The sequence below is a fragment of the Pseudoalteromonas sp. A3 genome (assembly GCF_025942345.1).
In the GTDB taxonomy this organism is placed as follows: Bacteria; Pseudomonadota; Gammaproteobacteria; order Enterobacterales; family Alteromonadaceae; genus Pseudoalteromonas; species Pseudoalteromonas atlantica.
Map to the genome: position 1 here is coordinate 1 of NZ_JAPCKL010000010.1, position 57671 is coordinate 57671.

Consider the following 57671-nt stretch of genomic DNA (forward strand, 5'->3'; position numbering starts at 1 on the left):
TCATCTAATAACGCTTGCGAACTAAAACGTCCCTCCCAAAACCTGCCAGTGCAGTTATCTTCTTTATTTGCCCTGCGTGCAATGTATTCATTTAACATCCGCATAAACCAGCTAATACTTGACAGGCGCTCTCGATATTCCTTTACCGTTTGATTAAAAAAGATAAGTTCAGCTTTACTTAGCTTTTCACCTTGTATGTACTTTTGAGTAAGGACAGTACCTTTACACAGCTTGCGCCAGCGAATAACAATCGCTTTATCATTCAGTCTATTCGCCTTTTTATCATCAACATACAGGACTAAGTGCGTATGATTGCTCATAACAGCATAAGCACAGACGTCAATACAAAATATCTTGGCTAACTCTAGCAGCTTATCTTCAACCCACCCTCTGCGGTGCTCGTAAGATTGACCAGTAAAATGGTCTTCACCACACAAAAAAGCACGCCGAACACAACGTGATATACAGTGGTAGTACTTTGTATCAACCAAACTTACTTGACGCTTTCTTGCGATTGCCATAAGACACCCTGCTTGTTTTTTACACTTACAAAAGCCTAGTACTTAGTTAGCCAAACTGCAAAAATTAGGATGGGTGTCTAGTTTATTCTCATCTAGTTTATTCTCACCGTATATACGTTTAAGCTCACTTTCAAACGTTTTAATATGCTGATCAACTTGGGCATTTGCAACAACTTCAGTAATTATTAACTTAGTAAAAGGTTTAAAACGCCCAAAACCTTCATCTTTACCAAAAGGTCTTGATTTAATTAGTTTAAATTCATCTTCAATTTGCTTCGTTGTTGCAAAAACACCCGTATCCCGAACGGTGAAAGGAACTTTTTTTGCAGCTTCAACATCTTTTAATAAATGACCTACGCCAACGGTTACATAGCCTTTTGTATCTAAATACATATGAGGAACATTACCTTCATATTTCATCATATTTTGTTTTTGTTTCGTTTTTAAATTGCCAGATATTGGTACAACAGCTACCACTGCAGCACTAGCTAACTTTTCATTGATTTTACGAAAAGTAGCATCATTCGGATTTATTTTTCCATCGGGTCGAACCATATTTATGGCTTTGCTTTGGAATAACTTAATAGCAGCAATAGTTTTTGAGTTTTCTGGACGAGGGTTTAAGCGACCATCGACAACTAAAGCTTGTGTAGGTGGAATAAGTTTTAGTAATTTATTTAACGTGGTTTGTACGGTTTTAACATCATTTAAATTATTAGTACCGCCAAGCCCGACGGTTTGGGTTATTCTGATTGCCGTCATTGAAGAGTCCTTTTCTTTAGTGTCATGTTGTTTAAGAACAACGTGTTAGTAGCAAATTAACACCCACTCGTTAAAGTGGGTGTCTTTGTTATTTTGTTCAGCCTCCGAACCTTGTTCAACCATTAATTATATCGAATGAACCAATTTCTAAATATTCGAAGTTTTGAAACAACACCCCAAGTCCATGGCTCGGATCCCATGAACAATCAAGAGCAACACCAAATTCTATTTCTTCTGGCTCAAAGCAATATGGAATAATAATATTCTTCAAAACCACTAATTCCGACATAGCTAGCTTGGAAGATACATAGGGGGCGTCTTTTAATCGTTTATTTTTAGCTAAACTGGACTCAATACTACTATGGTTGGACGTATAATATTGAAAAACTTTAGATTCAACTATTAATAGGACTTGATTTAAATTGTTTTTCAAATAATTCAAAACTTTCTTTTGTTCATCTTCAAAGTCATTTATATCACCCTCACCATCGACGCAAATATTAAGAGATTGTTTTTTTCCATAAAAAACGACATCGACACTTAAGTTCCAACTGTCCTTATATTCAAACTTTTCTTTAATAAACTGTATCATATAATTAAACCCTACTTACCATTCATTGCATTGACTTCGCCAAATCCGCCAACATGCTTAAATTTACCATTTATTATAGTCGGGACTAACTCAATAGTCTTCATATCTTCTTTTTCATGCCATGTTAAAGAGTTTACTTTCCTGTATTTTTTTATATCTTTTAATGGAAGATCCATATCTTCAGCTAACTTGCGATCTAATGCATTATGTAAAGGTGTTCTATCTGTACCTATCGATTCCCATCCAATATCATTAATCGTATAGGTTACTTCTGCAACAGGTGAAAAATCAGGGTAAGCATTTTCATAATTTATTCCCTCAACTCCATAATCAGCGATTACTTCGTTTACACTAGGATTCGTAGAAATGAACATTGATTCACCTCGTTCACCACTCCAGGATCCGTTATTGATCGGGGTTTGAGCTAAACGTTCTTCATAAGTTGTATAAGGAAGAAATTCATTCAAAGAATCTAAACTAGCCTCAGTCAGTGGTACATTTCCATCACTAGTTTCAGGCATCCCCTGTGATAGCCAATCTTCAAGTGTCCCTTCTCCACCATTGGCCTTCCACATCCTAAATTGCATATCTTGCTGAGGATCGGGAGTACTCCACTCATCACCATCTACTCCAACTGCTTTATAATAAACCTCGTCTCTATGTTTGGAGTAAATAGTTCCATCAGGCGCAGCCAGTTCCTCTAAAACTCCACCCGTTGATGGGCTATATGCTAGCAAAGATACTGTACCTACAGCCTTTGCTAACCAAGGTGCAACTGTCGCTAGCAGTGACCTTTCGGCAACATATAACGCATCATTAGCAGCTGTTTGAGTTGCTATTCGTACTACGTTAGTCGTCGTTTGATTAACTATCGGCTGAACAGGAGCAACCTTAGCTACTGCTAAAGCAGCTAATCCATGTTTAATTTCTTTAGGTGTTAAATTACCATCCTGAGCAGCTAAGTATAGTTTATCTGAAAGTTCAGGGCTAATTACTCCTGATTGAGTACAGTTGTTTAACGCCTGTTTCAGTGAGGCTTCACCCTCCTTACACATTAACCCAAACGGGTCTACCCAATTCACCGGATTCGGCGCATATTGATAGTGGTTTATGCCACCCACTAAGCCAATTGGATCTTGGTTTATAAAACGCTGTTGTTTGGGGCTGTAGTAACGGTAGCGGTTGTAATGTAAGCCACTCTCTTCATCTAAATACTGCCCTTGAAAGCGGATTGGCTGAGTGAAGCTGCTTTCTTTATTAGTGTCAGGCTCAGCTTTTGGCTCCTCATAACCATACACATCAGCTTGGTTTTCCCATACGACTTGCGCTTTGTTGTTGGTAACAAACCGCGGCGTATTAAGCTGGTCTAGGTGATAGTAGTACACCTCACCTTGTTTAATTAGTGCTACTGGATGAAATTGATTTTGCAGGTTGATATACCAGGTATATTCACCGTGTTGGCATTCGCCGATTAACTGGTCGTTATCCCAAATGTAGTCAATTTTGCCGTGCTCGGTGTGTTTTGCGATACGACGCCCGAGAGGGTCGTAGCCGTATTGCGTGAGCGTGCCGTTATTATTAAAACAACTTAATTGGTTAAATGCATTGTATTCACGACGGGTTTTTATGCCTTTACCGGTTTCGCGTATTTGGTTACCAAACTCGTCGTAGTAAAAGTCGCTGTCGCCAAATTGTGTCAGACGGTCAGCGTCGGTGGCACTGTTTATTGTGGTGTTGTTAGTACTTTCATTGTTTGCTACTGAGTCAGCGTTGCTACTATTTTTACTACTATTTGGCGCTAACTCATTGTATTCGCTATGCGTGGCGTGTGTTAAATCAATAGAAGAGCTGACTGTATGCTCATTACTGGCTGCATCATGTTCTATACCCTGCTCGCCTGTATCTCTAAGGTCTGCATCGCTTGTGTTTGATTGAACAGTCTGACTTTGCGGGTTACCAAAGCTATCCCACTGGTAGTGCGTGGTTGTATCAGCACGTGAGCTTGCCAGTGTTTGTTGTATTAACTGGCCGAGACTGTTGTATTCAAAATTGATATTTTGGCTGCTTACGCCTTCATTTTTGCGGGCAATAAGCTGGTTTACACTGTCGTAGTTGTACGTACAGGTATCAAATAATGCTTGCGCTGGGTGTGTAAGCTGCTGCTGCGTTAAACGGTTAAATACATCAAACTGTTGATTGAGGGTAATGCTGTTACCAAACTGCTGGGTTTTAATATTACCTTGGCCGCATAGCAATAAAAGTCTTAAGCAAAATTGCTTAAGTCTTCAAACATCCATGTTTTTAAAGAGTGTTTTCATCCCTATTTTTAGGATGGGTGTCTTGTTTGTTTTTCTTGTTTTTGTGTCTTGTTTGTTTTCTATTTGTGTTGTTTTTGGTTCACATTACTTTTAATGTCTGAAGTCAAGATTTGACCACTTTGGTTTTACTAAACTCATTCATTATTCAATCGTTCAATTTCATCAGCCAATTCTTGATCCCAAGAAAAATCGATATTGAATTCACCAGTTGGCTTCAAATTGAATACAGCACGATTCCACTTGTTCGAATCATTTTCAGTAGTTATTTCATGTAGCTCTTCTATATCATCGAAAATACTATCATCAACCTCGAAGTAACTAACTGAGGTTCCAACTTTATAATTTCCAGAAAAATCCCCAGCATCTCCAAACCACTCTATCTCGATAGATGCTGTTTCCCAATCATTCTTTATGCTATTGACAATTCCATCAGCTATAGACAAATAAATTTCCTGCATTTCTCTATTTCCCATTCTAACCTCCTGATTTATTTTTAAAAATACGCTTAGATGGCTTTCCATCTACTTTATAGCGAACTACAAATTTACTTGGGCGCTTAGATTCTCCCTCATATACAGCTTTAATATCAACCTCAACACTCTTGGGCGGCTCTTCTTTTAGAGCTTTTGCCCACTTATTTTCCATGCTCTTCCAAGCACCTTTATTGAGGTTGCCATCCATAGCTGCATAATTTATTTGTTCACCTGGCCCGTCAAAAATAGAGGCTATTAAATGACCGCCCTCATCTTTATCAAGTCCATCTTTTATACCATCTAGCTTACCTGCTTTAGCTTGTTGGTACGTATTTCTATCTGCTTTCGATAAATCCAGTTTACCACTTACTGAGTTTACTCGTCCAAGTTCATCAGTCCCGTATGTATAATTGCCAACTTCATACTTAGTATTTGGCTCTAACTTACCATTGAGAACTTTATTCCAACCACCTTTTTTACCTGGATCTAGCTTTATGACATTATCCAGCTTTTTAACTACTGGCTCTAGAGCTTTGTCTGCAAGCTTCCCAGGTATCGCGGCTATTGCTACTGTCGCGACACCTGCGGCAGTCATACCTTCGTCAAACATACCAATTAAGGCATCGGCAACATCTGCGACACCTTCAACTGCCCATTCTATCGGAAAAATACTTACTGGTTTTAAACCTTCCTCTTGTGGTATTGAATTCAGATTATCCTTAATCTCCTTAGGCGTTAATTGCCCATCTTGAGCTGCTTTAAATAATTTTTCAGATAGTTTTGGACTTATGCACCCAGAAGCTACTCTTGTATCTAACGCTTCTTTTAAGCTCTTCTCACCCTCTTCACACATCAATCCAAACGGATCTACCCAATTCACCGGATTTGGCGCATATTGGTAATGGTTTATCCCGCCCACTAAACCTATCGGGTCTTGGTTTATAAAGCGTTGTTGTTTGGGGCTGTAGTAGCGGTAGCGGTTGTAATGTAGGCCGCTCTCTTCGTCTAAATATTGCCCTTGAAAGCGGATTGGCTGAGTGAAGCTATGCTCTTTATTAGCGTCAGGCTCGGCTTCTGGCTCTTCATAACCATACACATCGGCTTGATTTTCCCATACAACTTCTGCTTTGTTGTTTGTCACAAAGCGTGGGGTGTTAAGTTGGTCTAGGTGGTAGTAGTACACCTCGCCTTGTTTAATCAGCGCAACTGGGTGAAATTGATTTGGCAAGTTGATATACCAGGTATATTCACCGTATTGGCATTCGCCGATTAACTGGTCGTTATCCCAAATGTAGTCAATTTTACCGTGCTCGGTGTGCTTGGCAATACGACGACCGAGTGGGTCGTAGTCGTATTGGGTGAGCGTGCCGTTGTTGTTAAAACAGCTTAACTGATTAAACGCGTTGTATTCACGGCGGGTTTTAATGCCTTTGCCGGTTTCGCGTATTTGGTTACCGAACTCGTCGTAGTAAAAGTCGCTGTCGCCAAATTGTGTTAGGCGGTCGGCCTCGGTGGCACTGTTTATTATGGTGTTGTTAGTACTTTCATTGTTTGCTGCTGAGTCAGCGTTACTACTATTTTTACTACTACTTTCACTACTATTTGGTGCTAACTCATTGTATTCGCTATGGGTGGCGTGTGTTAAATCAATAGAAGAACTGGCTGTATGCTCGTTATTGGCTGCATCATGTTCTATACCCTGCTCGCCTGTATCTCTAAGGTCTGCATCGCTTGTGTTTGATTTAACTGTTTGGCTTTGCGGGTTACCAAAGCTATCCCACTGGTAGTGTGTGATTGTATCAGCACCTGAGCTTGCCAATGTTTGTTTTATTAACTGACCCAAGCTGTTGTATTCAAAATTGATGTTTTGGCTGCTTACGCCTTCGTTTTTACGGGCAATCAGCTGGTTTATACTGTCGTAGTTGTACGTACAGGTATCAAATAATGCTTGCGCTGGGTGAGTAAGCTGCTGCTGCGTTAAACGGTTAAATACATCAAACTGTTGATTGAGGGTAATGCTGTTACCAAACTGCTGGGTTTTAATATTACCTTGGCTGTCGTAGCTTAATGTTACAAGCGGCTCTGCGAGCTCAACCTCTTTACTGTTGGTTTGCTGTAAGTTAATACCGCTTAGCTGGCCAAACTGGTTGTAGCTGTATTTAAGCGTGGTTGAATCTGGCAGGGTAAGGGTTTGCCTTCTGCCGTATTCGTCGTAGCTGTATTTTAAGGTATGCGCTTGTTGCTGGTTATTAACTTGCTCGGCGCACAATAGCCTGCCGCCTTTATCAAAGCGTTGCTTAAGTGTTGATTGCGCATTATGTGCACGAGTAATTTTACCTTGCAGGTTATAGCTGTAGTAATTGGCGTTATTAATTATATGTGAGTCGCTTGCAAGGCTTGCATGCTGCGCAGTTACGCGGCCAAGGCTGTCGCGCTCTATTTTTACATGGCGTTTGTTGCTTTGTGTTACTGAGGCTAAGCGGTTACAGGCATCGTATTTATACTGCTGTAGCGTGCCATCAAACCCTGTTATTTGTGTTGGGTTTTCGTTCGCGTCGTAACTTATGCGGTATACGTGGCCGTCGCTTCGCTCTATGGCTGTTAAGTTTCGCTCTTTGTCGTACGTTAAATGCAGTGCGCTGCCATCGGGCTGAATAACACAGTGCGGTTGGCTTAGCCCTTCAAAGTGTTGCTCGGTGGTGTCGCCTTTGCTGTTTTGCGAGCTAATTAACCGCCCTGCTTCGTCGTAGCTAAAGTATTGATGCTGTTTATTTTCAGGCTCGTTTTCATCAAAGGCAATTGTTTGTGTAAGCTGGCCGTGCTCATTGTATTTATATTGGGTGAGTAAGCCTGCGTTATTCAGTGTGGCATTTACGCGGCCTAAGCTGTCGTAGCTGTAACGTACTAACTCATCGTTATGATGCTTTGCTAATAGCTCGCCTTGCTCGTTCCAAATAAATTTGGTGATTTGACCATTTTTATTAATATGCTGGGTTAACTGGCCGAGCTTATCGTAGCTGTATAACGTGGTGCGGCCATCACCAAAGGTTTCGCTTTGTAATAAGCCAGCCACACTGTATTTACGCGTAATGGTTTGGCCATCAGGTAAGGTAGTTAATACACGTTGCCCAAGTTGGTTGTAAGCAAAATGGGTTTGGCTACCATCTGGCTGCGTTATTGTTTCTAATTGGCCGAAAGGTGTGTAGCTATAGCGCATTGTGCTGCTATCGGGCTTTATTTCACTGAGTTTTTGGCCTTGTGCATTGTATGTATATTGCCAAACATTGCCGTTAGGGTCGGTATGTTTTACCAATTTACCTTGTGCGTTATGTACAAAGTGTTCTTTGTGGCCGCGAGAGTCTATACAGGTTGTTTCACCGCGCTCAAGGTTGTATTCAAACTGGTAGGTATAGGTATTGTTATCGCCCCACTGCTTTATACATTTAGCGCTGGGTGAGTAGCTATCCCACTCAAAATGATGGCTAAAGCCACTGGCTCGGGTACGCTTTGTTAATAAATTAGCGGCGTTATACGCGTAGCGCTCAGTTTCGTTTTGCTGATTAGTAGACTGAACAAGGTTTTTGTTTTCGTCGTACTCATAGCTTGCAAGTAATGGCGATAACAATTGTTGTTTGTTGTTTTTATCGGTGCAGTACGCTGCTATTTTGCTTAATAAACCTTGCGCGTTGTAGCTAATTATACAGCCACGTACTTTATTTACTTCTATACGATGTAGGCGCTCTTTAGCATCGTAATAAAACGCGATGCTTTGGCCTTTTTCGTTAATTATTTTTTCAAGCAACCATGCACTTTCGCCTGGTTTAAAGGTAAGGTGTTGGTCATCTGGTGTTACAAGTACTTGCTTACCATTTGTTTGGTAATGTAGCGCAAGGTTACTACTTAACTGATAGCTTGATTGGCCAGGTTTCACCTTTTCAAATTTATGTTTAGCGCCGTGCTCGTCTTGGTACTCTAACCAGTAAGTGCCTTTTTGCTTAGGGCCCACTTTTGGCGGCGGCAAATAATGCTCTGTAAGGCTTGCCATAAAGTCATGGCGCCAACCATTACCCATTGTTGTGCATACATCAGCATGAGATGAGCGATACAAACGTCGCCACACTAATTGGCGACTGCCTGCTAGGGTAAAATCGATAAGCGGGAGAATTTCTTCGCCAGAGAGCATTGAAACCGGATCTGAGCGGCACTCTTGATTTGTAATGGGCTCTTCACTTGCGGTGTTATTACTTGCACCACCCGTATTTTTAGCGGGTGCTTGCGATGCGCTTTTACCTGATGCGGTTGAGCTTGATTTATTGCTCGACTTTTTTCCCGCTGAGCCACTATTAGTATTATCGCTTACTTGAATGGCCGACTTTGCTTTTTGGTGGAAACACGTTACTGCGCCACTTACTAAGGCTTGGGTAAGTACGCTTGCGGTTTCGCGAGCTGATGCGCTGCGTGGGCAGTTAACGCCAGCACTATTTAATAAATTAATTACATCAAGACGTTTGGCAGCGTCACCTGTTAACGCACCACCAATTTGAGCTATTTGTTGTTTAGCCGTTTCTGGGGTGTTTGCCACAGTTGGCGCATAACCTGACGGCGTTTGGCCTTTGCCAGCAACTAGGCAAATGGGGTAACTCGTTCCTTGTAAAACAACCGTATTACTTTGCATTAGTTGTGTACTTCCTCACTTATCCATAAGTATGATGCTGCGGCCTGATATTTTGATTGTTCTTGAGAAATCACTAAAGCGTGTTTAAAGTGATTTACAATAGCCGGGCTTGAGGTCAATTGATATAAATTGACGAGTCCTTCAAGCGCACCAATTTTACCTAATTTGTAATTAGGTAATTCATAATGTGTATGCTCATTAATTAAATTACTGAGCAATTGTAAATTAGTCAGCCAAACATCACTTTGCTGATGTATGCCGTTGCCAGGTGCAAATATAAGATCTATATGGTCTTTATTATCCTGTGCGATTTTGGAAAATATACCGCCTAGTTGGTCGTGCTTTATAAAATCTATTGAAGGAGCAAATTCATGACTAGTTTGCATCCAGCCAATTTGAGCCGTTTCAATAGCCGCAAGTGCACCACCTACTCCTAAGTATACCCACTCATTGTTTTTATCGGCTTTATAGGTAGCATCAATGGCAATCACGTTTGCCTTATGCCATTTTTTTTGCACCGCCAACTGCACTAACGTATTAGCACCAACAGCGCCATAAAATAATAAGTGCTCTACATGCTCAGGGAACAACTGTTTAAAACTTTTTGCTAAAAGCTGCTTTAGCTCATCTTGGTACGCAAGTGCTGGCAATAACCATACAAGTGGTAAGTTTGAGTCTTCTACTTTTGCAAAAAGTTCTTTCGCTTTTACTATGCAATCATAAATACAGGCATTCCATGATTGCCAAGTAATACCGTTAGGTGGGTTTGGAGTATCTGCATATAGCAGTGTATCTATGTCTTGCGACAAAGGCGTAGAAAAACAGCTTACGTTTACATTAAACGCCTTCATGCTTGCGCCTCTGCTTTTACATTTTTAGCCATCGATTTGTAGTAGGTATACAAATTAAATATTGCTTGGCTATAACAGTCCATTGCCGACATTTCTATTGCGTTTAACCTTTTATTAAGAGATTTGCCACCTACAAACCTCTGCAAGCAAAGCTCCTCCTCGTATTTAGGCCAGTTTTGCTGTAACTGCTGTTTAAAAGCCACTAGTGCTTGTTGTTCAGCATTAAATGCATTTACTTGAATGTCATAGCTTACGAGTAAATCGAGCTTATCACCGAGCATTCGCCTTATTAAGGCAATAATAGCTGTTGGGTTTTCTACTTGGTTTAACGACATACACGCTAAGGGCACTAGCTTTACATAGCCACTTTGTAATAACACATGTAACGTGTCATCTAGTGTTAAAACATTGCTTGCGTAATTACTTAATGCGTTTACTTGTTCCCAACTTAGTGATAATAAAAAAAGCGACATTAACGGTGAATTAACAAGCTTACTTTTACATAGCTCATCAAACACATGTTTTAGCACTTGTATGTTTGCATTAGAGTTGAATGCACTGATAAGCGCCACTGTTTCGGCTGATGTTGCCTCTTGTTCGGTGCTATCAGCCAATGCAAAATAAATAGTATTTAAGTCAATTAATGCAATTAAATTAAAGCTGTGTTGCTGTAATAAAACTTTATAAATAACAGCCTTTGCTAAGTCATGCAGGGATGAGCTGTTGAGCAACGAGTTTATAAAAGCCAGGTTAATTGTTTGCGGTAAATTAGCCATAACCTCTATACATGCCTGCGCAGTCACATCAAGGCTTTGCTCACTCGTTACTAACGTATTAATTAAAGTTAAATCGGGTTGTGTAAAGTGTTGAGGAGTATTATTTTTTTTAGCGGTTAGCCACGTTGTTTCTAACAGCTTTTTTTTAAGTGTTTTTACATAACCTACAGAAGTAAACGGGCAGCACTGCGCCTTACTAATACAGAGCAATTGTGCTTGATGATTACTTATGTAAGTAGACAGCAAGGTTAGCCACCTATTAATACAGTAGGGTTACCAACAACAATTTTTCCGCCGTGGGAGCTATCATCACCCATTCGAGCTGCGGGTTTACCGTTAATTTTTACGCTACCAGAGCCTGACTTTATGCTGTCGGGTGGGCCAATACACACTAACATATCGCCTTTACGTGCTGCGGGCATGCTACCTATTAATACATTAGTTGAGCCTACCACAACAGGGCCGCCAACATGCGGGACTGTACCTGTGGTTTTAGGGCATACATGCATATGACCAATTGTAGCTGCGGGCTTACCCATAAAGACTCCTTGTCTTATTTACTTTTTGACAATAAAACTAATCAAATAAAGGAATAATTAATAATTTACTTTGAGAAACTAAACCCGATAAGGTATCAACTAATTCTGCCTTACTATAATCCGAAATTGATACCGGGCTTTGTAATGCGTACTGATATAAAGCGGCTATGGTATCTTCACTATTTAAAGCATTATGTAAATTACTTAAAAACTGATTAGCATAATAACCATCCATAGCTTTTAAATGCGTTAAAGCAGGATTTAGCAATGGATCATCCGGCCTATTTATTGGCAAACAAATTAAATACGGCAAACCGTAACGGCAATATACAACGTAACCATTATTATTAATGCCGTTTCTATGCCCTGTATAAAAGCTATTTATTATTTCCATAACTGCACTAATTTAATTTAATCATGCCGGCAGATAAAGTAATGGCGCTACCATCAACTTTAACGTTACTGCCTTTAATGTCTATATTAGTGCCTTCTATAGTTATATTACCGCTGCTGCTCATTTTAATTTGTGCAGAGCCTGTTTTAATTACTATTTCATCACCGGCTTCAATATTAAGTGTTTTACCCACTTTTAACGTGTCGTTTTCACCTATATCGTCACTGCGATTTTTAGCCACTTTTAGTGTTTCATTATTGCCAATATCAACTTTTCGATCGTTGCCAATTTCAATATTATGGTCGTGATCTGTTTTGTCGTTTTGGTCATTTTTTACGTAAAGCTGCTTATCTTTTTCTGCTTGAATATAAACCAGCTCGCTGCCTTTTTTATCCTCAAACCTTAGCTCATTAAAGTTATCGGCTCCGCCTTCTTTGGTAGAGCGTGTTTTAATACCACTTTGTGTTTTTTCACCAGGTAATGCATACGGAGGCATTAAATCTGCGTTGTACACTGCTCCGCTAATAATTGGTTGGTCTGGGTCGCCATTTATAAAGTCTACAAGTACTTCTTGGCCTACCCGAGGGAAGAAAAATGCCCCCCACTTTTTACCTGCCCAATTTTGCGCAACACGGATCCAACATGAACTTTTTGAATCTTTTTTACCTTCTCGGTCCCAGTCAAATTGCACTTTTACGCGACCATATTGGTCAATCATTATTTCATCGGCGCTGTCGCCAGTTACGATTGCCGTTTGCACACCGTTTATAACTGGTTTTTTCTTATTTATTTGCGCTCTGTAGGGTATATCTTTGGGTACACATTCAAAATGGTTTGAGTACACTTCTTCAGCACTTGATTGTAATGCACCCGATTGATTAGGTATTGTTATTGACGTCATCATAGAGGTAATGACAAATGTTTTACCTTCAAGACGTGGGTCTTCGTGCTTTTTAAAGCTAAAAAGTTTACCCACTGTAAATGAACGGCAATCACTGCGACCACTAGAAAGCTTCATGTCTCGCTGTAATGACTCAAGCTGAACAGATGCTAAATTAGCTGCGCGCGGGTGGCATTCTTGCTCGCCCGTGTATTCAAAAATTTCTGATACTGATTGAGTCGGTAACTCTGGATTAGCTTGCTCACCATCAGGGTACCGTGATGGCTGTTTAAAATCGTAACCAACGCGTTTAAAGCTGCCTGGCGCAATACTTAAACCGCCCTGCCAACGTGATACATGGGATTCGCTTAAATGGCCAGTTGAGTAAACAACCTTTGCTTCGTCGCACACTTCATAAGCTGTAATATCATCAGCCAATACCAAGGTATGGTTGCTGTTTGTATGCTCAAAAAAGTAAAAAATACCTTCTTGTTGAAGTAATCGTTGGATAAAGTCAAAGTCTGACTCTTGGTACTGAACACAGTACTCGTATTTAGGGTATGTCTTGCTGGTTTTATCGCTAAAGGCAACATTGTGTTGGCCAAATAGGTCAGCAAATATTTCTTTAATTGTTTTCTTTTGGAATATTCGGCTGTTTTTACGGTTGCGCATAGATGCTGCAAACGGGACGATAGTTGCTTGGTAATCTATATAGTTTTTTTGTTCTTCTACATCAGCTGTACGGCTGCCGTTTGAAACTAAATGGCTCACTATACCGTGATAGTACCGATCGCCGCCCCCATCCGCATTTTTCACTTTTATAGATACAGGCTTACCTACTAAATCTTCGTGCGCTATTTGCTTGCCAATTGTGTACATATTGGCAGACATAACAAATAAGTCTGACATTGCCTCTTGGGCAACAAAACGAGTTAAATAGAGGGCATCTTTACCAGCAGGGGTGCTAATCTGAATTACGTTATTGTCTTGTGTTTCTTTTTGCATTCCTTGCTATTCCCTTCCTAAAGATCTAAAAAGCTCCGAGCAAAGCTCAGAGCTATAAAAAGGTAAAATATATTACATTTTTTTACCAGTAACACCGCTGTAACCGTAAACACGCTTAGCAGTAGTATCATTTTTGTCATTTGTAGGCGTAACAGCCATTTCCATCTCTGTGTAACTAATAGTGATAGTTTCGATTGGACGATCACCTTGAACAGATACAGAGAAGCTAGAAATCATTGCATCAGTTAGTTTGATGTTAACAATTTCTTCAACTACGTCACCTTGCTTAGTAATATGGAACTCAGCTGGTAAACCTTTACCTATTGTTGCTTCTTTGAATAAGTCTGTAGATGCATTATCTTGAAGTTTAGTAATAGTTAAATCACCTAAACGAGTAGAGCTAGACTCACGGTCCATCGCTGTACCAGTATATGAAGTGATTTCACGGCTTACATTAAAATCAAGAGATAAAACAGTGATTGTACCTTCAAAGCCTTCAGCTGTAGTTTCGCCTTCGATAGGTCCGTATTTTAAATATGTATTTGCTTGCATTTGATAATGCTCCTTTTAATTAAACTTATGTTATCCATTTGTATTGGATTATTTACTTTGGTTTACCCAAAATTCCTTCGAAATCATTATCTTTAATACAGCAATGAAAAGGCCTTCAGATTCCTTTCCTTAGATGAAGACAATGTCTCAAAAATTCCATGTAGCGATATCAGGCACCAAAATTATAATGCCCTAAAACTAAAGAAACAACCTTAATAACAAGTTATTTCAATTTAATTTTAAACTAAAATTAATTTAACTCTAATTCAAATTCATTATCTCTAACAAGCAGGGATATACTATTTATTTCTTCATAGCTTACCATGCTTGATAATAAAACCTCTGAAAGTAATGGCAGCACCCTGTTTTGTAAAATAGTATGTATATTACGTGCGCCTGAGCCAGCATTTTGACAATTTGCGATAATATATTCAATCACACTGTTATTATAAACCAATTCAGCATTGTAATGTTTTTTAACGCGTTTAATTATTTTATTTATTTGAATAGCGGCAATTTCAGTAAGAATATCGTCACTTAATGGAATGTAAGGTATTACATTAATGCGGCCTAAAAATGCAGGTTTAAATGATGCGAGTAAATCATCTTGTAATGCTTTTAATAACCCTTTGATACTTGGTTTACTTTCTTCGTCTTCAAATAAACTCATGGTGGTATCAGTACCCACATTAGAAGTCATAATAATGATTGTATTTTTGAAGTCGATATCACGGCCTTCACCGTCTTTAATTGTACCTTTATCAAACACTTGATAGAAAATATCTTGTACACCTGGATGAGCTTTTTCCATTTCATCGAGCAACACTACGCTGTACGGTTTTCTTCTTACGGCTTCGGTTAATATGCCACCTTCGCCGTAACCTACATACCCTGGAGGTGAACCAAGCAGTAGTGATACTTTATGCTCTTCTTTGAACTCAGACATATTAATAATGGTGACATTTTCTTCACTGCCATACACTTCTTGTGCAAGCGAAAGTGCAGTCTCGGTTTTACCTACACCACTTGGACCTGCCAACATAAAAATACCGTTAGGCCGGCTTTCATCTGCTAGTTGGGCGCGAGATGTTTGCACTACCTTAGCGATTAAATCTAACCCATGGTCTTGCCCTACAACACGTTTTTTCATTTGCTGTGCAAGGTTTAAAATGCCATGTATTTCATCTTCGTGCATTTTACCTACAGGTATGCCAGTCCAATCTGATATAACCTGTGCAATAAGCTCTTCATCCACTTGCCAATGAACCATATTATGTTCAAAAGCAGTTAACTTTTCTTTACTCTGCTTAAGATTGGCTAAAATTTCATCTGATGAATTTTCTTGTTCTGAGTTAATAGACTCGAGTGCCTGATTAAGCTCAGCTACAATTTCTTTTTCTACTTTAAACTGATCAGTTAACGGCGCTAACTGCTCTTCAATAGTTACAAGTTCAGTTTTAAGTGTATCTAGTTGCACTGAGTGATCTAAACCTGTTTTTTGTTCACGGTGTAGCATCTGCACTTGTGTTTCTATTTCGCTTAATCGATTTACAAGTTGCTCTATAGTGTTTGGTGTAGATGCTTGGCTCATTGCTACCCGCGCGCAGGCAGTATCTAATAATGCCACCGCTTTATCGGGGAGTTGCCTTGCCGTAATATAGCGATGCGATAAGTGCACTGCACTTTCGAGTGCTTGTTCAGAAATAAATACTTTGTGGTGTTTTTCCATTACGGGCACTAAACCACGTAACATAGCCACTGCTTTTTCTGGCGTTGGCTCTTCTACTTTTACCACTTGGAAGCGACGTGTTAGAGCAGCATCTTTTTCAAAAAACTTTTTATATTCAGCCCACGTTGTAGCAGCAATGGTTCTAAGCTCGCCACGGGCAAGTGCTGGTTTTAATAAGTTAGCAGCATCGTTTTGGCCTGCGGCTCCACCGCTACCAATCATCGTATGAGCTTCATCAATAAATAAAATAACCGGGTTAACTGAATTTTTTACTTCGTTAATTAATGATTTAAGACGATTTTCAAACTCGCCTTTCATGCCTGCACCAGCTTGCAATAGTGCTAAATCTAAGCTGTGAATTTTCACATTCTGCAGCACGGCCGGTACATCTTTTTGTGCAATTCTTAAAGCTAAACCTTCAACTACGGCTGTTTTACCTACACCCGCTTCACCGGTTAAAATAGGGTTGTTTTGACGGCGCCTGGTCAAAATATCAACCATCTGGCGAATTTCGAAGTCGCGTCCTAAAATGGGATCTATTTTTCCGGCTTTTGCTTGAGCAGTTAAATCAACAGTAAACTGGTCAAGGCTCGGGGTTTTAGAGTTTGTAGCCGATTGGCTAGGCGTGTTTTGTACTGAGTGATTGCGCTCTTGCGATTGAGCAACTATTTCCGGCCACGCATGAAGTAACTGCCCTGGCTCTATTTTATTAAATAACTTACTGCAACGGGTTACTAAGCTCGATAAAGTATCGTCTTTTACAAGCGTATAAATAACGTAGGCACTGCGAATTTGATTATCTGTAAACTCAATACTGGTACTTAACCAAGATTGCTTCAATAAGCTAGTAACATGTACAGATAAACTAGGTGATGACTCACTACCGGTTTTAAACGCTTCTAAAGATTGATTTAAGTCTTGTTTTACTTTTTCTATATCAATGTCAAAAGAGCCAAAAATCAGCCTTGCATCATCTAATTGCTGCTCAATCATGGCAAGTAGCCAGTGTTCAAGCTCGACAGTAAAATGACTACGGCTGTTACAAATTGCAACTGCGCCTTCTAGACTTTTTTTACAATCAGGGCTTAGCTTTTCAACTAGTTTATTCAGTGTCATCGAAGACATACTTTGTTCCTTTTAATTTTAATTATCCTTTAAACGATAACTGAGTGGGGGAAAACGTAGATGGATCTTTATTGGATACTAAAAAGCTGCTATTGCCAAGTTGGTAGTCATTTACTCCAAGCTGTATGGCTTTGAGCTTATGAAAATTAGACTTAACTTCTAAACGGAACTGCACTGCTCGGCCTAGATAATCCTTAGTAATATTTTTTGCTAATATAAATAAAGTACCATTTGGTAATAAGGCCCTAGCTTTATCAACATTTTCAGTGAAAATGTGGACTTCTACTAAAGAAGAGATATCCCAAACTTGCTTACCTAGGACAGTATCAACACCTAGCCTGGCATGACGCCCTTCAAATTCTAACCGGCTGGGCAGACTAGTCTGTTCTTGTATTTTTAGAGTTTTCCATTGGCCTATCATTTGCTGTATTTTTACATCACAACCTAAGTAATAAGTTAATATACTTTGAAGATCACTGGCATTACGTACTTTTCTGCTATACATACCTGAAAAATGGAGTTGACTTTCTCTATAACCTCCACTCAACAAACCTAATATTTTTGTATATGGATCTTTAGATTTATTGTTATTGATATGATTAAGCGAAGGTTTATACTTTTTCCAAGCTCGATAATATAATGATACTAATCTATGATTAAACATGTCATAAAAATCCCTCATGGTGGTATCTTTAAACCTTAATCGCTGTAAAACTAGTTCACTATAGAATTGAGGTAGTGCTCCTGCACAACCTGTTAAACCCATAAACGAAACTTCTATATTTACTTTCGCTAAATTGTCTTCATATCCGATATTTTCTATTTTACTTATGGCATTTCCTGGGAAACCCAATTTCTGAGTTGCTGTAAATTTAATGAGCTCTAGTTTAGGGCTGCTGTCATAACCGACATGTCTATATTCTAAGCCATTCTTTTTTAACTGACTTTCTATTATGAAGACAGCTTTATAAAAATCGACTTGTGAGGTCTGAGATATTAAATTTTCAATCATAGCAATGGGGTTTCCCCAACTCTTGCTGGCCATTGATAATAAATTTCATCCTGCTCTTTTAATTTCAAAGTTAAACGAGTGTAGCTATTGACAGCTGTAAATTGAGCAAAAAAATGGTCGAGTATAGAAGAAAAGAAAAACATGCCACTACCGGAAAAGTCATCATTGGCAAAAGTTAATTCTATTTCACTCCCAGATGCAAAGCTTACACGCCCCTTTTGTAGAACTCTAACAGTTGACGGTTCAACTTTTACTCTATAGATATTATCTATCATCGCTTTGGTTTGAGGTGATGCCTTAAAGTCGTATAAACGAAGCACCTCTTTTAATTTATGGCATGCATTCTCACCACTAAACGTATCTAGGGTAAGATGATTGATTAATTGCCACCTTGTAGAGTCTGCAATTACAGGCCTAACAGCGTGAGTAAAAGGTACTAGACAACGAATTTTTTTGATTACATCACCTCGCTCAGGCATTAATAAACCAAGCTCTTCATCGCCAAAAGGCATACTTACGGGTAAGTTTCTATTACTACATGTCCCTCTTACCGTTAGTACTGTATTACCACTACTATATTCCATAGCGGAGTTTTCAAAAGCAGCATCAACCAATGATAAATATGTTTCCGTACCAGATTCTACATAACCGCCTGCCCAAGCAGCAGTTTCTCTTCTGATGTGCCAAAATAAGTCATCATGGCCATAATATCGGGGATGAGTTTGTCCGTAAAAAGGAGTAACGACTTGTTTATTCCCTTTTTGATCGAAGGCTAGTACTTCTTTAATTTCTATAACCTCAGAAATTTCTGCATCCATGTACCTAGGTGATAGCTTATATTCGTACTCACTTAATTCTGGGCGTATAGGCTCTAGTTCTTGCTCAAATAAATTAATAATTGGTGTACAACCTAATAGAAATACACTTTTGTCAATTTGCTTCTCAAGTTCTGAGGACTCTGTATCAAAGTAAAAATAAATTTCGCAAGAGTTAGAGTTTTTAGGCAATGAACTTAAAATATTTTGTAGTTCAAAAAAGCGAAATTTCTCTGGAAAAGTGAAATTTTCTACAAGTAATCTATATCCGTTAGATGAACGCTGTGAATAAGGAATAACAGCTTCTTTATTTTTAAACCCTACCGGCTGAAGCTGAGTTTTAGATATGTACTTAACTCCCTCCTCACCGTTGTCAATCGCGACCCCTATGCAGTGTTTAAAAAGAAGCTCGTACACTTTTAAAGTGTGGTGCCACTGCCCATTGATGTATACTCTTAAAGTATCTAAGCCTGTTTCATGTAATGAGACACCCTTATATTCGCCTGCTAACTCTATTTTAAATATTGACTTAGCTTTTTTGTTCCATTTAGGTGTTGGTGCTACAAAAGGACTATTATCAAATTGGGCCGAAGTAATTTCTACCGGCCACAAGTAAGTCTCATAACATGTTTGAAATTTACATTGCTTCATTTCATCTACATTTGTTTCTACTTCACTATCTCTAGGAATAACGACTCCAGTTGTTGATAGATTTTCAGCTTCAAGTTTAACAACTGACATAGATGGGATAGGAGCTTGGTAATCAGGAAACAATTGGCCTAGTAAAGCATCTGTTAGCTCAGGAAAACTATCATCAAGCTTTTGTCTGATATTAGCTGTTAAAAAAGCAAAAGACTCTATAAGTCTTGATACATGTGGGTCTTCTATATTATCTTCACTAAGCTTTAATCTACCTGCAACTTTCGGATATTTTTCAGCGAAATCTTTTCCTAAATGACGCACGTACGCTAATTCACGATTGTAATATTTCAATAGTTCATCGTTCATAATGAAGCCTCGATTATTCTCATGCCTAAATTAACAGGCTCTACCTCTGAGTCAAAGCTAATAAACTCAGGCTCAGGATCTGCGTATAGCAATGCGTTAATTCTTAAATTAAGTACTCTATTTAAAGGAGCTTCTTCATCTGTAAAAACCTCAACTTCTAAAAAGCGCGGTTCGAACCTTTCTATTGTACTTTTAACTATTTCACATAATAATGCGCGCCCTTCATGAGATCCTACCGACATACTTGAAAAATCAGGCAACCCATATGAAAGGCATGAAGTTTTAAGCTCGCTATATTGACTCGGCCATGTATGCCATTGAATTCGAGCATTTAACAAAGCTTCTATATCTCTGCGCACGTTTTTTCTAAGTTCACTAATCATGATCCCCTCGGTGCGTGAAGGCGCATCCCGAAGTTCTGGTTCATCATCTATAAGCTTATCGAGAATAGAAGATTGTAGCTGTTGCTTGAGTTCAATCATTTCTAGCTAAACTTGAGTTATACAGATTCAAGCGTATTAATCTTTAAGTTTGAAATTGTGATTGCTTCATCATCAACAAAAAGCATTTTCATCCCTTTACCTATAATAAATTCACCTTTAAGCTCAACCCAATCAGATACTTGACCTAGCTTTTCAAGTTCAGATTCAGAATTAATATAAACAAGTGGTAAATGAGCTGTACCTGATGGACCATCCTTGATAGAAATTTCTACACGTAACCAAATACTCTCTAGTAAGGATTCGACTGGCTCTATTTTCAATGATTCAATTTCGTTAAAGTTTGCTAAATAAAATTCACCATTAGTACCCAAAACCTCTAGATATGGATTTAAGCAATCATCAAGATCTCTTGGTGATGTTTCGTTTGTGGCAACTCTTATAGATTCCATCTCTCGAGCTAACTGCGAGGCTTCATCGGTTGAACCTTCTAAAAGAGCAACATGCATTTTCAAAAATAGTGTGTCTAACTCACTCGCATCATGAAATAACTTAGGAATTCCCTTACCTTGATAAAAGTCAACTCGCGATTGTTGCGCACGAATTAAGTGCCTTAAATTTACAGCACCAACTGCAAACTCCGGATTCTTTTGAACCATAAAGTCGAGTTGTTTATCAGCTTTTTCAAGCTCACCATTTATGCAAAGTAGCTCAGCGTAGATACTTCTGATATCAAAATTTAATGGCTCATCTTGAAGTTCTTCCGCACAGTTAGCTAATGCTTCTATAAGTTTTCCTTCACGAATTAAAGCGTGTATTTTTCTCATATATATTATTCCTTTATTTGATGGTGAGGACTTAGCTCAGTAATTAGTTTAATGCTGGACACCATTTGGTCTAGCTGAAAATGGGGTTGAAGCTGAAGTACCGAAAAGTAATGTCCTGGGTTAGCTTTATTTTCACTTACTTTTATTTTAGCGTTACTAAGAGGGTATTTACTTCTCATATACTCAGATGCAGAGTCTGGGGCAGCAGTATAGTTATTTATCCATTTTTGCAAGTCTTGCTCGCACTCTCTAGAGTTATAATAAGAGCCAACCTTATCTCTTGCCATTAACTTCAAATAATGTGCAAAACGTGAAACGCACAATATATATTGCAGCATAGCTGACAGACGGGCATTTATAGTCGCAGCACTACTAGAATCATAATATTTCGCTTTTTGAGCGCTTGCATTACTATAAAAAACAATGTGTTCAGTATTAGTAACTGAAGAAGCTGGAATAAAACCTAATTCAGAAAATTGCTTCTCTAGCTTACTTGTTACTAATAAATCTAAAGGTGGTTTCGCTTCTTTCTGATAAGTGTCATTAGCGTAGCTATCTTTTGCAAGCCCTGTAACAAGTCCTTTAGATACTTTGCCAGGTTCTATTCCTCGGATTTGTCCAAACCATCCACTATCGCAATACGCTCTTATGATGGTAGAAACAAATTGAAATGCTGCATTTCCCCAAAGCATATCGTTTTCAGGGTCTTTAATATGCTCTTTGAAATAAAAATCTTGATGCCGTTTACCATCATTACTGTAGGGTGCTCTGACTAATACATGAGGGAGTGTTAAACCAATAAAACGAGACTCTTCCATCTCTCTAAAGCTTTGCCATTTTACATATTCTTTTTGCTCAAATTGATTAAATAAATCAGAATAATAGCCTAAATCTGAGAAGCTATCAGCGCCGAAAAAGCTCGCTGATACAGAACAAATAAAAGGTGAAAAAGCTGCAGCTGATGTACGCGAGATTTCCTTTATAGTATCAATATCATTATAAAATGCCCCACCAGAGGCTGAGTTACTTACTTCATAATCTCCAATTATTACACCAAAAGGCTCTCCACCAGCACGATCGAATTCACTTTGGTAAATTAACTGAAAAAAACTACTTTGATCAAAGTCAATTGCCTTATTAACATCCTTAGAAAGGGTGCCCCAATCACAATTCAATACCTTTATTTTGACTTTATTTTCTTTATCTTGCTGTTCTGTTTGTACAAGTAGCCACTTTAAATTGCGCCAGCTAGCTTCTAACTTTTGAAAGTCTGTGTTATGAATAATAGTATTTATTTGCTCAGTTATCAGTCGATCAAGTTCTACTACTACTCTTTGAAAGTATGGAGCCAACGATTCTTTGGCCCATGAGATTGGAGAATCAGAAGAGCCTTCAAGCCAGAGTAATAAAGCTTTATTTAGATTTTTTTCGTTTAAAAATCTATCTAGTAAAGCCTCATTATCACTTATTCTGGAGTGTGCTTTATTATGAAAAGCAGCTCCTTGACTTATAAATGAAAACTCTTCGTGATTCATTCTAATGCATTATCCTTAACGCCAGAGACTAATAAATTAACCAATCTCTGGAATTTTAGCTACCAAACGCAATGAAGACGTTAACTCTTCCATTTGTAACCAAGGTTTCAGCCATGCAATTGCATTATATGAACCTGGTTGGCCAGGAATTTCCTTAACAGACACTTTCGCATCAGCTAGAGGATAACGAGCCCTAACATCTTGTCCACCACCTTCAGCAGCATTTACGAAAGTTAAAATCCATCGATTTAGCCAAGCTTCGACGTCTTCTGCCTCCATAAAGCTACCAATTTTATCGCGCGCCATCACTTTTAAGTAATGTGCAAAACGAGAGGTAGCCATCAAATAAGGTAATCGAGCCGAAATTGCTGCGTTAGCTGTTGCATCAGGAGTAGTATATATTTGCGGTTTTTGACAGCTTTGACCACCAAAGAAAACAGCGTAATCGGTATTTTTGTAATGGCACAGAGGTAAGAAGCCTAGTTTACTTAGCTCAGCTTCTCTACGGTCTGTAATGCCTATTTCAGTAGGACACTGTAAGTCAGGGTCACCGTCATCACTTGTGAAAATATGAGTTGGGAGGCCTTCTACTTTACCGCCGCCTTCAGCACCCCGTATTGCTGTACAAAAGCCATATTCTGCAAAAGCCTTACTCATATTTGTTGCCATTGCGTAAGCTGCATTACTCCAACAGTAATCTTCATTTGAAGCACTCAGCGCTCTTCCATCTTTTTCTCCTATTTCAAACTCTTCGAAGTTAAACTCTTCAACAGGTTTTGAGGCAGCACCATACGGTAATCGAGATAAGAATCTAGGCATAGTTAATGATACAAATCGAGAATCATCACTTTCCCTAAATGAGCGCCATTTTGTGTATTCTACTGATTCAAATACTTTTTCTAGGTCTCGTGGTTTTGTTAACTCTTCCCAGTCATCAAATCCAAATAATGAAGGTGCTGAGGCTGATATAAATGGGCAAAAACCGGCAGCAGATACATTTGACATTAAACTCAATGTTTCAACATCTTCAGGGTGGTTAGTAAATTCAAAATCACCAACTATGGTCCCGTATGGTTCGCCACCAGGCGTGCCAAATTCAGACTCGTAGATCTTTTTAAAGGTCTGGCTTTGATCAAACTCAACTGCTTTGCTCAAATCTTTGTGAAGTTCTTTTTTCTTCATGTTTAAAACGCGAATTTTGAGCGTTGAACTCGTTTCAGTATTAGAAACCATATGATGGAGTCCACGCCAAGAGCCTTCTAACTTTTGAAAAGCGTCAGTATGTATAACAGCACTTAACTGCTTCGATATTTTTTCATCTATTAATTTAATTGCTTCATTAAATGTAATGGTTAAATTTTTGTTCCACTGAACTGTACCATTTAATGCTTCTTCAGTTAGCGTTTTAAGAAGCTCTTCTGCGCGGCTAGCATCTGTTTGCTTAGTAGCACCAATTGCTTGCTCAAGGAGAGACGTACTAGCGTCTGTAGTGGACTCTAATTCTGTACTTAATTGTTCAGTACTCATTTTTCAGTCTCCTCTATCTTTAATTCTTTTGCCATAGAATCTAAGCTTTCAGTATTACTTAATACTTCTTCAAGTACATTTTCTAATTCTTCTGAACGGTCAATCTTAGTCATTAAGTCACGTAATTTATTACGCGTTTCCATTAATTTTCTTAATGGTTCAACTTGATTCACAACAGCTGCAGGCTCAAAGTCATCCATAGACTTAAAGTTAAGCTCTACATTAAATTGTGAGCCATCATCGTTAAGCGTATTGTCTACAACTAAATTTAAAGAGGGGCTCATACGTTTTAGAACGTCATTGAAGTTATCGCGATCAATTTGTATAAAGCGCCTATCTTTAAGTGGCTTAATATTTTCAGTACTATCACCGGAAAAATCGCCCATTACGCCAATAACAAAAGGTAACTCTTTTTTTACTGCTGCGCCTTCTGTTTCAACATCATATGTTATGTGAACGCGAGGTTTACGTACTCGTTTTAATTTATCATGGATACTCATAGAGAACTCCTTTTACTTATGTTTCAGTTTCGCTGATCTTAATGCCAGACAACTTAAAGTACCCGGTCCTAGCATCACTATCTGTTATTAATTCATTTAATAATTCAGGCAGCGATAATTCGCTCCATCGAATCACTTGTTCTATTGTGTATGACATTGGAGAATGTGGTTCAGTTTTTCTAAAAAAAGCGGCTATTTCTTTAAGTTTATTTATCGCACTCTCGCGAGAGTCTATTTCTAAGCTACCTTGCTTTTTAGCTGCTATTGTAGTGCCTAATTCACCATTCCCCTGTATCAATTCAGCTTCAAGTAATACTTCAGCTTCAGCTTCAAGTTTAGCTTGCTCCAATGCAGCAAATTTATCAGCTGCAATATGATTAACTGCAGCTAGACTTACTTCCAGAGCCTTTTTAATATTGGACGTAGGTTGGGGTTGCCCAGTGACTTGATCAAGCACTTCACTTAAAAGCGAAAATTGCTGCATGGCCTCTTCAATATCTTGCTTTAAGGTTACAAAAAACTCAGTGCTTGTTTCAGCTGCACTTCTTTCAATGAGTTCATAGTCAACAGCACCTGAGCTGAGTTTTTTCTCTCTTTTTTCATCATTTAGACGCGAAATATCATAGCCTTGCTGATATTCCCAAAAAGAATATGACTCCATGCTGGCACTATCCGTAAGGTAGATACTTTTAATTGGAATTATTAATGTGCCTTCGCCTGCGGAACCATTGAGACCAACCAATGCAGATACTTTATCTGATACTTCATCATCGTCATCAAGTGACGGGTATAATTCATTAAAATAATTATTGAGTAAGTTGTGAGCAACTTTAAAACCAAAAGCTAAACCTTTAAAGCTATAAACTCGGCACAGCCCTTCAATAAACCACGCTAAATACTCTATATCTTTGCTTTCAGTCTTTATTGCATTACTACATTGTTCTAATAGAGGAAGCCAGTCTCTTGATAATGAAGAAATACCTTCTTCATCAACTAATGCATTTCTCTCTGCGGCACGCAGCTGATTTCTTAAATCTTTTAAAGCATAATAAGTAGACGTTGGGGAGACATCAGATCGAGGGTCTAAACCTGCGATCTCAGTTTCAGAAATAGGGGAAATATACTCTTCAAATACAAACATTCCATCGTCCTAAAATTATCCATAAAACTCCAATAAAGCGGAGCGGATTTCATATTACATTCTTTATAATAAATTACAAGCTTAGTTACAATTGAGTTTAAATCTTAATTGTTGTTTTTATATAAATAATTAAAATTTAATATACTTTATTAAATCACGCCAGAAATTAAAGTAAAAACTCTAAAATAAAAATATATTACTTTTTATATTTAATAATAACTACTTAGTAAAAAGTGGAATAGTAGCCTCATCCTGAATTTTGTATGTTTCCGATTTGCTACTAAAATTATCATGTCCGTACTTAATTATAATACAGGTAACATTATCGCGCGCACCTCTTACTAAAGAAGAATGCATTAGCGCCATACCTGAATCAATAATACTATTAGGTTCTAATGACAAACATATTTCTTCATCAGACAATTCGCCTGTTAAGCCATCTGAACAAAGCAAGAAAATATCATTAGTGTTTACTTCACCTTGTACTACATCTACTTTAACTTCGTCTGTAACGCCCACTGCACGGGTAATCACATTCGAAAGAGGGTGCGTTTTTGCTTCCTCGACTGAAATTACGCCCTCATCGATAAGGTCATTTACTTGGCTATGATCCCGCGATACTTGCTGTAATTGGCCATTTCGCAACATGTATGCCCGGCTGTCACCTACCCACAAAACATAATATTGATTATCTTTTATAAATAAGGCGGTTACTGTACTGCCCGCCGTTTTACTTCCTAAGTACTGAGCGCTGTAATCATTTAATTGGCGATTTGCATCTTCAATAGCTGAAACAATATGAGAAACGCCAAGCGTAGCTAGTGTCTTTTCTTCAACTTTTGCTCTAATAACATCTACGACTAGTTGGCTTGCAACTTCACCCGCTTCATGTCCACCCATTCCATCAGCTACTACCCATAAGTTATGGCTATTAATTTCAACGTGTGAGTCTTCATTTAATTGCCTAACTGCACCGCGATGAGTTATTGCGTAACTTGTACTTAAATTGCTAATCACTATTTTTTACCTGTGTGTAATTCCATTCCCAATGTTTCCATCGGCCATCTAACATAGCAGCAACTTGGTTAACAGGCGGTAGTCCTGAAGTAACAAGCATCATAGGCTTTATATTGCATGAACCGTGTGTCCACCAAACACTATAATCACCATGCTTTTTATATAAAAGTGCATGAAGGGCGTCTTTTAGAACATCACTTGATAGCTCATCACCTGAGAACTCAAATGCTTCACCCTCTTTATTTTTGTCACTAGAGGGAGAAATACTAAGCTGCTTTTTAGGCGCTATAAGGGTGCTTATCGATTTAGCAACGTCTTTTCTCCAAGTAAAAAGGTCAACAGAGCTATCGAGCACTTTCAGTACTGTGTCTTCGTACTCTAAGGAGAAAACGCCCGAATTTAATACTTCTATCGGCGCAACTTCTAATGTACTGGCCACTGTAAATGGGTAATGGCGCCCTACTGCATCCATACTCGGTAATAGAGTTCCCATTACGCCTTTATCGCCAACAATATTTGGCGATAAAGCAAAATGCCATACAGGACCTGTTAGGTAGTTATCTTGCCAATTGTCGCCTAACTGTTCTTTGCTTACAGCAATAGCTGCTTGCAGCCATTGCTCCCAGTGCTCTGAAAATTCTTTCGAAACGCTGTCTTGAACAAAGTCCCCCAAGCTAGGGACTTTGCCAAGGTAGCCTATATTTATAATCGGGTCGGACATGAAAACTTCTCTACACTTTTATTCCAAAATGGATGCCTAATTGATTTTGGCAATAGCTCAACTTTTGCGTTGTTACCCATGAGAGAGAAATGTAACTTTAAATCCTCACGTGTTTTTGCTCTTTTAGCGCTTAACTCATCTAGCATGCGATAAAGCGACCATTCACCTTGGTAAGTCGTATTAATTGGGCGGCCACCACTTGGCGGCGTAAACTCAATTCTTGTGGTACTTTGCCCTGATGAGCCTGGCCATACAAAGTTAGTAATTTTGATTGGACCATGACGATATGACATGGACTGGCCATCTATTTCCACTCTAAATTTAGAGACAGTTTGATCTAATTCAACGGTTCTTAAGCCAAACTCAATTCTAGGTGTTGCACTTCCACCATCGAAGAACACAGTTTGAATTTGATGGGCTAGTTCAAACATGGCTAGAGTATCAGCGCTTATGCCAATGTCTTTTTCAAACTTCCACGGACTCGAACTCATATCCACACTTGGCGCTACATAGTTAGTGAAGAAGCTATCAATAGTGCCATCTGGTCCAAAGAAGCGTGTAAAGTCTTTCATATTCACTTCTTTTTGTGCATAAGGAGAGAAAGGGTATCGGCCCACAATAGCTGCGTTGTACTCACGTAAAACTTGGCTTTTCCAAATCTCATTTAAGTGCCTGTTAGCGCTATTTTTAGTGATATTACTGGTATCTCTGCTTATATCTAATAACCAGCTATTAAATGGGTAAGGTAGATCACGGCTTTGGAACTCAAGCTGGCGAATGAAACTTGGTTTACTTTTTCCACTGATTTGATCTTTTATTGATGACTTTAACTGATCACCTCTATCAAGCTTAGTGAGATATACATTAAGCTCTCTGAGGTTTTTCTGAATGTTATCTAATTGCTGAGCATCAATATTTATAACATCTTCAAACGCTTCTTCAACCTGATAACCTGGCAGTTTAATGTCAAACTTAGGAGCTTCGTCAGGTAAAAAACGTTTAATTCTGTTAGCTTTAGTTTGCATTGCAATTTCAGCGGCATTAGCGGCAACTTTACCCGCTGCTTTTTGATTCTCTGACACTGGCAGTTTGGTTAGTTGCACATTTTTTTGCACAGCCATAATAATGTTTTTAATAGGTGCTTCAGAACCTGCTAGGGCATCAGTAATATTAACCCCTTCGGCTGGAGAGCTATATTGGTTTAAACTCAAGTCATCAATAAATGATTGCCAAAAATAGATGTAATCTTGGAAATAACGCTGCTCTAGCTTCTTCTCAATTTCATCTTTAGAAATATCATAGGTGCCCGTAGCTTCCTCGCCATATACCCAGCTGCTTGCCATCAAATTACCAAGCATTTTACTTTTTTCAACATTAAAAATGCCGTGAAAACCGTTAAAGGTATATAAACCAGGAATACTTCGAGTCAGCTCACCGTTGTTTCTGAATGTGAATTTTTGCGCGCTTTCAAAACTAATAATGTCTGTTAATCTAAACGGCGGAATGCTGCTATCAAGAAAATCAGCTTGTAGGCGTTGGTATGCTCTTTCGGCTATTGGTAACTTAGTTAACTCAGCTCTAGCTATACGCACTGCTTGATTATCTATTTTTGTTTGACTAACCCCCAGCTCTAATAAGGCAGCAATGTGGTTCATTAACTGGCCGCGAGTTAGCGCATTTTTATCACCTGGTAGGTTTCTTTCAAGGTATGCATTAAACCAAGCCGAAATGTCTTCACTTTCAAAGTACTCAGGTTGGAATAGCATTAAATAGCACTTTAGCGTCTCGTATAAATAGCTAAGGTGCTCTGGGTGGGCTTCCATTTCTTTAATTAACGTATTGGCTATATAAGGTTCTAAATACGTTTGTAGAGACCTGTTATAGGCTTGTGTAGATGACTGTTTAATTTCATTAAGCTTATTAAAACCTATCGACTGAGATTCATCGTCATCAACTAACGCAGGATTGTTAGCTGGTAAATTTCTTAGCGCATTGAGCCTGTCGTTTAATACTAATAAGTTACTTCTATCAAACGAGGCTCCATCTAGCTCCTGATAATTTTCAATGGCTTCATCTGTAGCAGCCATTAAATTATTATTCCATGCAAAGCTAAAGTACCACGAAATAGAAAAACCAATTACCGCAATACTGGCTAAAGAAATACTACCTACTCTCAGCCATTTGTTTTGCTTGTCGTGATGTTTGTTAGTACTTGCTAGGTTTTGCTCAGGGAAAATCACACCTTCTAAAACGTTTTTAATAAAGAAGCTTTTCGATTGATTTATATAGCTAGAATCTGCTGAGTTTACATCATTTAAAAAACTAGCTGGCTTCCCTTCTTGAGTAGCACTGGTCAAATACACGCCCCTAAACATAGGGAGTTCTTCATACGCGTTAGGGGTAAAAATTTCTTTTAAAAACGCATCGCCCACACCTTGAAGCACACGAAGTTGTCTCGGAAATTCAAAAATTTTGGCTCGTATTTCTTCATTACGCTCGTTAATCAACCTACGATTAAGCATTTCTGTCAGCTTTGAAATTAACGCGTGAAACTCTTTATTAAACGCTTCAACTTGAGTGTCTTTATCTAGGTCTAACTCAAAAGTAACCCCCCAAACTTGCTCGCATTCCTCTTCTGTAAGCTCGCCAAAAAACTCTCTAAAACCTTCAATTAAATCAACTTTAGAAAGAATGACGTATACCGGAAAAGTCATACCCAACTGATTTTGTAACTCTTGTAAGCGCTGTTTAATTGCGCGGGCATGCAGATTACGCTCTGTTTTAGTTTGACTCATGAGCTCAGAAATACCCATGCTGATCATTACACCATTAATGGGCCGTAGAGGGCGGTATTTGCGTAAGAGCCCTAAAAAGCCTTCCCAGGCGCGCGAGTCATGCTTTGCGTGGCTACTTTGTGTTGTGTATCTTCCTGCGGTATCGATAAGTACGGCTTTATTAGTGAACCACCAATCACAGTTTCGTGTACCACCAACACCATGGACTAGATCCACACCTAACTTATCTTTTAACGGATAGTCTAAGCCTGAGTTATTAATAACTGTTGTTTTACCGGCCCCTGGCGGGCCAATCATAATATACCAAGGTAATTGATATATATTTTTACCTTTAAATAGCTTTACATCTTTGAGTAAATTGATAGCTTCATTCATGCGATTTTTTAACGTGGTGATCTCTTCATTTACCTCGTTACTGCTCGACTCATCGCTTTCAATTAACTCATCGGCCATTTTCTCATCGCGTTTGCTTTGTTGCGTTAAGCTATAAATTTTGGTGATAGCAAACACTAAAATAACAAACAAAATAGTTAATAGCCGTGCTGCTACGCTCTCTAAAGGTATATAGTCGGCAATCGCGATAAGCGGACCACCAAACCAAATTAATAAAGATAACGCCAAAAAGCCGATAATTAACATGGCTGTTTTAGAAGTGAGTACGTAAGTAATTTTTTTTATTTTGTGTGAAAAACTCATGTCAGCCTCATTAAAATAATAAATCGATTTCAATTCGTCGGTTTAGTGACCGAGAAGCTGAATCTGAATTGCTGGCGATAGGCTCTGCTGCACCTTTACCCTCAGGCCATAAACGGCCACTTAGGTTTGTACTTTTAGCCATAGAATTGGCAACTTGCGTTGCACGCGCTAATGATAGATGCCAATTTGATGGATATTTATCGGTACGGATAGGCGTATCATCGGTATGTCCAGTAATTAAAATACGGCCTTTTGTCCCTTCTAAACTACGTGCTAGCTTTTCTAAAATAGGTTGAATGGACGGTAATAATTTCGCATCGCCTTGATTAAATAGACTTTCATTATTTATTGAAATTCGTATACGGTCTAGATTTTTCTTTACTGTAACAATCCCCATCTGAATTTCTGTTTGCAGTAACTGCTCAAGTACTAATAACTGCTTATCTTTTTTATCTACACTTTCGTTTTGCGCTATAGGATGAATAACAGCCAGCTTATCGTTAAGTGAAGTAACGCCATCGTTGAGTTTCATGTTGATAAATAAGTAAACCATTAACAGCACTAAGCCCAGCACTGAAAAAATCACCCAAAGCGGAACTTGATTTCTAAGCTCTACGCCAGCGGCAACACGCTGCTTCCAATTAGGTGAAAGTTTATTGTTCAATGGGCCATCTAATTGATTTAAAAGGTGATACATTTGAGAGCGATATTCTTCTATTTTGGTATCGCCACCGTTGTCTAGCCTGTATTTACCTTTAAAGCCTAAGTTTAAGCAATGGTACTGCAACTCAATAAATTGTTTGTGCTGTTCAGGTTGAGCCAGTGCATTATCAAGCAGGGTGTAAAAGTATTCACCGCCAAACGTTTCTTTATGAAACGTCGATAGTAAACTCTCATCAGCCCACTCCATTGAGCTCCATTTAGAATTTAAAACTGATTCATCTAAAATCGCACACAAGCAGTAACGCGAGTTAGTGATTACATCTTTAGAAAGCCCCTGGTTGCGCACTTCAACTTCAAAGCGCTTTACAGCCTCAACACAGCGATGCTTTAAAGCAGCAATATTTGTCATCTCTTTAGCTTGGCTAATCGAAATTACTATTGAAAAACAATCTGTAGCCGCTTCTAAAAGTGGGTTTTTAAAAATTGAAACTTTAGACGTATTAGCAACACTGCTGACAACAGGCTCAACAGACATCACTGTTTTATCAGCATCGTTATCAACATTCGGAGTGTTTGAAGTGTCACGCCCTAGTCTACCAGGGCGAGGTTTTATAATGGTTTCATCCATTGAAACTCTTCCTTTAAAAGTTAGGTTCTAATTGCCCAAAGGCTTATTTGTAGCTCAGGGTAATTGCCCGATAAGTGGATAGCGATACCACCACTTGAACGAAGTTTTTCCCAATGTTCACCCTGCTTGTTTAACTCAAAGTAATGAAAACCTGCATGGTATGGGATTTGGCGCGGTGCCGTTGGTAAGTTACTAATGGTAATACCAGGAATTTGGTTATTAACTAAGTCACGTATGGTTTCTACACTACCGATCTTAATTTGTGAGGGCAGTATTTTGCGCAGCTCTTCGTGCGGTACACTTGCTTTGATTGCTAAAACAAATTGTGCCGAGTTAAGTACAGATTTATCTTTTAGTGCGCCAAACGAAATACCAAACTTGCTTTGTTCTAATTTAATTTCTGTCGCAGTTTGTTCAATAACATGGCTTAAAGATTGATATAAAAAATTAACTACTTCAGAAAATACTTTGCCCAAATTTTCATGATCGTACTTAGGCAGCTTTGGTACTCTTTTATTCGCAGTACTAAAAGTAGATAGCTCGCCAGCAAGCTCAATAAGGCGGGTATAAAATACATTTGGGTGGAGGTTATTCACGCTAAGTAGATTGTCAAAAACAGCATCGTACTTATTAAGGGTTTGCAGCATGATAAAGTCGGCAACAGAGGTACTCCCTGCATAACCTTGGCATAAACGCACAGAAATACTCTCTGCACGCTGTTTTATCATAGAGCCTATTTCTCTTACTAAACCGAGTAACGGCTTGCATTGACCTACTTTTAAAGAGGCAGGTATGTATTTAGTGTCAAGCTTAATGCTTCCTTCATTGCTTACTTCAATAATGCGCGCCACAGGTAGCAAAATATACCCAGCGAGATCATCAGATGAAAGTACAAGCTTGCTATAAATTTTAGCAACCTGAATTACCTCTTGAGATTGAGCTCCCAAAGAGTCGTCACTAACCGCTAAGTCATTTAGTTTATAGCGCGTAACAATATTCTCATCCAGCGCTGAAATATTAATTCCACTGTTTTTGATTGCCGGGATAGCTAGGTATACCACCTCATCATACACGTCTTTACTAACCACTAATGGCTCAGGTAAAGGAGTAGACTGTGGCATTTCAATTGGTAGTAAATCAGGTGTAATAGCACTTAAAGACTCAAGGGCAAACTGTCCTGAGTTCAATAATTGTGTGTCTATACTTATATCAATTATGCCCCATGGATCAGATAAATTCCCATTGCATAATTGATTTATTAAGTTAGAAAAATGCTTATCTGATTGTTGAAAATGTTGCGGCCTTAAGAACATCCCTTCAGTCCACGCAACACGAGTGTTATCACCCATTTTACAAATCCTTTTTATTGTTCTCTCATGTATGTTGCAATTGCTTCAACATTTACATCTATATCGTCATAGCCTGTTGGGTCAACCTCTATAACGGCTCTCCACCTTGCTTGGTCGATATCTCTATAGGCCACAACAACACCCACATAACGGGTATTTCTGTTAAGGCTCATTTTGTATTTTTGTACTGAGTTTGGTTGTAGCTCTAACTCATCTTTTTTAAGTAAATCTGGACCCAGTAGCTTTTCAGGCGTTTCGTATAAGCTAAAAAAGTCCTGCGTATCAAAAATTGTTCGTGAACTAAGTTCAAATATTTTCATAACAACTGGCGACGGTCTCTCTGATGTGTCTGGATTTACATCTTTAGAAACATTAATAATTAAATCAGTTGAAGGCGGCACTATTTTATTTACGGTGGTACACCCAACCGTCAAAAAGAGTAGGCTAATGCTCATAAAAAAGAGCTTAAGTTTAGACATTATTTACTTTCCTTCCTAAAACGTTTCTTGAGTTTTATCATTGTAAGCCTTTAAAAAATCGTCAGATAACGCCATAGCGCCTTTAGCATTAACATCATGCGCTAGCTCTTCATGAAGGCTTTGGTATATCTTCCAACATTTTGCTTCTGACTGGCCTGGAATAATCTTTAATACATTAGAGTTTTCATTTACTTGCTGGGTGATTAGCTGGGGAGAAACCTGCTCTAAAATCCCTTTAAGTACACCATCAGCTCCTGCTAATAAAGCATGTTCATGTCTTCGTGTATCAGTAAAACTTTCTTTAATCGATTCACGAGACGACAGGAAGCTTGCACTATTTCTTATGAATAAATTCTGAATAACATCATCAATATCAGCAGAAAATTTTATAGGGTTATTTTGCTTTGTTTGAAACATGGTTTGATTCAAACGTAATTGATTTTTTACCAATGCTCGTTGTCTTAATGACTCCATCAGCTCGTTTAATAATAAATTTAAACTTTGCCCCATTTCAAACCACAACTCTGGTGTATTGAGGGCATTTTGAAGCTCAGTTTTAACACCTAAACCTTTTAAAAACGCCTCCGATAAAGCGGAATTAGCGCTTGCGGTACTAGCGTGTGTTTGCGCTTGTTTTACTGGCTGCTTAACGGGTTCTGGTGTTTTTTGTGGCTCAACTTTAACGGGTTGTTCTGCCACTGCAACATCATCAAAATGGTTTTGCGGTGAGACTGACACATCAGGGTTCATTAAATGTGATAACTCATCCCAATTTTCAGGAATTTGATTATCAGGCTGTGCCATGTTTTCTTCTTTCATTGAAACAGCAGGCATTGACTCATCTAAAATAGATTCATTTAAAAATAAGTCACTTGAAGAAAAATTATCTATTGCAGGTGCCGGGGCACTATTTCTTAGTGCAAAGTCATCCGTATTTGGGCGTGCTTCATTGTATGCTGTCGTAGATTGAGAATCAGCTAACTCGACCTCAATTTGAAAGTCCCCCACTGTAATCACATCACTGTGTGCTAAACGGTGTTTATTACCTTGACCAAGCGCAGACACGCCAAAATTAACAAACGTTCCGTTAGTAGAGGTATCGTATAAGTAAAACGAATCCCCTTCTTTTTCAATACGGCCGTGTTGGCTAGAAATTATTTTTTCAGGATCAGGCAAGTGCCAATCGCACGCTTCCGAGCGGCCAAAAATAAGAGAGTGTTTAGTTGTTTTAGAAGCTTCAATTTCAGGCGAGAGTCTATGATAACTAGTTATATTTAGTATCAGTTCCATTTGATAAGTTAGTCCCATAAATCTACATTTTTATTAGGATAAAGTAGAAGCGAAACTATTGTCAACATTGAAATTAATATATAAAAATATACACATATATTTAAATTTGAAGACAATGATAAATCTAATAAACCTAAAAACATGAAATCCAATAATTAAATCACCGTTTGAATGTTCCTTTTCCAGCACACTGTAACAAATTTAATCCCAAACAAAATAAAGTGATAAATTACCGATGAATGTACCTTTTACGCCTTTTACAGCGCTTTTAAGCACGTTATTTTTTAAGTTTAAAAATAAAAACAAATTTTAAGTGAGTTAAAACAGGCGACATAATTAATTTTGTATGAAACTTCTACGATAGAAAGATTGCTAAAGTAATCTTTTTTTGTAAAAATACTGCCGTTATCAAAGGGAGAATTGATAAAAACGATAAAAATTCACCTTTGCAATTATTTATATATACACAATAAAAGGATTTATAATGAGCGGTATCAATAATTCTAACGATAAAACTCAGATAGCGTCGCTTGATTCAAATCTCAAAAAACCCCAAGCTAAAAATAAGCTCAATCTAATTGGCAAAAAAATATCTGCTCGTTACTTGGTTGAAGAATTAATTGGCCAAGGCGGTATGTGTTATATCTATCGCGCAAGGGATTTATTTTTAGAAAGCCCAAGCCGCCCTGAAGTGTTTGTTGCGATAAAGGTGTTACTCGAAGAGTTTTCACACTCAGAAGAGGCCATCACTCTCCTAAAAGATGAAACCACTAAAACACAACAGTTAGCTCACCCTAATATAGTTAAAGTCTATTCAGCAGGTTCAGATGGCGATCTTCACTATGTAACAATGGAGCTTGTTGAAGGCGAAACACTTGAGCAAATAATAAAAAGAAATAAACCCACTGGCATGGTGTTTAAAAAAGCCAAAGTAATTTTAGAGCAGTTAGCTGATGCACTGATTTACGCGCATGCACGCGGTGTTATCCACAATGATTTAAAGCCATCGAATATTATTTTTGATTCTAACGGCAACTTAAAAGTACTTGATTTTGGGATTGCAAAACATAAAACCATTGAAGATGCCTATGCTGTTCAAAACCAACAAAATGCCGCAGTTGTAGGTGGTTACACCCCCACCTATGCAAGCCCGGAGCAACTTAAAGGTGCAGAAGCATCAGTTAAAGATGATGTATTTTCTTACGCATGTATAGCCCTTGAACTATTAAGCAGCAAACATCCATTTAACCGCGTAGCAGCTGATAAGCTAGCAAAAGAGACATCGGCAAAACGCCCTAGTAACTGCCCACTATGGTTGTGGGGTAGCTTAAATAAAGCAATTGCATTAAACGCTTCTGATAGATTAAGTTCACTCGACCCCATTACTGCTAAATTAAACCATAATTACAAACCAGCTATCGCACTAGTAGCAAGCTTAGTGGTTGCTACAGTATTAGCAGGGCAATATTACTTATCTAACGATAACAATGTAAAACAGCTCGAAGCAAAATTAGATAATGCTCAGGCTATAAATCAGCAAGTAAAAACGTGGATGTCGTGGAGTGGCCCAAGCATACTCGATAAGCTTTCTGAAATACCGCCGCAATACGAAGTTTTAAAGCAAGGCTTATTGCGTGTAAATCAAGAGAGTGTTTTGCAAAGCTTTGATGGTATGGCTAATCAGCTAAATAATAGTGGTGATAAGTTTAAGAACTTCGACGAAACAATAGATGTATACACTCAAGCGCTTGAATACTACCCAGATTCAGAAAAGCTTTCTGTGCAACTGGAAAGCATTTTAAGAGAAAGACAATCTATTATTTTTGATATTACATCGCGAATTAATTTACTTTTAGAGCAATCTCGTTATAACGAAGTTGATAACAATAGTATTCCTCAGTTAATTCTTGATTTACATGAGGTAGATAAAACTTATGTTTATCAAGTATCTCCTACCCACTTCGAAAACTACAAAAAAGCGTTAGAAAACGCAATCGCTAAAGATGATGTAGTCACTCAAAGTTCTTTAATATCCGTTGGTAAAGCCATTTTGGATAAAAAACAGAAATCTGAAGTTAGCTTTGAAAGTTTACTACAAAGAGAGTCTGCAATAATCGCGTTAACTGATTATCAAGATAAACTTAATCAAGGTAAGGAGGTAGTCTTCCCTTCAAATGCTGCTTTAGTGTTTTATGAACAACGCTTCGAACGCTATTCTAAGCAACTAACTGTTATAGATAAATATAAAGATTTAATTGCACTAGAGGAGTTAATTGACTCAGAGTCGACTATTTTGCCCAATGATTTTCCTTTATTAGTATCTATCAGGCAAGAATTGTCAAAGCGCTATATCACAATGGCCAATAGCTTAATGAAAAAAAGAATGTATCGAACAGCTGAAACATTAGTTGAGCGAAGTGAAGCTATAACAAAGTCCTTAGATAGTATTATGCTGTAGCATCATTAGTGTATTTGAAAGTTTTTAAATAATAAATATACAAGCTATGAATTTAGGAAAGACAAATATTATCTACTTTATTACTTCCTTACTTTCATGGCCCTATTTTAAAATAATAATTTTACGGAGCTCACATGAAAAAAATAACCGCACTTGCAGCATTACTCATCTTAAGTGGCTGTGCAAACACTTCAAATATGAATGAAACTGAACAAAAAGTTGAAGACAATGCTGCCGATGTTCAGGCTGAAGTAGCCGAAGTGGTTGCTCCAATCTCACTTACCGTAATTACTAACCCTAATGACGCCCGCGTACGTATTATGAATATCAAACCGGTATACCAAGACGCGATCGAACTAAAAGAAGGTGAATACGATGTTGAGGTAAGCAAACCAGGTTACCAAACTTATCGTAAGTGGGTTGTGGTTGATAAAAAAACCATACTTACAGTAGAGTTAGATGAAGTAGCCAAAACTGAAGCTGCAAACTAAACACCGTGTAAAATTGTATTTATGCCTTTAAATACACATTAATTTAAAGGCATAACTCTCACGTTTTCTGCAAAAAATGTAATAGCCCCTATTACACTCACATTCCCAAAAATACACAGCCATAACACCACTATAAAACGACGTTTTTGCGATTTATGCCTAAGCCATTGCTGTGCAATGAGTGCGCCGGGCCAACCGCCTAGTAACGACAGTAACTGAAGCGTGCGCTCGGGTGTGCGGTTTACTTTTTTATGCGCTGATTGTTTAGCTTGTCGTTTATCCCATGCGTACATTATAAAAGTAGTAAAGCTTAAACCTGTAAAGTAGCTTGGTATATAAATACTCATATTATAAAGCCAATGAGCTTGCCATACTGCGACCAAAAAAAGCAGTGAGAAGGTGATTAATGTTTTCTTTATCAATTCATGATCGCCTATACTAAAAAGAGTTAAACCAAAATAATAAGAGCCAAATTATGACATACTTTAAAGCCCTATTTTTAGTATTATGCTTATACGCCTTTAATAGCTACGCCGCTGATACCCCAAGTAACCTTGATAAAGAACTCGCTGTATTTAAACCTTATTTAGGTACATGGCAGGCCGATTTTGACGTACCTAAAGGTGCAAAACCTGTACAAGATGTTGGCCACTGGGAGCGCGCATTAAATGGTAAAGCTATACATACCAAGCACTCTATTAATGAAGGTGAGTATGGTGGGGAATCAATGATTTTTTACGACAGTAAAAAAGAGTCATTGGTGTTTTACTATTTTACTACCGCAGGTTTTTACACAAAAGGCACCATGAAAGTGCTCAGCCCTACCCAATTTGTAGCGTATGAAGAGGTAACAGGCAGTAAAGAAGGTATTACTAAAGTGCGCTCGATCAGCGAGCTAAAAAACGATACGTTTGTAGTTTCAACTTCTTATTTAAAAAAGGGTGAGTGGACTAAGCCCGAGCAGCGTACTTATACACGCAGCACTAAAGCCGTTAAATTTAAATAATGGCCATTCGCTTACAATACAAAAAGGCAGCCTAGGCTGCCTTTGTTATTTATAAAACCGCTATTATTTAGCAAACTTTTTAAATGGTTCGTCAACTGGTGTATCAGCAAGGTGGTTAGTGTAGTTGCTCATTACTTTTTGCGATAAGCCTACAACAATTTCTAGTAGTTGCTGTTTACCGTAACCTGCTGCAAAAAACTTTTCAATTTGCTGATCGCTAATTACGCCGCGATCGCGTGTCATTGCAAGTGTGGTTTCACGTAGTGTTTCAAGTTTTGCATCTGCAAGTGGTGTTTTGTTTACTAGGGCATCAACAATATCTTGGTCTACATTCATTGAAGCGGCAATTGCGCTGTGTGCTGGTACACAGTAATGACACTCGTGCTCAACATTAATTGTTTGCCATACCACAGTTAGCTCTTCTGCGTTAAACGAGGTGTTTTGAAATAACTCATGCAGTACTTGGTAACCTTTAAGTAGCGTAGGCGCTTCTGCCATTACGGCATGAAGGTTAGGCAACATGCCAAATGCTGCTACTGAATCAGCCATAAGCGATTTTGACTCTTCTGGTGCGTTGTCTTGGGTATATAACGTAAATTCTGCCATGTTCTGCTCCAATAAATTAATGTGTTTGAGTAACCTGGTGTCAGGTTAAGTAACTTCGAGACACATACTATTTGATTTTGAGCGACTGTTCAAGTTAAAATTGAGCATACGTTCAAAATAGTTGAGAATAAAATGGCAAACAAAGTTAAATTTGAGCGCGATAATGTAATTCGCGTTGCAAGCCAATTGTTTTGGGAAAAGGGGTTTAACGCCACCTCAACCCGCGATTTACAAGAAGCCATTAACATGCGCCCAGGCAGTATATATGCGGCGTTTGGCTCTAAAGAAGGCCTATACAGCGAGTCTTTAAAAGACTACACAGTACAAATGAAAAGCCAAATTGATGGGTTTTTAGCAAGTTCTGACTCTGTTTTAGGTGGTTTGCGTGCGTTTGTAGAAAACGTAATTATTAAAACCAAAGACTGTAGCCCAAGTGCTATTTGTATGTTGGTAAAAGCAAACAGCGAATTTGCAGAAAAAGACGCCTCGTTATACGAGCTAAGCCTAGATCTATCAGCAAAGTTTGAAGCCTACTTAACCACCTTGTTTGCTCAAGCCATTAAAAATAATGAGCTAAGCAGCAACCTTACCGCGCTTGAATACGCGCAGTTTTTTCAGGTGCAGTTTACTGGGCTTCGTGGCTATTTTAACCGCCCAGGGGTTGAGCAATTAGCGCAGCCAATGATCAATCAAATGTTTGCCTTGATCAAAAAGCTATAACGTTTCGTTTTACTAACTTCTAAAAAGTCTCAACTAAAAAAAGCGGCTAATTCGTGTGAATTAGCCGCTTTTTATATTTGCTAGGGTTGAGCTTTACTTACGTTTTAAGTTTATTAAGCTCGCTATCTTGCTGCGCTACCAGTGCATTAAGCGCTTCACTGCTATCGCCCGCTTTGGTAGATAAATCAGCAAGTTGCGATGCCGCATCAGAAATAAGCGTAAGGTTACGGTTTATCTCTTCGGTTACTAAGCTTTGCTCCTCGGCTGCGGTGGCAATGTGGGTAATTTGATTAGTAATTTCATCTACTTTTACTACCACACTGTGCAGCGCGTCAAACGCCACTGAGGTTTCGTCTACTGCGCTTTGCGCGCGTACTACGCCTTTTTCGATTACGGTTGATGCATTACCTACTTCTAACAATAAGCTATCTATAAGTTGGCTAATATCATCGGTAGATGAGCGTGTTTTAGACGCCAGTGCACGTACTTCATCGGCAACTACCGCAAAGCCTCTGCCGTGCTCGCCAGCGCGTGCTGCCTCAATGGCGGCATTAAGTGCAAGTAAGTTGGTTTGCTCTGAAATGGTTCTGATCACATCTAAAATTTGCGTAATATCTTTACTACGCGAAGCCACTTTTTCAACCGCTTGGTTGGCTTCTTTTATTTCTTCAGACATGGTTTTCACTTGGCTCATAGCCGATGACAAGCTCGACTCACTGCTAACCACTAAACCATTTATTTCATCCGCTTGTTGAGCAGATTGCTCAGAGGCTCTGGCAACTTCAAGTGCGGTGGCGCTCATTTCGTTCATAGCGGTCACTACACTTTCAATTTCTTGAAACTGCGATTGCACATTATGTTTTGTATCAATAGCAATATGTTGTGCTATTTCGCCTTGCTGTTTTGTTTGCGACGATACATCTTTAAGCTCTGCAATTAGGCCACGTAGCTTAGCTAAAAAGGCATTAAAACCACCCGCAAGCGCAATCAGCTCTGCGTGGGTATCTACATGGAGTGTATGAGTTAAGTCACCTTCTGAGCTGGCAAGGTTATCTACACGCTGTTGAATTTGCTCAAGGGGTGCAACCACAGTGCCCACTACTACTTTCATAATAATAAAAGCGATTAAAGCAATAACAGCACCGGTTATTAAAATAACAACACCGAGCTGATTGGCCGAGTCGCTCATGTTTTTAGCTAAGGCATTAGGCCCCTCTAGCGCTAAATTACTTGGCACTTCAATAAGTAGGCTCCACTGAGTGTTAGCCAGCTTAATATTAATTGGGTAGTTAACTAAATACTCGCTAGGTGTTTTAAAAAGGCCATGTTGCCCTTTAAATTTAACCAGCTCACTGTAAGTGTTACTACTAACTGCCTCTTTAAATGGGCGGCCTAATTTAGATTTGTAGTGACTGCTGCCTACAATTAAACCTATATCACTTAAAAGTGTTACTTTTGCTTGGCCGTTATAAAGTTCGCTCGAAAGTTTTTCGGTTAAGCCCTGAAACGTAGGGAGCGTTAAATCAACGCCTGCTAAACCAATAAAGCGGCCCGATTTAGTAATAGGTACGGTTAATGAGGTAAGCATAACCGAATCGCCAGAAGGTATTTCGTAAAGGTAAGGTTCCATAATACAGGGCTTAAGTGTATCTTTTGCGCATAAATACCAATGCGCTTCACGAATACCAAATTCGTTTAACGAGGTCAGGTATTTATCGGCAGCGTTAGCTACTTTTTGCTGCTCAATAATGCCGTTTTGGTCACGCGTTATATATACTTCTAACGTGCCATCGCCATTAACTGAGTGTTTATATCCTTGCTTAAATTGCGCGTCTTGCCCATCAAAGGCATTGGCTTCAAACTGCGAATAAATTGACGATAAAAACCGATTTTTTTCAAGTATAGAGCGGTTAATGCTCACTACCGTGTCGCGGTCTAATGTTTGAGTATTAGCCGCATCACCAAGTAATGCAGCTAATGAGTTTGGAATTCGGTAAGCTTCGTTGATAAATCCGGCTATTTTTTCGCCGTAAGCAGCCGCGTTTGCGTTAAGCTTTTGCTCAACTTCGGCCACGATATAATCTTCAGATTCTTTAGCGAGCGCCTCGCTGTTTGATGACATTTGCCACCATAAAACTCCAGAAAGTACTAATACTGTTAAAAATGTACTCCCTACAGTTATCCATAATAACTTTTTTGCTAACGTGAGTTCTCGCACTTAAATTACCTTTTGTTAAAACACCCCTACAGTTTAATATACAAACTGCATCAAGCCATCAATAACATAAAATAATTTAAGTTTTTTGAACAATTAGGCCTAACGCTTGGCCAAAATAGCAGTGGTTATCGTGGCACCTATGAGTAAAGCAACGCTCACCCACAAACACGCTACAAAGCCATAAACCTGAAACACCCACCCCGAAAGCACCGTGCCCAGTAAACGCCCCATGGCATTGGCCATGTAATAAAAGCCAACATCAAGCGATACACCATCGCTTTTAGCAAAGCTGACAATTAAGTAACTATGCACAGATGAATTAACGGCAAATACACCGCCAAAAATAAGCAAACCTATAATCAGCGTGGCATGCACGGCCACATCAAGTTGCATAAAAAGTGCTAATAGTGCTGTTACACCACTTAGCAGCAACACCCATAAATAGGCATGTTTAACGGTATCAACGTTTGAGTTACTGGTGCCGGTAATACGCGGCGCTTGCGATTGCACACCACCGTAGCCAATTACCCAAAGTGCCATAAAGCCACTTACCCACCAAAAATTCCAGTTAAACTGCTGGGCTAAATAAATAGGTAAAGCCACTACAAACCATACATCACGCGCGGCAAACAAACATAACCGTGCTGCGCTTAATAAATTTATTGCACGGGATTTAGAAAATAGCTCTTTAAACTTAGGCTTATTTTTAGCCTTGCCCATGTCGCCTTTTAAAAATACAACGCTAATAATCCACGCAATAGTGAGTAATAAAATAAGGGCTTTTAAAGCACCTACAAAACCCAGTACAGTAAGGAGTAAACCACCTAAAAAGAAGCCGACCCCTTTTAACGCATTTTTTGAGCCCGTTAAAATAGCCACCCATTTATAGAGCTGGCCTTGGCCGCTTTCTCCCTCGGGCACTAAGTGTTTAATGGCGCTTTTGGCGCTCATTTTATTTAAATCTTTTGCTATGCCGCTAAGCGCTTGCGCCGCCATAACATAAGCCACGGTGAGCCATTCACTTGGCGCACATAACATGGCAAGCGCCATTATTTGCAGCGCCAAGCCAAAGTTCATGGTTTTATTAAGGCCTAAATGAGCCCCTAGCCAACCGCCCACTAAATTGGTGATCACACCAAAAATTTCGTAAAACAAAAACAGCATGGCAATGGCCAGCGCACCATACCCTAACTGATGAAAATACAGCACCACCAGCATACGTAGTGCGCCATCGGTTAAGGTAAATGCCCAGTAATTACCGGTAATTATTAAATACTGTTTTATTGCTGTAGGTAAATTAGCGAGTTGCTCAAACATGGTTAACGCCCTTAAAACCTTTAATTAATGGTTAAACCAAGTCACTTTTAGCAACTTTAAGCATAAGCTCGGCAGTACGATTAGCGTAGCCCCATTCGTTATCGTACCAAGCGTATAATTTAAGCTGGGTATTATTAATAACCATGGTAGAAAGCGCATCAATAATGCTACTGCGTGGATCGGTTTTGTAATCAATCGATACAAGCGGTTTTTCTTCGTAACCTAATACACCAGCAAGCTCGTTTTTAGACGCTTGAGCAAACCATTCATTCACCTCAGCGGCAGTTACACCACGCTCAAGCTCAAATACACAGTCAGTAATCGATGCGTTAGTTAAAGGTACGCGCACGGCATGGCCATTTAACTTACCTTTTAGCTCAGGGAATATATGCGTAATGGCTGTTGCACTACCGGTTGTGGTAGGTATTAAACTTGTCCCGCACGAACGAGCACGGCGTAAGTCTTTATGTGGCGCATCAATAATAGTTTGGGTATTGGTAATATCGTGAATAGTGGTCATTGAGCCGTGCTTAATGCCTACTTTTTCTTGCAGTACTTTTACAATAGGCGCTAAACAGTTAGTCGTACACGAAGCCGCAGTCACAATTTTGTGCTCATCTGGGTTATATAAATTATCGTTAACGCCCATAACCACATTTAAAATGCCGTCTTCTTTTACCGGAGCGGTTACCACAACGCGCTTAACACCTTGTGCTAAATATTGATTTAACAACTCAGTGGTTTTCATTTTACCGCTGGCTTCTATCACTACATCGCAATCAGACCAATCGGTATCGCTAATGGTTTTGTTATTGGTAACGGCAATAGTGTGTTTACCCACACTAAAGCTATTCTCGTTAGCTGTAACGCTGTGCGCTAAACGCCCGTGCACTGAGTCAAACTCTAATAAATGGGCATGTGTTTTAGCATCGCCCGCTACATCGTTTACTTTAATAAATTCTACTTCTGGCCACTCTAGTGCTGCGCGCAGTGTTAAACGTCCCATACGGCCAAAGCCGTTAATACCTACTTTAATTGTCATAATAAATACCTTTAGTAAAGTTATATCAATTTACTTAATTAACAGCAGCTTGCTGCACGCTCTGGGCGATTACCCATTGCATTGAGTCGATTTAAATCATCGTTATAAAACGCAGAATTTTCGTTTCGTGTTTGCGTTAGTACGCTAAGAGCCCATTGTGGCAGGGCTTTATTAATACTGTAATACACCCATTGATTTTGCTTACGGTCGCTCAATAGGCCACATTGCCTAAGCTGCGCTAAATGGCGCGACACTTTAGGTTGGCTCAGTTCAAGCGCAGCAACAAGCTCACACACACACAGCTCTTGCTCATGGCTAATTAATAACATGGCTTTTAAGCGTGTATCGTCGGCTAAGCATTTGTAAAATTGTAGTGGGTTGAGTTGTTCCATAGCATCCTCGTTTAGTTAGTGTGCATACAATAAAACAAAATAAGAATATATGAAATAGTGAATATACGATTTTTCGTATGTTTATTTAAAAGCCCACTTCAATTAATGTGATCTCTAGTAAATTGCAGCGCACAAAAAAGCCCAGTGGCAAACCCCTGGGCTTTTGTAGCGTTTTAGTATGAGCATACTTGTTTTATCGCTACTGCAATTTAAAGCCTTATGCTAACAAGGTATTTACGCAGGTCTGTGCGATAAAAAGATGCCCTACGCTTTGCTCTACTTCACGAGCAAATTCTAAATCAATAAGCAGATACGTTATACATTGTGCCTGCACAGTAGCTATTGAGGTAATTACCACTAAGTTGCAAAAGAAAGCGCAAGATGATCAAGTAATGCTCGTATTCTTGCCGGTAAGTGGCGGTTTGAAGCATACACTGCATTTAGCTCCAATATGCTTGCTTCGTAGGGTTCGAACAGTAACTGCAATGAGCCGTCTTTTACGTAAGGCTCTGTCACGTATTGTGGGCCCATGCCTATTCCTAGCCCTTGGGAAGCCATGTGGGTTACTGCTCTGGGGGAGTTAGAAGCAAAATCGCCGCTAACATTAACGGTGAACGTATTGCCATCTTCCTTGAACTTCCAGTTTTCAGGGTCGTTTTGAGAAGTTTGCAATAAACAATTGTGTGTCGCCAGCGCACGGGGATGGCTTGGTGTGCCATTGCGCTTTAAATACTCAGGAGAGGCAAAAAAAACAATACGCATATCCATTAATCTTTTAGCGATCAGCGTTGAATCCTTCAACGGCCCAAACCTCACAGCAACATCCACACCTTCATCGATAATAGCCACGTACTGATCAGACAGGTTCAACTCAACATTAATTTTCGGATGCTTGGCTAAAAATGGGGCCAGTGCATCGACTAATTTAGTACTGCCAAATGCGGTAGGTGCGGTTAAGCGAACCGTGCCAGACAGATCAGACTGTCGATGCTGAATGACATCTTCTAGCTCTTCAAATTGTTCCAACAAAGGAACGCATCGCACAAAATACGCCTGCCCAGTTTCGGTCAACGTAACACTGCGCGTAGTTCGGTGGAACAACAAAGCACCGTGTTTTTGCTCCAGCTGAGCAATGTATTTACTCGCCAGTTTAGTGCTTATGCCTAGTTGCTTAGCACCACCTGTGAAAGATTTTTGCTTTGCCACCGCAATAAACGTGCGCATGCCGTCAAGTGTATCCATAAGAGCTCCCTATATTGCTCCGTGTAATGCTTCGCCCTATTCATGAACATTTTGTACATAGTGATTCCATAAATCAACATATTGTTCATAAGAAGCGCAACGCCTAATATTTACCCATGCCACAACAGGTCAGTGGCTAACAGCAAAAGTCATCAGTTAACGTTTAAATAAGGTAAATATCATGTCAAACGCCATTAAAATTCACGGTTTTCCATTATCCGGCCATGCCCACCGAGTAGAGTTATTTGCAAGTGTTGCAGGCATAGCCCATGAAGTTATTTATGTAGACTTACCCGCGGGGGAGCATAAACAAGCCCCCTTTTTGGCTCTCAATCCATTAGGTGTAGTACCAGTAATTGAGGATTCTGACGTGGTAATCCACGATTCAATATCAATCTTGATTTACTTGGCACGCAAATACGCACCTTCATATATTCCGCAAGATCTTGCCAGCGAAGCTGAGATGCATCGTTTCCTTGCCATGTCTGCAGGAGAGATATCCTACGGCCCTGGTGCAGCGAGGTTAATTAATGTTTTCAACTCGCCGGTTGATCCTGTTTTCGCTAAAGAAACAGCAGCAAAAGCCCTAACAAAACTGGAACAGCAACTCAATGGCAATGACTTCTTGGTGGCTAATAAAGTGAGCTTGGCTGATTTTGCGATATACAGCTATGTCGCCCACGCTCCCGAGGGGGATGTATCTCTTGACCCATATCCGAATATACGTCGCTGGTTATCTAACGTAGAAGGGTTAAGCGGTTTCGTTCCTATGCAGGCTACAAAAGCGGGACTGGTAAAGTAAGTATTTGTTAAAGCGGCTCTGCCTTTCAATGAATAGGTTTGAGCCCGACATTCTTTTGCATCACCAGTTTAATATTTTTGGCAAATGCTTTTCCGGCGCACTGCGCTAATGGAGTCATTATGAACACACACATTACTTCAAGTGCTTTTCACGAAGGTGAACAGCAAATGCAAAGACGTGCCGGAAGTTACGAAAAAATGCGTACTATTGGCCGCCGCGCGATCCGCGAATTTATGCCAGATCAGCATAGGCAGTTTTTCCAACAACTGCCGTTTATGGTGCTGGGTAGTACATCAGATAAGGGGCAACTTTGGGCGTCAATTTTACCTGGAAAGCCGGGCTTCGTGCAGTCCCCTTCCCCGACTCAGCTCACAGTAAACACCCCGATTTTATCAGGTGATCCATTAGGCGCAGCAATCACACAAGGTGCTCGATTGGGTTTATTGGGGTTAGAAATGTCGACCCGGCGTAGAAACCGCGTCAACGCTTGTGTTACCAGCGCAGCGAACAACCAGTTTATCCTAGAAGTTGAGCAATCTTTTGGCAATTGTCCGCAGTATATTCAAACTCGCGACCTTCACTTTATCCGTTCGCCAGATGCGCCATACAAGGCTCCGCGCGCTGAAGCGTTCTTTGAATTAAGTGATAGCCTAAAGGCATTCATCCGCCAAGCGGATACGTTTTTTGTTGCCAGTTCTGCGGGTCACGAACCTGCAAACGAAGTGAACCGTAAGGTATCTGCCCATAATGCTATGGGGGTTGATGTGTCACACCGTGGTGGCATGCCAGGTTTTATAAAGGTTGACGAAAACACCCTCACCATTCCTGATTATGCAGGAAATAACTTCTTCAATACGCTGGGTAATTTCCGGTTAAACCCCAAAGCGGGTTTACTGTTTGTTGATTTTACCAGCGGCGATGTTTTTATGTTAACCGGCACAGTTACCTTGCTGGCAAGTGACTCACCGATAATTAAAGGGTTTCAAGGTGCGCAGCGCGGCTGGCAATTTACCCTAACCCAAGGGCTGACATTAAAAGCGGCACTTCCATTTCGCGCTCAGTTCGATAGCTACTCCCCTAATTCTCAAGCAACGGGCACCTGGTCACAGGCAGAAGCAATAGTTAAAGCACAAGCACAGCTCAACCAGTGGCGCGCATTTACCGTCAGTAAAATCGAAGACGAAAGCAGTACAATCCGCTCATTTTATTTACAGCCAAAAGATGATTCTCCCGTACTACCATTTTCCCCAGGGCAACATTTAACCCTGCGTATTAAGCAGCAAAATACTGAAAACTGGCTTGTGCGCAATTACACTGTATCCAGTGCCCCAACGCAAAGTGGTTATCGTATTTCAGTAAAACGTGAAGAGTATGGTCTGGTATCAAGTACCTTGCATTCTCGAATATCGATTGGCAGTGAAATACAGATTAAAGCACCAAGCGGCCATTTTTTTATCGATAACACACAGCAGCGCCCAGCCATTTTAATAGGTGCAGGTGTAGGCATTACGCCAATGGTGGCCATGGCAAATGATGCAGTTAATGAAGGTATACGCACTCGCTATATCCGCCCGATGGCAGTTATTCAAGCGGCCAAAAATAGTGAGCAACGTGCTTTCTATGCAGAACTGAGCAACATTGCCAAACGTAGCGCTGGGCGTATTCAGTATTATTCTGTATTAAGTCAGGCGCACAGCAATCAAACGCAAAACGCTATTGTGTCGAACGATTACACTTCCCAAGGGCGAATTAGCCAAAGCTTGTTAATGGACGTACTTAATGCAATGGCCACAGAGCATAGCGTCGATTTCCCGTCGCTGTTCGACAAAGACTTTTATCTGTGTGGCCCCCAAGGTTTTATGCAAAGTATGTATGACTTACTGATTGGCATTGGGGTAAAAGATCAAGATATTCATGCCGAAGCGTTTGGGCCGTCGTCTTTAGCACGCCAATCAACAGATACCAGCAACCACGCTGAGCTAGAGGCTAAATCTGCTGTGATAAAGTTTGCCCACTCAGGTATTGAACAAAGCTGGTACAAGGGTGACAAGCCCCTGCTCGACGTAGCCGAAAGCAAAGGGCTTACGCCACCATACAGTTGCCGCAACGGCCAATGTGGCTCATGTGCGGTTAAACTAAAAAGTGGTGCTGTAACGTATCGCACCAAGCCAAGTGCATATATTGACCCATCAGACGTATTGTTATGCTGCGCTGTGCCAGCGAAAGATTCCGACACTGTTATATTAGATTTGTAGCTCAATTAATCAGGCTAATATTCAAAGTCACTTATTGATGAAACCTATACAAGCTATTCAACGTTACTTTACCCAAAGAGGATTTAAACATGAGTACACGCCCACCACTGCCCCCTTTTACCCGCGAAAGCGCCATCGAAAAAGTGCGTCTAGCAGAAGATGGTTGGAACAGCCGTAACGCTGAAAAGGTATCACTTGCTTATACAGTGGATACCAAATGGCGTAATCGCAGCTCTTTTGTGAACAGCCGCGAAGAAGCCGCCGCATTTTTAACGGGAAAATGGGAAAAAGAATTGGAATATAGGCTGATAAAAGAGTTATGGGCTTTCACTGAAAATCGTATTGCCGTGCGTTACGCGTATGAGTGGCACGACGACAGCGGCAACTGGTTTCGCTCCTACGGCAACGAAAACTGGGAATTCGATGAAAACGGCTTAATGCAAAATCGCTTCGCTTGCATCAACGACTTACCCATCAAAGAATCAGAACGAAAATTCCACTGGCCTCAAGGACGCCGCCCCGACGATCACCCAGGGTTATCGGAGTTAGGGCTGTAAGCACACCCAATACATCCGATACAAACGATAAAGCCTGCCCTCTATCGGCGTTCATGCAGAACGCCTTAACCCTTTTCATCCTCCCAACATTTTTCAGCATTAAAGAGCTGCTTACTTAATCACTGCAATGACAAATACAGCTGTGTCAGTTGCTGGTATATGGGTTAATTTAATCATGCTGTTTTTATATATTTATAACGTTATTTCATAAACTTTGCATACAAAAAAGCCCAGTGGCAAACCACTGGGCTATTACAATGCTAAGTGATCAGTTAATTAAATAACCGAAAGCTCTACTTCAATATTACCGCGTGTAGCGTTTGAGTATGGGCATACTTGGTGTGCTTTATTTACCAGCTCTTGCGCCGCCGCTTTATCCATATCACCGAGTGATACAGCTAATTTTACTGCAATGCCAAACCCACCTTCAATCGCGCCAATAGATACTTCAGAGTTAATGTGTGTATCACTTGGTAGCGCAATTTTTTCGCTAGCGGCTACAAATTTTAGTGCACCAATAAAGCACGCTGCATAACCAGCTGCAAATAATTGCTCCGGGTTTGTGCCTTGTCCGTCGTCGCCACCTAGCCCTTTTGGGGTTGATAGTTTCACATTTAAACGGCCATCGTCTGATTTAGCTACACCTTCACGGCCACCGGTTGCAGTTGCTTTTGCTGTGTAGGCAACGTTTTGTAATACATTCATAGTGAACTCCAAAGTTTATCAATTAATTTAGTTTGCATGCAAAATAATAGGGCAAGTAATTAGAGATTGCAAATACTTTGCATGCAAATTAAAATGTTTTTTTGAGTTGAAGGTATTAACGCACTAGGAGTTAGGTATGTCATTTGAGCAATTAAAATTAAAAAATCAGCTTTGTCATAGGTTATATATGGCATCAAATAGCATTGCACGTGCTTACCGTGAGCCTTTAGCTGCACTTAATTTAACGTATCCGCAGTATGTAGTAATGATGGCACTGTGGGAGCAAGACAAAATAACCATAGCGCAGCTAATAGATAAAACTGCTATTGATGGTGGCGCTATGACCCAAATACTCAAAAAAATGACCGAAAAGTCTCTGCTGGCTGTTATTAAAGATGAGCACGATAAGCGTAAGCGCCTAATTCAGCTTACCCAAAGTGGGCAAGCCCTTAAAAACGAAGCTGCTGATATTCCAAAAAATATATTATGTAAGTTTGAAAGTGTAGACCCCACACAAGCCAAACAGCTAATGCAGCTGCTTGATTTAGTAATAAGCGATTTAACAACTAAAAACGATGATGAGTTAGCCCACTAACGCGGTTATTTTTTGTTGAATAAACGCCCTAAATGCGCTGATCACCGGGGTCATTTGGCGTCGGTCGGCGTACATCATATAAAGCGGTAGCGGATCGCTTTGCCACTCGGGGCATAAATGAACGAGTTGCCCGCTTGCTAAATCATCAATTACATCTAAGTACGACTTATACGCAATGCCTTTGCCCTCTAGCGCCCAGCGCCTAACCATTTCGCCATCGTTTACTATGTGTTGGCAATTTAGCTGTACTTTTTGCACTGCGCCATTTTTATAAAATCGCCACTCTTTAAACACCTCGCCAAAGCGCATAAAGGTAATGGTGGTGTGCTGCGTTAAATTAAGTGGATGTGTAAGCAATCCATTTTTAGCAATATACTCAGCAGAGGCCACTAAAATACGCGCATTATTTAAAAAAAGTGGCGCTGCAATTAACTGCGAATCTTTTGGTACACCAAAGCGCAGTGCGATATCAATTGATTGGCTGTAAATGTCGCTTACTTCGTCACTTAAGTGCAATTTAAGTTTTACATGCGGGTAGTGTGCTAAAAACTCATTAAGCCATTCACTTAGTTTATTGCGCCCTAAGTCGCACGGAGCCGATACCTGTAGCGTTCCCGTTACTTCGCCCACTGCGGTTTGTACTGCAGCTACCCCTTGTTGAATAAGCGAAAGAGAGTCTTTGGCGTAATTTAAAAACTGCTCCCCTGCCACACTTAAGCGTAAGCTACGAGTAGAGCGAATAAACAGCACGTTTCCTAAGTCTTTTTCTAGGCGCTTAATAGCTGCACTTACCGCCGCTGGGGTTTGCTCGTTTTGTCGTGCAGCTTCAGAAATACTAGCGCAACTGGCTACATCTATAAAAGTTTGAATATCGTTAAATGATCGCATATTTTCAATTAAAATTTGAAAGTGCTTTAGTTTTTCATGTCTTTTTCTATTTTTCAACTGAGCTATAGTGCTTATAAGTTAAAAACACTTGGTTAAAATCATCAGGAACGCACATGAAAGCATTTGGCTACACCAAAAACACTAAAACGCTTACAGCAAGCTCTATACAAGCAATTGAACTTGATACCCCAAGCGCCACCGGGCACGACCTACTTATTGAAGTAAAGGCTATTTCGGTAAACCCTGTAGATACAAAAATACGTGCAAATGTAGCACCAGAGCAAGGCTACAAAGTATTAGGTTGGGACGGCGTAGGCATAGTAAAAGCCGTTGGCGAGTCGGTTTCGTTATTTAATGTGGGGGATCGTGTATTTTACGCCGGCGATTTATCGCGCCAAGGTAGTAATGCGCAATTTCAATTAGTTGATGAGCGTATTGTAGGCCATGCGCCTAAAACATTAACCGACGCACAAGCCGCAGCGCTGCCGCTAACCAGTATTACCGCTTACGAAATGCTGTTTGAGCGCTTACAAGTGCCTAAAAATAAGCAAAATACTCAGCAATCTATTTTAGTTATTGGCGCTGCAGGTGGCGTTGGCTCTATTTTGGTACAGCTTGCCAAACAGCTTACGGGGCTAAACGTGGTAGGTACTGCATCGCGCGAGCAAAGCGTAACCTGGCTTAAAGAGTTAGGAGCGGATCATGTGCTCAATCATACTAAAAATTTAAACGAGCAGCGCCTAGAGCTTGGTTTAGCTGAGTTTGATTACGTTATTAGCTTAACCCATACCGACCAATACCAAGATCAAATAGTAGAGTGTATTAAACCCCAAGGTAAATTTGCGCTAATAGATGACCCTTCATCGTTCGATATTTTAAAATTTAAGCGTAAGTGTATATCGGTGCATTGGGAGTTTATGTTTACCCGCTCGCTATTTACTACCGCCGATATAACAGCGCAGCACACCTTACTTAATGAAATTAGCGAGCTGATAGACTCAGGTACACTTAAAACCACGCTTGGGCAAAATTTAGGATTAATTAACGCCGCTAATTTATATAAAGCACATCAAATTTTAGAATCGCACACCTCACGCGGTAAACTTGTTTTAGAAGGCTTTTAAGCATGAACCAGATTAAAAAAATACTTTTAGCAGCAGCCTGCAGCACCGCATTTTTAACCAGCAGTGCATTTGCTAATACCCAACCTACGCACACCGATTTAAAAACAGTTGCTACATTCGACGCGCAGCACCCACCGGGTAATATTGCTATTACGCCATCGGGTCGTAAGTTTTTATCGGTACATGGTTTTTACGGCCAAAAACAAAAAATTATGGAGCTATTAAGCGATGGCACCACCAAACCCTACCCTAATGAAGAATGGGCATACGCGTATAAAAACGGCAAAGGCTTTTACGATGTACTTGGCATAAATGTATCTGCCGATGGCGTGTTATGGATGCTTGATACATCAGGCCCTGATCGTGCTGGGCGTTTAGTCGGTTGGGATACCAACAAAGAGCAGCTGCATAAAATAATTTATTTAGCTAAACCCACCATTACCGACACCTCGTTTTTAAACGATTTAGTTATCGATAATAAACACGGCGTTGTATACATTGCCGACACCGCACAAGGCAGCCAAGCCGCTATTATTACCGTAAATTTAAAAACAGGTGAGGCGCGCAGAGTCATACAAAATAGCCCATACACCACAGCCGAAAACATCGACATGGTCATTGAAGGGCGCACCATGAAACTAGGCGGCCAACCAGCACGTTTAGGCGTAAACCCAATCACACTCGACCCAAGCGAACAGTGGCTTTACTTTGGCTCTATGTCTGGCACATCGGTTTACCGTATTGCCACAAGCGATATTAACAATAAAAGCCTGAGCGCAAGCGCCCTTGAAAGTAAAGTAACGCGTTACGGAGCTAAACCAATTTCAGATGGCATTATTGTTGATGGCGGAGGCAATGTGTATGTTACCGACATAACCAATGGCGCAATTGGCGTGGTAAAACCAAGCGGTAAATACCAGGTATTATTTAAAGGCGAGCGCTTAAGCTGGCCTGATGGCTTTAGTTATGGCGCCGATCATAAAATATATTTTACCGTAGATGAGCTACACCGCTCGCCAGTATTAAATAACGGTAAAAATGCTAGCCAAGGAAAATTTAGTGTGCTGTCGTTCGACCCACTAGTAAAGGGTAAAGTAGGGCGCTAAATACAGCGTATAAACCATACGCCACGCACCCGCTGCGTGGCTTTATGGTGCAACTTTTAAGCCTTTTAGCCCCAAAATGGTGCTAAGCGCTCAAAAGTTATTTTTAGTGTTTTAATAAATATCTGATTTGTATTCATAAAATATTCAATTAACAGTTGGCATAATTCTTTCAAAGTACAGATGTGTTCAGTGAAACTTTCAAGGAAAATACCATGGCTAACCTATACCACACCCTTTACCTACTATGGCGTTTAGACATTAGCGTATGGCAGGTAAACGATCCTAGTAATACCCATACTACGTGCGATAAAGAGCGAGTTTACAGCCGATAAATTTCGTATTTATAGGCTTTGCAAGCGCGGCCATTGCGTTGTATTGTTAAGTAACTAAAAACAATATGATTGGAACGTGTATGCACGCCTTAGAAGTAAATTTTGATGGCTTAGTTGGCCCTACTCACAACTATGCGGGTTTATCGTATGGTAACGTTGCCTCGTTAAATAATGCGGCAAGTTTTTCAAACCCTCAAGAAGCTGTGTTACAGGGCCTTGAAAAAATGAAAGCCATGCACGACAAAGGCCTAACACAAGGTGTGTTTGCGCCCCACGCACGCCCCGATTTAAACGTACTACGTCGCCTAGGTTTTACCGGCAACGACTCGCAAGTTATTCATAAAGCATTTAAAGCAGACCCTATTTTATTGCGCGCGTGTTATTCGGCCTCTGCAATGTGGACCGCCAATGCCGCTACTGTTTCTCCATCGCCAGATACCCTCGATGGCAAAGTGCATTTTACCTCAGCTAATTTAAACAATAAGTTTCATCGCTCGCTAGAGCCTGCTACAACTACCCGCTTACTAAAAGCCATGTTTAATAACGATAGCTACTTTGCACATCACACGCATTTACCCGATCAGGGCTTTTTTGGCGACGAAGGCGCGGCTAACCACACCCGCCTTTGCGACAGCCACGGCGAGCAAGGCCTAGAAATGTTCGTATTTGGCGCAAGTGCCTTTAACAGCCAGTTACCAAAACCGGCTAAGTTTCCTGCAAGGCAAACACTAGAAGCCTCAGAAGCCATTTGCCGATTACATAATTTAAAAGAATCGAGCCAAATTTTACTGCAGCAAAATCCAGATGTAATAGACCAAGGCGTGTTTCATAACGATGTAATTGCAGTAGGTAACGCAAACGTATTGCTTTGCCACCAGCAAGCATTTTTAAACCAACACGATGCCCTGCAAGAAATTCGCGATGCCTACACCGGCAGCAAACAGCTATACATAATTGAAGTACCTACCGATAAAGTAAGCATTAGCGATGCAGTAAGCAGTTACTTATTTAATAGCCAATTAGTAAGCCTAGATGATGGCTCAATGCTATTAGTAGCGCCACAAGAGTGCCAACGTAATAGCGCAGTAAACGCCTACATTGAAGAAATGATTTTAGCCGATAACCCAGTAAACCAAGTGCAGTTTTTTGACCTGCGCCAAAGTATGCAAAATGGCGGCGGCCCTGCCTGCCTGCGTTTACGTGTAGCTCTTAACGAGCAAGAACTTGCTGCGGTAAACCCAGAGGTTATTTTAACCGATACTAAATACACACAACTTTGTGACTGGGCAAAACGTAACTACCGCGATAAGTTAGGCGCAAGCGACTTTGCCGATTCAGCCCTACTTACCGAAAGCTACCAAGCACTGGATGAACTAACCCAGCTGCTTAACTTAGGCTCGGTATACGACTTTCAATTAGAAGGGTAATACTCGTCAGCAAAAAGCTAATACAAAAATAGCGAGCCAAGGCTCGCTATTTTTATTTGTGCTTATGGTAATAGTGTTTAAAGGTTTTATTTACCGTTATTTACCGTTATTAACCGTTACTGCCGATGCCATCGACTCAGATATATGCAGCGTTCGCTGCGGAAACGGAATACTCAGCCCCGCGCCTTCTATGGCCTCTTTAACGCGTTTATTTAAATCCCACACGGTTTGCCAGTAATCGCCATTTACAGCCCATGCACGTAATTGAATATTTACTGCGCTTTCGCCTATTGAAGTAACCATTACTTTAGGCGCTGGATCTGCGAGTAATCGGCTTTCTGATTCGGCAACTTCTTTAAGTACATTTAAGCCAACATCAATAGAGTCGGCGTACGAAATTCCCACCACTATATCCATGCGCCTTTTACCGTTGCGGGTAAAGTTTTTAATGTTGCCGCCCCACACTTTACCGTTAGGCGATGCGATATAAAGGCCGTCGGTGGTTTTAAAAATGGTCGTAAATAAGTTTATTTCGTTCACTGTGCCAAGCGTGCCGCTCGCATCTACAAAGTCGCCTATTTTAAATGGCCTAAGTATTAATAACATAATGCCGGCTGCAATATTACTTAAAGTGTTTTTAAGCGCCAAACCAATCGCTAAACCCGCCGCGCCCATTAGCGCTATTAAGCTTGCCGTATTAACGCCAAAAATATCTAAAATAAACAGCCCAGCAATTATGTAAACTAAATACCC

The 57671-nt window shown here is 39.9% G+C and carries 48 protein-coding genes and 1 pseudogene (1 of these 49 running past the window's edge); 11 read left to right on the top strand and 38 right to left on the bottom strand.

Going from position 1 to position 57671, the window contains the following annotated elements:
• The 28 genes and pseudogenes from OIZ54_RS15430 to tagH form a co-directional block, all read right to left on the bottom strand.
• Positions 1-521: pseudogene (locus tag OIZ54_RS15430) on the bottom strand (transposase); the annotation flags it as partial.
• Positions 522-563: 42 nt separating this feature from the next.
• Entirely contained in the window at positions 564-1283 is a 720-nt protein-coding gene (locus tag OIZ54_RS15435) for a hypothetical protein (protein ID WP_264390756.1), read from the bottom strand.
• A gap of 115 nt (positions 1284-1398) precedes the next feature.
• A complete protein-coding gene (locus OIZ54_RS15440; RefSeq protein WP_264390757.1) occupies positions 1399-1875 on the bottom strand; it encodes a DUF6985 domain-containing protein in 477 nt (158 codons plus the stop codon).
• Positions 1876-1886: 11 nt separating this feature from the next.
• Positions 1887-4130, bottom strand: coding sequence for an RHS repeat-associated core domain-containing protein (locus OIZ54_RS20295; RefSeq protein ID WP_319641012.1), 2244 nt, complete (start codon positions 4128-4130; stop codon positions 1887-1889).
• Between the two features lie 197 nt (positions 4131-4327).
• The gene (locus OIZ54_RS15455) at positions 4328-4666 is read right to left on the bottom strand and encodes an immunity protein YezG family protein (protein ID WP_157743014.1); all 339 of its coding nucleotides are present in this window, start codon (positions 4664-4666) and stop codon (positions 4328-4330) included.
• Between the two features lies 1 nt (position 4667).
• On the bottom strand, positions 4668-9341 hold the full coding sequence (locus tag OIZ54_RS15460; protein WP_264390758.1) for a DNA/RNA non-specific endonuclease: 4674 nt from the start codon (positions 9339-9341) through the stop codon (positions 4668-4670).
• Positions 9341-10192: a hypothetical protein gene (locus OIZ54_RS15465; RefSeq protein ID WP_264390759.1), complete on the bottom strand. Its 852-nt coding sequence runs from the start codon at positions 10190-10192 to the stop codon at positions 9341-9343. The genes OIZ54_RS15460 and OIZ54_RS15465 overlap by 1 nt, the downstream gene beginning before the upstream one ends.
• On the bottom strand, positions 10189-11214 hold the full coding sequence (locus OIZ54_RS15470; protein WP_264390760.1) for a hypothetical protein: 1026 nt from the start codon (positions 11212-11214) through the stop codon (positions 10189-10191). Before OIZ54_RS15470 ends, OIZ54_RS15465 begins: the two co-directional genes overlap by 4 nt.
• Positions 11215-11216: 2 nt before the next feature.
• The gene (locus OIZ54_RS15475; RefSeq protein WP_096042749.1) at positions 11217-11507 is read right to left on the bottom strand and encodes a PAAR domain-containing protein; all 291 of its coding nucleotides are present in this window, start codon (positions 11505-11507) and stop codon (positions 11217-11219) included.
• A gap of 37 nt (positions 11508-11544) precedes the next feature.
• A complete protein-coding gene (locus OIZ54_RS15480) occupies positions 11545-11901 on the bottom strand; it encodes a hypothetical protein (protein WP_024032868.1) in 357 nt (118 codons plus the stop codon).
• Between the two features lie 7 nt (positions 11902-11908).
• On the bottom strand, positions 11909-13786 hold the full coding sequence (locus OIZ54_RS15485; protein ID WP_264390761.1) for a type VI secretion system Vgr family protein: 1878 nt from the start codon (positions 13784-13786) through the stop codon (positions 11909-11911).
• Positions 13787-13858: 72 nt separating this feature from the next.
• Positions 13859-14338, bottom strand: coding sequence for an Hcp family type VI secretion system effector (locus OIZ54_RS15490; protein ID WP_264390762.1), 480 nt, complete (start codon positions 14336-14338; stop codon positions 13859-13861).
• A 250-nt stretch (positions 14339-14588) separates the two neighbouring features.
• Positions 14589-17192: a type VI secretion system ATPase TssH gene (tssH, locus tag OIZ54_RS15495; RefSeq protein WP_264390763.1), complete on the bottom strand. Its 2604-nt coding sequence runs from the start codon at positions 17190-17192 to the stop codon at positions 14589-14591.
• Between the two features lie 22 nt (positions 17193-17214).
• On the bottom strand, positions 17215-18204 hold the full coding sequence (tssG, locus tag OIZ54_RS15500) for a type VI secretion system baseplate subunit TssG (protein ID WP_264390764.1): 990 nt from the start codon (positions 18202-18204) through the stop codon (positions 17215-17217).
• Positions 18201-20027, bottom strand: coding sequence for a type VI secretion system baseplate subunit TssF (gene tssF / locus OIZ54_RS15505; protein ID WP_264390765.1), 1827 nt, complete (start codon positions 20025-20027; stop codon positions 18201-18203). The genes tssG and tssF overlap by 4 nt, the downstream gene beginning before the upstream one ends.
• On the bottom strand, positions 20024-20509 hold the full coding sequence (tssE, locus tag OIZ54_RS15510; RefSeq protein WP_264390766.1) for a type VI secretion system baseplate subunit TssE: 486 nt from the start codon (positions 20507-20509) through the stop codon (positions 20024-20026). The genes tssF and tssE overlap by 4 nt, the downstream gene beginning before the upstream one ends.
• 17 nt (positions 20510-20526) lie before the next feature.
• Positions 20527-21294, bottom strand: a complete 768-nt coding sequence (locus OIZ54_RS15515) for a type VI secretion system accessory protein TagJ (RefSeq protein WP_264390767.1) — start codon at positions 21292-21294, stop codon at positions 20527-20529.
• A gap of 5 nt (positions 21295-21299) precedes the next feature.
• Positions 21300-22829 carry a type VI secretion system contractile sheath large subunit gene (tssC, locus tag OIZ54_RS15520; protein WP_264390768.1) on the bottom strand — a complete coding sequence of 510 codons (1530 nt, stop codon included), beginning with the start codon at positions 22827-22829 and terminating at the stop codon, positions 21300-21302.
• A gap of 36 nt (positions 22830-22865) precedes the next feature.
• Positions 22866-24356 carry a type VI secretion system contractile sheath large subunit gene (gene tssC, locus OIZ54_RS15525; protein ID WP_264390769.1) on the bottom strand — a complete coding sequence of 497 codons (1491 nt, stop codon included), beginning with the start codon at positions 24354-24356 and terminating at the stop codon, positions 22866-22868.
• Positions 24353-24856: a type VI secretion system contractile sheath small subunit gene (tssB, locus tag OIZ54_RS15530; protein WP_248461777.1), complete on the bottom strand. Its 504-nt coding sequence runs from the start codon at positions 24854-24856 to the stop codon at positions 24353-24355. Before tssB ends, tssC (OIZ54_RS15525) begins: the two co-directional genes overlap by 4 nt.
• Before the next feature lie 16 nt (positions 24857-24872).
• Positions 24873-25997: a type VI secretion system protein TssA gene (gene tssA / locus OIZ54_RS15535; protein ID WP_264390770.1), complete on the bottom strand. Its 1125-nt coding sequence runs from the start codon at positions 25995-25997 to the stop codon at positions 24873-24875.
• A gap of 219 nt (positions 25998-26216) precedes the next feature.
• The gene (locus OIZ54_RS15540) at positions 26217-27014 is read right to left on the bottom strand and encodes a PP2C family protein-serine/threonine phosphatase (RefSeq protein ID WP_264390771.1); all 798 of its coding nucleotides are present in this window, start codon (positions 27012-27014) and stop codon (positions 26217-26219) included.
• Positions 27007-27735 carry a type VI secretion system-associated protein TagF gene (gene tagF / locus OIZ54_RS15545; protein ID WP_024032881.1) on the bottom strand — a complete coding sequence of 243 codons (729 nt, stop codon included), beginning with the start codon at positions 27733-27735 and terminating at the stop codon, positions 27007-27009. Before tagF ends, OIZ54_RS15540 begins: the two co-directional genes overlap by 8 nt.
• A complete protein-coding gene (gene tssM / locus OIZ54_RS15550; RefSeq protein WP_264390772.1) occupies positions 27717-31226 on the bottom strand; it encodes a type VI secretion system membrane subunit TssM in 3510 nt (1169 codons plus the stop codon). The genes tagF and tssM overlap by 19 nt, the downstream gene beginning before the upstream one ends.
• A 10-nt stretch (positions 31227-31236) precedes the next feature.
• Complete coding sequence (gene tssL / locus OIZ54_RS15555) at positions 31237-32517, bottom strand: type VI secretion system protein TssL, long form (RefSeq protein ID WP_264390773.1); 1281 nt, start codon at positions 32515-32517, stop codon at positions 31237-31239.
• Between the two features lie 20 nt (positions 32518-32537).
• Positions 32538-33866: a type VI secretion system baseplate subunit TssK gene (gene tssK, locus OIZ54_RS15560; protein WP_248443407.1), complete on the bottom strand. Its 1329-nt coding sequence runs from the start codon at positions 33864-33866 to the stop codon at positions 32538-32540.
• A gap of 14 nt (positions 33867-33880) precedes the next feature.
• Positions 33881-34345, bottom strand: a complete 465-nt coding sequence (gene tssJ / locus OIZ54_RS15565) for a type VI secretion system lipoprotein TssJ (protein WP_248443406.1) — start codon at positions 34343-34345, stop codon at positions 33881-33883.
• Positions 34346-34360: 15 nt separating this feature from the next.
• Entirely contained in the window at positions 34361-35635 is a 1275-nt protein-coding gene (gene tagH / locus OIZ54_RS15570; RefSeq protein ID WP_248443405.1) for a type VI secretion system-associated FHA domain protein TagH, read from the bottom strand.
• Between the two features lie 484 nt (positions 35636-36119).
• Between tagH and OIZ54_RS15575 the strand changes: the two genes are divergently transcribed.
• Both OIZ54_RS15575 and OIZ54_RS15580 read left to right on the top strand, forming a co-directional pair.
• Positions 36120-38093 carry a serine/threonine-protein kinase gene (locus OIZ54_RS15575; protein WP_248461773.1) on the top strand — a complete coding sequence of 658 codons (1974 nt, stop codon included), beginning with the start codon at positions 36120-36122 and terminating at the stop codon, positions 38091-38093.
• A 134-nt stretch (positions 38094-38227) separates the two neighbouring features.
• Positions 38228-38584, top strand: a complete 357-nt coding sequence (locus OIZ54_RS15580) for a PEGA domain-containing protein (protein ID WP_264390774.1) — start codon at positions 38228-38230, stop codon at positions 38582-38584.
• A 38-nt stretch (positions 38585-38622) separates the two neighbouring features.
• Here OIZ54_RS15580 and OIZ54_RS15585 read toward each other — a convergent pair whose 3' ends face one another.
• Positions 38623-39006, bottom strand: coding sequence for a DUF1294 domain-containing protein (locus OIZ54_RS15585; RefSeq protein WP_264390775.1), 384 nt, complete (start codon positions 39004-39006; stop codon positions 38623-38625).
• Between the two features lie 53 nt (positions 39007-39059).
• On the opposite strand from OIZ54_RS15585, the gene OIZ54_RS15590 reads away from it, so the two are divergent.
• Entirely contained in the window at positions 39060-39590 is a 531-nt protein-coding gene (locus OIZ54_RS15590) for a hypothetical protein (protein ID WP_055255511.1), read from the top strand.
• A 63-nt stretch (positions 39591-39653) separates the two neighbouring features.
• Here the strand turns inward: OIZ54_RS15590 and OIZ54_RS15595 are convergent, their stop codons facing one another.
• A complete protein-coding gene (locus OIZ54_RS15595) occupies positions 39654-40196 on the bottom strand; it encodes a carboxymuconolactone decarboxylase family protein (protein WP_029773647.1) in 543 nt (180 codons plus the stop codon).
• Positions 40197-40328: 132 nt separating this feature from the next.
• Between OIZ54_RS15595 and OIZ54_RS15600 the strand changes: the two genes are divergently transcribed.
• Positions 40329-40916, top strand: coding sequence for a TetR/AcrR family transcriptional regulator (locus OIZ54_RS15600; protein ID WP_024032893.1), 588 nt, complete (start codon positions 40329-40331; stop codon positions 40914-40916).
• Positions 40917-41013: 97 nt separating this feature from the next.
• Here OIZ54_RS15600 and OIZ54_RS15605 read toward each other — a convergent pair whose 3' ends face one another.
• From OIZ54_RS15605 to OIZ54_RS15625, 5 genes are all read right to left on the bottom strand, one after another.
• Entirely contained in the window at positions 41014-43134 is a 2121-nt protein-coding gene (locus OIZ54_RS15605) for a methyl-accepting chemotaxis protein (protein WP_024032894.1), read from the bottom strand.
• Between the two features lie 99 nt (positions 43135-43233).
• Positions 43234-44451 carry an organoarsenical effux MFS transporter ArsJ gene (arsJ, locus tag OIZ54_RS15610; protein ID WP_264390776.1) on the bottom strand — a complete coding sequence of 406 codons (1218 nt, stop codon included), beginning with the start codon at positions 44449-44451 and terminating at the stop codon, positions 43234-43236.
• Positions 44452-44482: 31 nt separating this feature from the next.
• Positions 44483-45493: an ArsJ-associated glyceraldehyde-3-phosphate dehydrogenase gene (locus OIZ54_RS15615; protein WP_024032896.1), complete on the bottom strand. Its 1011-nt coding sequence runs from the start codon at positions 45491-45493 to the stop codon at positions 44483-44485.
• Positions 45494-45531: 38 nt separating this feature from the next.
• Positions 45532-45885, bottom strand: a complete 354-nt coding sequence (locus OIZ54_RS15620) for a metalloregulator ArsR/SmtB family transcription factor (protein WP_004587025.1) — start codon at positions 45883-45885, stop codon at positions 45532-45534.
• Positions 45886-46242: 357 nt separating this feature from the next.
• Positions 46243-47127: a LysR family transcriptional regulator gene (locus tag OIZ54_RS15625; protein ID WP_264390777.1), complete on the bottom strand. Its 885-nt coding sequence runs from the start codon at positions 47125-47127 to the stop codon at positions 46243-46245.
• Positions 47128-47308: 181 nt separating this feature from the next.
• Between OIZ54_RS15625 and OIZ54_RS15630 the strand changes: the two genes are divergently transcribed.
• The 3 genes from OIZ54_RS15630 (at position 47309) to OIZ54_RS15640 (ending at position 50741) form a co-directional block, all read left to right on the top strand.
• Positions 47309-47929 carry a glutathione S-transferase family protein gene (locus OIZ54_RS15630; RefSeq protein ID WP_203987869.1) on the top strand — a complete coding sequence of 207 codons (621 nt, stop codon included), beginning with the start codon at positions 47309-47311 and terminating at the stop codon, positions 47927-47929.
• A gap of 119 nt (positions 47930-48048) precedes the next feature.
• The gene (locus OIZ54_RS15635) at positions 48049-50184 is read left to right on the top strand and encodes a pyridoxamine 5'-phosphate oxidase family protein (RefSeq protein ID WP_264390778.1); all 2136 of its coding nucleotides are present in this window, start codon (positions 48049-48051) and stop codon (positions 50182-50184) included.
• A gap of 89 nt (positions 50185-50273) precedes the next feature.
• On the top strand, positions 50274-50741 hold the full coding sequence (locus OIZ54_RS15640; protein ID WP_008129990.1) for a DUF1348 family protein: 468 nt from the start codon (positions 50274-50276) through the stop codon (positions 50739-50741).
• 276 nt (positions 50742-51017) lie between these two features.
• Here OIZ54_RS15640 and OIZ54_RS15645 read toward each other — a convergent pair whose 3' ends face one another.
• Positions 51018-51446 carry an organic hydroperoxide resistance protein gene (locus OIZ54_RS15645; protein WP_264390779.1) on the bottom strand — a complete coding sequence of 143 codons (429 nt, stop codon included), beginning with the start codon at positions 51444-51446 and terminating at the stop codon, positions 51018-51020.
• A gap of 136 nt (positions 51447-51582) precedes the next feature.
• Here OIZ54_RS15645 and OIZ54_RS15650 point away from each other — a divergent pair, with 136 nt between their 5' ends.
• Entirely contained in the window at positions 51583-52041 is a 459-nt protein-coding gene (locus OIZ54_RS15650; protein WP_138685248.1) for a MarR family winged helix-turn-helix transcriptional regulator, read from the top strand.
• Here the strand turns inward: OIZ54_RS15650 and OIZ54_RS15655 are convergent.
• Positions 52030-52929: a LysR family transcriptional regulator gene (locus OIZ54_RS15655; protein WP_264390780.1), complete on the bottom strand. Its 900-nt coding sequence runs from the start codon at positions 52927-52929 to the stop codon at positions 52030-52032. The two genes, OIZ54_RS15650 and OIZ54_RS15655, sit on opposite strands and share 12 nt — an antisense overlap.
• Positions 52930-53042: 113 nt before the next feature.
• On the opposite strand from OIZ54_RS15655, the gene OIZ54_RS15660 reads away from it, so the two are divergent.
• From OIZ54_RS15660 to astB, 3 genes are all read left to right on the top strand, one after another.
• Positions 53043-54053 (top strand): zinc-binding alcohol dehydrogenase family protein, encoded by a 1011-nt coding sequence (locus OIZ54_RS15660; protein ID WP_264390781.1) that lies wholly within the window; start codon positions 53043-53045, stop codon positions 54051-54053.
• A gap of 2 nt (positions 54054-54055) precedes the next feature.
• Positions 54056-55159, top strand: coding sequence for a major royal jelly family protein (locus OIZ54_RS15665; RefSeq protein WP_264390782.1), 1104 nt, complete (start codon positions 54056-54058; stop codon positions 55157-55159).
• Between the two features lie 412 nt (positions 55160-55571).
• Positions 55572-56918: an N-succinylarginine dihydrolase gene (astB, locus tag OIZ54_RS15670; RefSeq protein WP_004587018.1), complete on the top strand. Its 1347-nt coding sequence runs from the start codon at positions 55572-55574 to the stop codon at positions 56916-56918.
• Positions 56919-57014: 96 nt separating this feature from the next.
• Here astB and OIZ54_RS15675 read toward each other — a convergent pair whose 3' ends face one another.
• On the bottom strand, positions 57015-57671 hold the 3' portion of the coding sequence (locus OIZ54_RS15675; protein ID WP_121638287.1) for a mechanosensitive ion channel family protein. The gene runs 198 nt beyond the window's last position; 657 of the gene's 855 nt are visible here — the last part of the coding sequence; the start codon falls outside the window, past its right edge — the gene reads right to left on this strand; the stop codon is at positions 57015-57017.

Bases quoted from the DNA above. Each gene is read 5' to 3' on its own strand.
- OIZ54_RS15435 (WP_264390756.1), bottom strand. From the start codon at position 1,283: ATGACGGCAATCAGAATAACCCAAACCGTCGGGCTTGGCGGTACTAAT.
- OIZ54_RS15440 (WP_264390757.1), bottom strand. From the start codon at position 1,875: ATGATACAGTTTATTAAAGAAAAGTTTGAATATAAGGACAGTTGGAAC.
- OIZ54_RS15455 (WP_157743014.1), bottom strand. From the start codon at position 4,666: ATGGGAAATAGAGAAATGCAGGAAATTTATTTGTCTATAGCTGATGGA.
- OIZ54_RS15460 (WP_264390758.1), bottom strand. From the start codon at position 9,341: ATGCAAAGTAATACGGTTGTTTTACAAGGAACGAGTTACCCCATTTGC.
- OIZ54_RS15465 (WP_264390759.1), bottom strand. From the start codon at position 10,192: ATGAAGGCGTTTAATGTAAACGTAAGCTGTTTTTCTACGCCTTTGTCG.
- OIZ54_RS15475 (WP_096042749.1), bottom strand. From the start codon at position 11,507: ATGGGTAAGCCCGCAGCTACAATTGGTCATATGCATGTATGCCCTAAA.
- OIZ54_RS15480 (WP_024032868.1), bottom strand. From the start codon at position 11,901: ATGGAAATAATAAATAGCTTTTATACAGGGCATAGAAACGGCATTAAT.
- OIZ54_RS15485 (WP_264390761.1), bottom strand. From the start codon at position 13,786: ATGCAAAAAGAAACACAAGACAATAACGTAATTCAGATTAGCACCCCT.
- OIZ54_RS15490 (WP_264390762.1), bottom strand. From the start codon at position 14,338: ATGCAAGCAAATACATATTTAAAATACGGACCTATCGAAGGCGAAACT.
- tssH (WP_264390763.1), bottom strand. From the start codon at position 17,192: ATGTCTTCGATGACACTGAATAAACTAGTTGAAAAGCTAAGCCCTGAT.
- tssG (WP_264390764.1), bottom strand. From the start codon at position 18,204: ATGATTGAAAATTTAATATCTCAGACCTCACAAGTCGATTTTTATAAA.
- tssF (WP_264390765.1), bottom strand. From the start codon at position 20,027: ATGAACGATGAACTATTGAAATATTACAATCGTGAATTAGCGTACGTG.
- tssE (WP_264390766.1), bottom strand. From the start codon at position 20,509: ATGATTGAACTCAAGCAACAGCTACAATCTTCTATTCTCGATAAGCTT.
- OIZ54_RS15515 (WP_264390767.1), bottom strand. From the start codon at position 21,294: ATGAGAAAAATACACGCTTTAATTCGTGAAGGAAAACTTATAGAAGCA.
- tssC (WP_264390768.1), bottom strand. From the start codon at position 22,829: ATGAATCACGAAGAGTTTTCATTTATAAGTCAAGGAGCTGCTTTTCAT.
- tssC (WP_264390769.1), bottom strand. From the start codon at position 24,356: ATGAGTACTGAACAATTAAGTACAGAATTAGAGTCCACTACAGACGCT.
- tssB (WP_248461777.1), bottom strand. From the start codon at position 24,856: ATGAGTATCCATGATAAATTAAAACGAGTACGTAAACCTCGCGTTCAC.
- tssA (WP_264390770.1), bottom strand. From the start codon at position 25,997: ATGTTTGTATTTGAAGAGTATATTTCCCCTATTTCTGAAACTGAGATC.
- tagF (WP_024032881.1), bottom strand. From the start codon at position 27,735: ATGTCCGACCCGATTATAAATATAGGCTACCTTGGCAAAGTCCCTAGC.
- tssM (WP_264390772.1), bottom strand. From the start codon at position 31,226: ATGAGTTTTTCACACAAAATAAAAAAAATTACTTACGTACTCACTTCT.
- tssL (WP_264390773.1), bottom strand. From the start codon at position 32,517: ATGGATGAAACCATTATAAAACCTCGCCCTGGTAGACTAGGGCGTGAC.
- tssK (WP_248443407.1), bottom strand. From the start codon at position 33,866: ATGGGTGATAACACTCGTGTTGCGTGGACTGAAGGGATGTTCTTAAGG.
- tssJ (WP_248443406.1), bottom strand. From the start codon at position 34,345: ATGTCTAAACTTAAGCTCTTTTTTATGAGCATTAGCCTACTCTTTTTG.
- tagH (WP_248443405.1), bottom strand. From the start codon at position 35,635: ATGGAACTGATACTAAATATAACTAGTTATCATAGACTCTCGCCTGAA.
- OIZ54_RS15575 (WP_248461773.1), top strand. From the start codon at position 36,120: ATGAGCGGTATCAATAATTCTAACGATAAAACTCAGATAGCGTCGCTT.
- OIZ54_RS15580 (WP_264390774.1), top strand. From the start codon at position 38,228: ATGAAAAAAATAACCGCACTTGCAGCATTACTCATCTTAAGTGGCTGT.
- OIZ54_RS15590 (WP_055255511.1), top strand. From the start codon at position 39,060: ATGACATACTTTAAAGCCCTATTTTTAGTATTATGCTTATACGCCTTT.
- OIZ54_RS15595 (WP_029773647.1), bottom strand. From the start codon at position 40,196: ATGGCAGAATTTACGTTATATACCCAAGACAACGCACCAGAAGAGTCA.
- OIZ54_RS15600 (WP_024032893.1), top strand. From the start codon at position 40,329: ATGGCAAACAAAGTTAAATTTGAGCGCGATAATGTAATTCGCGTTGCA.
- arsJ (WP_264390776.1), bottom strand. From the start codon at position 44,451: ATGTTTGAGCAACTCGCTAATTTACCTACAGCAATAAAACAGTATTTA.
- OIZ54_RS15615 (WP_024032896.1), bottom strand. From the start codon at position 45,493: ATGACAATTAAAGTAGGTATTAACGGCTTTGGCCGTATGGGACGTTTA.
- OIZ54_RS15620 (WP_004587025.1), bottom strand. From the start codon at position 45,885: ATGGAACAACTCAACCCACTACAATTTTACAAATGCTTAGCCGACGAT.
- OIZ54_RS15625 (WP_264390777.1), bottom strand. From the start codon at position 47,127: ATGGATACACTTGACGGCATGCGCACGTTTATTGCGGTGGCAAAGCAA.
- OIZ54_RS15630 (WP_203987869.1), top strand. From the start codon at position 47,309: ATGTCAAACGCCATTAAAATTCACGGTTTTCCATTATCCGGCCATGCC.
- OIZ54_RS15635 (WP_264390778.1), top strand. From the start codon at position 48,049: ATGAACACACACATTACTTCAAGTGCTTTTCACGAAGGTGAACAGCAA.
- OIZ54_RS15640 (WP_008129990.1), top strand. From the start codon at position 50,274: ATGAGTACACGCCCACCACTGCCCCCTTTTACCCGCGAAAGCGCCATC.
- OIZ54_RS15645 (WP_264390779.1), bottom strand. From the start codon at position 51,446: ATGAATGTATTACAAAACGTTGCCTACACAGCAAAAGCAACTGCAACC.
- OIZ54_RS15650 (WP_138685248.1), top strand. From the start codon at position 51,583: ATGTCATTTGAGCAATTAAAATTAAAAAATCAGCTTTGTCATAGGTTA.
- OIZ54_RS15655 (WP_264390780.1), bottom strand. From the start codon at position 52,929: ATGCGATCATTTAACGATATTCAAACTTTTATAGATGTAGCCAGTTGC.
- OIZ54_RS15660 (WP_264390781.1), top strand. From the start codon at position 53,043: ATGAAAGCATTTGGCTACACCAAAAACACTAAAACGCTTACAGCAAGC.
- OIZ54_RS15665 (WP_264390782.1), top strand. From the start codon at position 54,056: ATGAACCAGATTAAAAAAATACTTTTAGCAGCAGCCTGCAGCACCGCA.
- astB (WP_004587018.1), top strand. From the start codon at position 55,572: ATGCACGCCTTAGAAGTAAATTTTGATGGCTTAGTTGGCCCTACTCAC.